Annotated in this window: 52 protein-coding genes and 1 tRNA gene (2 of these 53 cut by a window edge); 29 read left to right on the forward strand and 24 right to left on the reverse strand. The window is 60.1% G+C overall.

Annotated features, from left to right (window positions below):
• Positions 1-595, forward strand: partial view of a serine hydrolase domain-containing protein gene (locus tag ACJ8J5_RS01625; RefSeq protein WP_164062909.1) — the final stretch only. Its footprint begins 713 nt before the window's first position; 595 of the gene's 1,308 nt are visible here — the last part of the coding sequence; its start codon lies beyond the left edge, outside the window; its stop codon occupies positions 593-595.
• A gap of 67 nt (positions 596-662) precedes the next feature.
• On the opposite strand, the gene ACJ8J5_RS01630 is transcribed toward ACJ8J5_RS01625, so the two are convergent.
• The 8 genes from ACJ8J5_RS01630 to ACJ8J5_RS01665 all read right to left on the reverse strand — a co-directional run bounded on the left by ACJ8J5_RS01630 (position 663) and on the right by ACJ8J5_RS01665 (position 8,104).
• A complete protein-coding gene (locus ACJ8J5_RS01630; protein WP_043143064.1) occupies positions 663-1,412 on the reverse strand; it encodes a glycosyltransferase family 2 protein in 750 nt (249 codons plus the stop codon).
• 103 nt (positions 1,413-1,515) lie between these two features.
• On the reverse strand, positions 1,516-2,595 hold the full coding sequence (gene lptG, locus ACJ8J5_RS01635; RefSeq protein WP_414104356.1) for an LPS export ABC transporter permease LptG: 1,080 nt from the start codon (positions 2,593-2,595) through the stop codon (positions 1,516-1,518).
• Positions 2,592-3,662, reverse strand: coding sequence for an LPS export ABC transporter permease LptF (gene lptF / locus ACJ8J5_RS01640; protein ID WP_069100312.1), 1,071 nt, complete (start codon positions 3,660-3,662; stop codon positions 2,592-2,594). Before lptF ends, lptG begins: the two co-directional genes overlap by 4 nt.
• Positions 3,663-3,690: 28 nt before the next feature.
• Entirely contained in the window at positions 3,691-4,257 is a 567-nt protein-coding gene (locus ACJ8J5_RS01645; protein WP_033651912.1) for a YtfJ family protein, read from the reverse strand.
• Positions 4,258-4,277: 20 nt separating this feature from the next.
• A complete protein-coding gene (locus ACJ8J5_RS01650) occupies positions 4,278-5,147 on the reverse strand; it encodes a hypothetical protein (RefSeq protein ID WP_025303505.1) in 870 nt (289 codons plus the stop codon).
• The gene (locus ACJ8J5_RS01655; protein ID WP_414104358.1) at positions 5,144-6,481 is read right to left on the reverse strand and encodes a lipopolysaccharide biosynthesis protein; all 1,338 of its coding nucleotides are present in this window, start codon (positions 6,479-6,481) and stop codon (positions 5,144-5,146) included. The genes ACJ8J5_RS01650 and ACJ8J5_RS01655 overlap by 4 nt, the downstream gene beginning before the upstream one ends.
• A gap of 72 nt (positions 6,482-6,553) precedes the next feature.
• Positions 6,554-7,348, reverse strand: coding sequence for a hypothetical protein (locus tag ACJ8J5_RS01660; protein WP_173890417.1), 795 nt, complete (start codon positions 7,346-7,348; stop codon positions 6,554-6,556).
• A 30-nt stretch (positions 7,349-7,378) separates the two neighbouring features.
• Entirely contained in the window at positions 7,379-8,104 is a 726-nt protein-coding gene (locus ACJ8J5_RS01665) for a hypothetical protein (protein WP_060447911.1), read from the reverse strand.
• 371 nt (positions 8,105-8,475) lie between these two features.
• On the opposite strand from ACJ8J5_RS01665, the gene ACJ8J5_RS01670 reads away from it, so the two are divergent.
• Positions 8,476-9,207 carry an ATP-binding protein gene (locus tag ACJ8J5_RS01670; RefSeq protein WP_025303502.1) on the forward strand — a complete coding sequence of 244 codons (732 nt, stop codon included), beginning with the start codon at positions 8,476-8,478 and terminating at the stop codon, positions 9,205-9,207.
• 68 nt (positions 9,208-9,275) lie between these two features.
• Here ACJ8J5_RS01670 and spt read toward each other — a convergent pair whose 3' ends face one another.
• From spt to ACJ8J5_RS01690, 4 genes are read right to left on the reverse strand one after another with little or no spacing between them, the layout of a single operon-like run.
• Entirely contained in the window at positions 9,276-10,448 is a 1,173-nt protein-coding gene (gene spt, locus ACJ8J5_RS01675) for a serine palmitoyltransferase (protein ID WP_060433594.1), read from the reverse strand.
• Positions 10,435-10,695 carry an acyl carrier protein gene (locus ACJ8J5_RS01680; protein WP_015378483.1) on the reverse strand — a complete coding sequence of 87 codons (261 nt, stop codon included), beginning with the start codon at positions 10,693-10,695 and terminating at the stop codon, positions 10,435-10,437. Before ACJ8J5_RS01680 ends, spt begins: the two co-directional genes overlap by 14 nt.
• A gap of 31 nt (positions 10,696-10,726) precedes the next feature.
• The gene (locus ACJ8J5_RS01685; protein WP_060447909.1) at positions 10,727-11,641 is read right to left on the reverse strand and encodes an NAD-dependent epimerase/dehydratase family protein; all 915 of its coding nucleotides are present in this window, start codon (positions 11,639-11,641) and stop codon (positions 10,727-10,729) included.
• On the reverse strand, positions 11,638-13,377 hold the full coding sequence (locus ACJ8J5_RS01690; RefSeq protein WP_414104361.1) for a fatty acyl-AMP ligase: 1,740 nt from the start codon (positions 13,375-13,377) through the stop codon (positions 11,638-11,640). Before ACJ8J5_RS01690 ends, ACJ8J5_RS01685 begins: the two co-directional genes overlap by 4 nt.
• A 737-nt stretch (positions 13,378-14,114) precedes the next feature.
• Here ACJ8J5_RS01690 and ACJ8J5_RS01695 point away from each other — a divergent pair.
• The 3 genes from ACJ8J5_RS01695 (at position 14,115) to ACJ8J5_RS01705 (ending at position 16,827) form a co-directional block, all read left to right on the forward strand.
• Positions 14,115-15,239 carry a hypothetical protein gene (locus ACJ8J5_RS01695; RefSeq protein WP_025303498.1) on the forward strand — a complete coding sequence of 375 codons (1,125 nt, stop codon included), beginning with the start codon at positions 14,115-14,117 and terminating at the stop codon, positions 15,237-15,239.
• 219 nt (positions 15,240-15,458) lie between these two features.
• On the forward strand, positions 15,459-15,824 hold the full coding sequence (locus tag ACJ8J5_RS01700) for a diacylglycerol kinase (RefSeq protein ID WP_004935528.1): 366 nt from the start codon (positions 15,459-15,461) through the stop codon (positions 15,822-15,824).
• Positions 15,825-15,927: 103 nt separating this feature from the next.
• Positions 15,928-16,827, forward strand: a complete 900-nt coding sequence (locus ACJ8J5_RS01705) for a LysR family transcriptional regulator (RefSeq protein ID WP_043143085.1) — start codon at positions 15,928-15,930, stop codon at positions 16,825-16,827.
• Here the strand turns inward: ACJ8J5_RS01705 and ACJ8J5_RS01710 are convergent.
• The gene (locus ACJ8J5_RS01710; RefSeq protein WP_325977198.1) at positions 16,802-17,608 is read right to left on the reverse strand and encodes a substrate-binding domain-containing protein; all 807 of its coding nucleotides are present in this window, start codon (positions 17,606-17,608) and stop codon (positions 16,802-16,804) included. The genes ACJ8J5_RS01705 and ACJ8J5_RS01710 overlap by 26 nt on opposite strands.
• A gap of 26 nt (positions 17,609-17,634) precedes the next feature.
• Positions 17,635-18,930 carry an MFS transporter gene (locus tag ACJ8J5_RS01715; protein WP_414104362.1) on the reverse strand — a complete coding sequence of 432 codons (1,296 nt, stop codon included), beginning with the start codon at positions 18,928-18,930 and terminating at the stop codon, positions 17,635-17,637.
• A gap of 438 nt (positions 18,931-19,368) precedes the next feature.
• Between ACJ8J5_RS01715 and ACJ8J5_RS01720 the strand changes: the two genes are divergently transcribed.
• From ACJ8J5_RS01720 to ACJ8J5_RS01730, 3 genes are all read left to right on the forward strand, one after another.
• The gene (locus ACJ8J5_RS01720; protein WP_089181114.1) at positions 19,369-19,722 is read left to right on the forward strand and encodes a type II toxin-antitoxin system RelE/ParE family toxin; all 354 of its coding nucleotides are present in this window, start codon (positions 19,369-19,371) and stop codon (positions 19,720-19,722) included.
• Between the two features lie 4 nt (positions 19,723-19,726).
• Positions 19,727-20,029 (forward strand): XRE family transcriptional regulator, encoded by a 303-nt coding sequence (locus tag ACJ8J5_RS01725; protein WP_016927038.1) that lies wholly within the window; start codon positions 19,727-19,729, stop codon positions 20,027-20,029.
• Between the two features lie 425 nt (positions 20,030-20,454).
• Positions 20,455-21,663 carry an aldose 1-epimerase family protein gene (locus ACJ8J5_RS01730; RefSeq protein ID WP_060433584.1) on the forward strand — a complete coding sequence of 403 codons (1,209 nt, stop codon included), beginning with the start codon at positions 20,455-20,457 and terminating at the stop codon, positions 21,661-21,663.
• A 73-nt stretch (positions 21,664-21,736) separates the two neighbouring features.
• Here the strand turns inward: ACJ8J5_RS01730 and ACJ8J5_RS01735 are convergent.
• Positions 21,737-21,812, reverse strand: a tRNA-Asn gene (locus tag ACJ8J5_RS01735).
• A 455-nt stretch (positions 21,813-22,267) separates the two neighbouring features.
• Between ACJ8J5_RS01735 and ACJ8J5_RS01740 the strand changes: the two genes are divergently transcribed.
• The 5 genes from ACJ8J5_RS01740 to ACJ8J5_RS01760 all read left to right on the forward strand — a co-directional run bounded on the left by ACJ8J5_RS01740 (position 22,268) and on the right by ACJ8J5_RS01760 (position 27,308).
• Complete coding sequence (locus tag ACJ8J5_RS01740) at positions 22,268-23,386, forward strand: branched-chain amino acid ABC transporter substrate-binding protein (RefSeq protein ID WP_016927040.1); 1,119 nt, start codon at positions 22,268-22,270, stop codon at positions 23,384-23,386.
• 125 nt (positions 23,387-23,511) lie between these two features.
• Positions 23,512-24,426, forward strand: coding sequence for an ABC transporter permease subunit (locus ACJ8J5_RS01745; RefSeq protein ID WP_004928592.1), 915 nt, complete (start codon positions 23,512-23,514; stop codon positions 24,424-24,426).
• Positions 24,427-24,436: 10 nt separating this feature from the next.
• Positions 24,437-25,723 (forward strand): high-affinity branched-chain amino acid ABC transporter permease LivM, encoded by a 1,287-nt coding sequence (gene livM / locus ACJ8J5_RS01750; protein WP_151429226.1) that lies wholly within the window; start codon positions 24,437-24,439, stop codon positions 25,721-25,723.
• A complete protein-coding gene (locus tag ACJ8J5_RS01755; RefSeq protein ID WP_414104363.1) occupies positions 25,720-26,595 on the forward strand; it encodes an ABC transporter ATP-binding protein in 876 nt (291 codons plus the stop codon). Before livM ends, ACJ8J5_RS01755 begins: the two co-directional genes overlap by 4 nt.
• Entirely contained in the window at positions 26,592-27,308 is a 717-nt protein-coding gene (locus ACJ8J5_RS01760) for an ABC transporter ATP-binding protein (protein WP_025303489.1), read from the forward strand. The genes ACJ8J5_RS01755 and ACJ8J5_RS01760 overlap by 4 nt, the downstream gene beginning before the upstream one ends.
• A 30-nt stretch (positions 27,309-27,338) precedes the next feature.
• Here the strand turns inward: ACJ8J5_RS01760 and ACJ8J5_RS01765 are convergent, their stop codons facing one another.
• On the reverse strand, positions 27,339-27,761 hold the full coding sequence (locus ACJ8J5_RS01765; RefSeq protein ID WP_060433579.1) for a winged helix-turn-helix transcriptional regulator: 423 nt from the start codon (positions 27,759-27,761) through the stop codon (positions 27,339-27,341).
• An 86-nt stretch (positions 27,762-27,847) separates the two neighbouring features.
• Here ACJ8J5_RS01765 and ACJ8J5_RS01770 point away from each other — a divergent pair, with 86 nt between their 5' ends.
• Positions 27,848-28,795, forward strand: coding sequence for an aromatic alcohol reductase (locus tag ACJ8J5_RS01770; RefSeq protein WP_173890364.1), 948 nt, complete (start codon positions 27,848-27,850; stop codon positions 28,793-28,795).
• A 17-nt stretch (positions 28,796-28,812) separates the two neighbouring features.
• On the opposite strand, the gene ACJ8J5_RS01775 is transcribed toward ACJ8J5_RS01770, so the two are convergent.
• Positions 28,813-29,499, reverse strand: a complete 687-nt coding sequence (locus tag ACJ8J5_RS01775; protein WP_025303486.1) for an aspartyl/asparaginyl beta-hydroxylase domain-containing protein — start codon at positions 29,497-29,499, stop codon at positions 28,813-28,815.
• Positions 29,500-29,767: 268 nt separating this feature from the next.
• Here ACJ8J5_RS01775 and ACJ8J5_RS01780 point away from each other — a divergent pair, with 268 nt between their 5' ends.
• The 6 genes from ACJ8J5_RS01780 (at position 29,768) to ACJ8J5_RS01805 (ending at position 36,687) form a co-directional block, all read left to right on the forward strand.
• Positions 29,768-30,958 carry a sugar transporter gene (locus ACJ8J5_RS01780; RefSeq protein WP_197780955.1) on the forward strand — a complete coding sequence of 397 codons (1,191 nt, stop codon included), beginning with the start codon at positions 29,768-29,770 and terminating at the stop codon, positions 30,956-30,958.
• A gap of 174 nt (positions 30,959-31,132) precedes the next feature.
• Positions 31,133-32,527: an MFS transporter gene (locus tag ACJ8J5_RS01785; protein ID WP_308370078.1), complete on the forward strand. Its 1,395-nt coding sequence runs from the start codon at positions 31,133-31,135 to the stop codon at positions 32,525-32,527.
• 142 nt (positions 32,528-32,669) lie between these two features.
• Complete coding sequence (locus ACJ8J5_RS01790) at positions 32,670-33,500, forward strand: alpha/beta fold hydrolase (protein ID WP_141998500.1); 831 nt, start codon at positions 32,670-32,672, stop codon at positions 33,498-33,500.
• 9 nt (positions 33,501-33,509) lie between these two features.
• Positions 33,510-33,935 carry a DoxX family protein gene (locus tag ACJ8J5_RS01795; protein ID WP_025303482.1) on the forward strand — a complete coding sequence of 142 codons (426 nt, stop codon included), beginning with the start codon at positions 33,510-33,512 and terminating at the stop codon, positions 33,933-33,935.
• Positions 33,928-35,538: an MFS transporter gene (locus ACJ8J5_RS01800; RefSeq protein ID WP_049203315.1), complete on the forward strand. Its 1,611-nt coding sequence runs from the start codon at positions 33,928-33,930 to the stop codon at positions 35,536-35,538. Before ACJ8J5_RS01795 ends, ACJ8J5_RS01800 begins: the two co-directional genes overlap by 8 nt.
• Before the next feature lie 96 nt (positions 35,539-35,634).
• A complete protein-coding gene (locus tag ACJ8J5_RS01805) occupies positions 35,635-36,687 on the forward strand; it encodes an NAD(P)H-dependent flavin oxidoreductase (protein WP_142590222.1) in 1,053 nt (350 codons plus the stop codon).
• 106 nt (positions 36,688-36,793) lie between these two features.
• Here ACJ8J5_RS01805 and ACJ8J5_RS01810 read toward each other — a convergent pair whose 3' ends face one another.
• The 5 genes from ACJ8J5_RS01810 to ACJ8J5_RS01830 form a co-directional block, all read right to left on the reverse strand.
• Entirely contained in the window at positions 36,794-38,176 is a 1,383-nt protein-coding gene (locus ACJ8J5_RS01810; RefSeq protein ID WP_089181109.1) for a serralysin family metalloprotease, read from the reverse strand.
• A gap of 502 nt (positions 38,177-38,678) precedes the next feature.
• Positions 38,679-39,968, reverse strand: coding sequence for an alginate export family protein (locus ACJ8J5_RS01815; RefSeq protein WP_404758665.1), 1,290 nt, complete (start codon positions 39,966-39,968; stop codon positions 38,679-38,681).
• Between the two features lie 41 nt (positions 39,969-40,009).
• On the reverse strand, positions 40,010-40,807 hold the full coding sequence (locus ACJ8J5_RS01820) for a glyoxalase (RefSeq protein WP_414104364.1): 798 nt from the start codon (positions 40,805-40,807) through the stop codon (positions 40,010-40,012).
• 631 nt (positions 40,808-41,438) lie between these two features.
• Positions 41,439-43,634, reverse strand: a complete 2,196-nt coding sequence (gene katG / locus ACJ8J5_RS01825; protein ID WP_442520463.1) for a catalase/peroxidase HPI — start codon at positions 43,632-43,634, stop codon at positions 41,439-41,441.
• 259 nt (positions 43,635-43,893) lie between these two features.
• Positions 43,894-45,318, reverse strand: coding sequence for a coniferyl aldehyde dehydrogenase (locus tag ACJ8J5_RS01830; protein ID WP_414104366.1), 1,425 nt, complete (start codon positions 45,316-45,318; stop codon positions 43,894-43,896).
• Between the two features lie 204 nt (positions 45,319-45,522).
• Here ACJ8J5_RS01830 and ACJ8J5_RS01835 point away from each other — a divergent pair, with 204 nt between their 5' ends.
• Together ACJ8J5_RS01835 and ACJ8J5_RS01840 are read left to right on the forward strand one after the other, a co-directional pair.
• Positions 45,523-46,353, forward strand: coding sequence for an alpha/beta fold hydrolase (locus tag ACJ8J5_RS01835; RefSeq protein ID WP_025303474.1), 831 nt, complete (start codon positions 45,523-45,525; stop codon positions 46,351-46,353).
• A gap of 67 nt (positions 46,354-46,420) precedes the next feature.
• Positions 46,421-47,365 (forward strand): NAD-dependent epimerase/dehydratase family protein, encoded by a 945-nt coding sequence (locus tag ACJ8J5_RS01840; protein WP_060433554.1) that lies wholly within the window; start codon positions 46,421-46,423, stop codon positions 47,363-47,365.
• A gap of 120 nt (positions 47,366-47,485) precedes the next feature.
• Here ACJ8J5_RS01840 and ACJ8J5_RS01845 read toward each other — a convergent pair whose 3' ends face one another.
• On the reverse strand, positions 47,486-48,538 hold the full coding sequence (locus tag ACJ8J5_RS01845; RefSeq protein ID WP_334273790.1) for a porin: 1,053 nt from the start codon (positions 48,536-48,538) through the stop codon (positions 47,486-47,488).
• Between the two features lie 54 nt (positions 48,539-48,592).
• Positions 48,593-49,435, reverse strand: coding sequence for an N-acetylmuramoyl-L-alanine amidase AmiA (gene amiA / locus ACJ8J5_RS01850; protein WP_099817411.1), 843 nt, complete (start codon positions 49,433-49,435; stop codon positions 48,593-48,595).
• Between the two features lie 334 nt (positions 49,436-49,769).
• Between amiA and ACJ8J5_RS01855 the strand changes: the two genes are divergently transcribed.
• From ACJ8J5_RS01855 to ACJ8J5_RS01885, 7 genes are all read left to right on the forward strand, one after another.
• A complete protein-coding gene (locus tag ACJ8J5_RS01855; RefSeq protein ID WP_049203302.1) occupies positions 49,770-51,140 on the forward strand; it encodes an MFS transporter in 1,371 nt (456 codons plus the stop codon).
• A gap of 16 nt (positions 51,141-51,156) precedes the next feature.
• Positions 51,157-51,555, forward strand: a complete 399-nt coding sequence (locus tag ACJ8J5_RS01860) for a hypothetical protein (RefSeq protein WP_261126254.1) — start codon at positions 51,157-51,159, stop codon at positions 51,553-51,555.
• 46 nt (positions 51,556-51,601) lie between these two features.
• A complete protein-coding gene (locus ACJ8J5_RS01865; protein WP_025303468.1) occupies positions 51,602-52,678 on the forward strand; it encodes an ABC transporter substrate-binding protein in 1,077 nt (358 codons plus the stop codon).
• A gap of 42 nt (positions 52,679-52,720) precedes the next feature.
• Positions 52,721-53,731, forward strand: coding sequence for a FecCD family ABC transporter permease (locus ACJ8J5_RS01870; RefSeq protein ID WP_197769064.1), 1,011 nt, complete (start codon positions 52,721-52,723; stop codon positions 53,729-53,731).
• Complete coding sequence (locus tag ACJ8J5_RS01875) at positions 53,718-54,485, forward strand: ABC transporter ATP-binding protein (protein ID WP_025303466.1); 768 nt, start codon at positions 53,718-53,720, stop codon at positions 54,483-54,485. Before ACJ8J5_RS01870 ends, ACJ8J5_RS01875 begins: the two co-directional genes overlap by 14 nt.
• Before the next feature lie 102 nt (positions 54,486-54,587).
• A complete protein-coding gene (gene hchA / locus ACJ8J5_RS01880; RefSeq protein WP_016927070.1) occupies positions 54,588-55,463 on the forward strand; it encodes a glyoxalase III HchA in 876 nt (291 codons plus the stop codon).
• Positions 55,460-56,155 carry the 5' portion of a PA1136 family autoinducer-binding transcriptional regulator gene (locus ACJ8J5_RS01885; protein WP_089181100.1) on the forward strand. The gene runs 33 nt beyond the window's last position, so the window shows 696 of its 729 coding nt (coding positions 1-696); its start codon is at positions 55,460-55,462; its stop codon lies off the right edge, out of view. Before hchA ends, ACJ8J5_RS01885 begins: the two co-directional genes overlap by 4 nt.

The raw sequence follows: 56,155 nt of genomic DNA on the forward strand, positions 1-56,155 counted from the left end.
CCCGGCCGGGCAGAACTGGTCTTATTCCTCCGGCGGCGCTTGGCTGCTGGGCGACGTGCTGGAGCGCGCCACCGGCATGCCGCTGGCGGCTTATCTGCAGCAAAGCATCTGGCAGCCCTACGGCATGGCGAGCGATGGGGTGTGGCATGCCTACGCGAAAGGCCAGCATGACGTAGGGGCGCACGGCTTCAACGCCACGCTGGAAGACTGGGGGCGCTTCGGCGAGTTCATTCTGCATAATGGGACGTTGCCGAACGGCAAACAGATCTTGCCGGAAGATTGGGTAGCCCAGTCGTCCAATTGGACTCAGGCGGTGGGCTCGGTGTCGGCGGCGCATCCCAACGGCATTTACGGATTCCAATGGTGGAACAACGAAGTGCCGGTGAATGCGACCAACGTTGAGCCTGTTCCGCAGGCCTCCCTCAAGCATTCCCTGTGGGCGCTGGGGATCTTCGGCCAGATGATCATGGTCAATCAGGCGGAGAATCTGGTGATCGTCCAGTGGTCTACCTGGCCGCAGGCGGAGCCTTCTTTCAGCGCGCAACCGCTGGAGGCGTCGCTGATGTTTAGCGCGATAGCGAAGGAATTGCGTTAACGTCGGCTGGGCAAGCAGGGGCTGGATGGCGGTTGTCATTCAGCCCCTATTTCTGCCCTTAACGCTATCAATCTTTGCCATACCAGGATTTAAAATACTTTAGGAAACTGTAGGCCACGGCATAAAACCCAGTAACGGCGCCGACTTTGCCTTCCTTCCATGCGCCGCTCAGTACGTACCATTTGAAAAACGCGCCGATCGCGCTTACGACGCCACGAAATATCGAGGGCCTAATGTCTCGGTATTTTACTACCCTTGTCGTATAGCTATTGAGCTTATTGAGTATTTCATGGAGAGAATAAAAAGTATCGTGCTTAACATTGCCCGGAATGACCGACGTGTGAATATAGCCTTCAGCGGCATCATCTACCGGAGCATCATTGAACCTGACCTGTGTTCTATTGAACAGTCGAACGGGGTAGTCCGGTGAGGAGATGGGATAAATCGTTCTGACTGGCTGCCCGAGTACAAACCAATTCCTTTTTATTCTATAGGCTTGCTGTGGTGGCGGGTTTGCCTGCGATTTGAATGTTAAAATGGACGCTATGGTTTCGGCATCAAGGATTTCGTCGCTGTCCAGGCACAGTACCCAATCATGGTGAGATTGAGAAATCGCAAAGTTCATTTGTCGTCCATGCGTTTCGAAACGATGGTAAATAGGACTTATTCCAAAGCTTTGGCAAATAGACAGCGTTTTATCCGTACTTCCGGAATCCACCACAATCCACTCATCCGCAATGCCCATGAGTGGAGAAAGCACCTCGTGTAATAAACGAGAGGAGTTAAAAGTCAGTATACAAACAGCTATCTTTGCCATTAACTAACATCCTTAAAAATCGCTGAGCAGGTGAGCGCGTAATGTTTTCTCTGGAATGGAAATTGCGATTCTCTTCTTATCCCTTATCAACCTCAGAAAATGCCTAACCCCGCCGATCAAACCGATAAACCAGCGCCAGCGACAATGCCAGGAGTAAAAGCGGCGGGGCGAGGGCGGTGAAGGGCGCGTTGAGGGCGAACAGCAACCCCAGATTGAGGACGATCTGGTAAGCGATGTAGGTCAGCAGCCCGATGATGACGCCGAGCGCTAATCGGCTGCCCATGCCGGGCGCGCGCGGGGCGGTGAAGGTAAACGGGATGGCCAGCAAAATCATCGCCAGCACCAGCAGGGGCTGGCCGAGTTTTTTCCACAGCGCCAGGCGGTATTCGGTGCTGGGCTGCCCCGAGCCCAGCAGGTAATCGATATAGCGATCCAGCTGTTGGAGCGAGAAGCTGCCGGCCGGCAGGGTCAGCTCTTTCAGGCTCGGCACGGCGAACAGCGAGCGCCAGAGCAGGCTGTCTTGCCGCTGAATCGTCTCCTTTCTGCCTTGCCAGCTTTTTTGCATCACGTTGTGCAGCAGCCAGCTGCCGTCGGCGGCGGTGCTGGCGCTGTCGGCGTAAAGGTAAGATTCCAGCGCGTGGTTGGCCTGATAGCGGAAGATCTCAATGCCGTGGGGCTGGTCGTTCTCATCGACGGTTTTGACCGTCACAAACTCGTTGCCGCGCCGTGCCCACAGCGGGTTAACGGTGACGTCGTTATCGTTCGACTGCGCCAGCGCGTTGTTCTTTATCTGCAGCGCGCGTTGCTGCAGCGGCGAAGCGGCCCATTCATCGAGGGCGCCGAGCGAGAGGTTCATCAGCAGCCCGGCGGCGAGCATCACCAGCGCGATGCGGAATATCGACATCCCGGCGGAGCGGATCGCCGTCAGCTCCAGGGTTTTAGACAGCTGCCCCAGCCCGACGATGCCGCCGAGCAGCGCGATAAACGGCCCCAGATCGACCAGGCTGCGCGGCAGGGTCATCACGGTCACCAGCAGCGCCTGCTGCCAGCGGTAGCCGCCCGGAGTGACGTCCTCCAGCTCGTTGATCAGCGTAAAGGTGGTGAACAGCGGGATGAGCAACCCGGCCGCGGCGGCGAAGCCGATGAACACGTTGCGCATTAGGTAGCGGCTAAAAATGGTCATCGGGAGGGTTTCCGCAGCAGTGATAAGTCGCGCGCCAGCAGCAGGGCGATGCCGACAGCCATCGCTATCGGCACCAGCCAAACGCCGGGGATCGTTGGCAGAGAGCCGTTGGCCACCAGCGTGCGGCAAATGTTGCCGCCATAGAAAATCACGGTAAACAGCACCGTCAGGGGCAGCAGCGCGGCGTAGCGCCCCTGCCGCGGCTTGATGCGGCTCAAGGGGATCGCCAGCAGCACCATCAGCACGGTGGTCAGCCCGCGGCTCTCGCGCCATTGCAGTTCGGCGGCGTCGCCCGGATCGGCGGAGCGCGCCAGCTCCGCCGGCGAGGCCGACTTGTGCCGGCTCTCGGCGCTGGGCACGAACGGTTTAAGCGCGATGTCGAAATTGTCGTAGTTCTGCCCGTTGTCGTCGGCGCCCTGGCGATCCAGCACATAGGCAGTGCCGGTTTTCAGCCGCACGGCGGGGCTGGCGGGAGAAGCGTCGAGTACCTCCACCGACTGCGCGCGGTACAGGTTGGTGTGATGGCCGCCGCGCACATAAATCAGGGCGTCTGTCAGGTGGTTGGCCGTTTTGTCGACGTGATTGGCGAGGATCATGCGGCCGTTGCCGCTGACGTTGAATTTGTCGGCCTGCAGGTGGCTCACGTCCAGCACCGATTGCGACTGTTGTTGCAGTTGATAAATATTGGCGTACGCCCAGGGCCTGCCATACAGCGACAGCAGCGTGACCGCTATCGCCAGCGGCACGGCGAGCAGCAGCACCGCCTTGTACAGCCGCAGCGGGCTGGCGCCGGCGGCCAGCATGGCGGTGATCTCCGCATCGCTGTACATCTGGCTCAGCGCCACCGCCACCGAGACATACAGCGCGACGGGCAATATCATCTCCAGCGCGATCAGCGATTTATAGAAAACCACGTCGGCCACCACCCGCAGCGCCAGCGTGCCGTTGGCGGCGTCGGTCAGGTAGCGCTGGGCGGAGTAGCTGGCGAACATGAAGATCAGAAACCCGGCGATCATCATCACCAGGCGGCGGATCTCAACCGTGATATAGCGTTCAATCAAAGGCATGCGTCATCGGCTCCCGGCGGCGTGCGCTTCATGGAGTCTCCTGCGCGATCAGCGCGCGCAGCAGGGCGATCACCTGGTCAACTTCCTGCGGGGTGAGTGCGCCGTCCTTCGCCCACTGCACGCGCCCGGCCTTATCCAGCACTACGATGGTGGAGCTCTCCTCCGGCAGCCGCCAGGCCATGCGCCCCAGCCCGTCGCTGTCGACGATGAACTGCGCCCAGGGATAATGGCGCTTGTTTTTCTCGATCTTGCCGCGCACGAAGAAGCCGGAGCCCGGTATCGCGTCGTCGGTGTTGACGATGGTGGTCGGCTGGAAGCGATCGCCCGGCAGGTTCGCGTCCTTGACGGCGTTGATCAGCAGCGAGTTCTTCTTTTTGGCGGAGGTGCGCCCGGCGATGTACTGGATCACCCGCACCTTGCCCGCCAGTTTTGCGCTGTTCCACGGCCGGTAACTGAAATCGCCGTTGCGCAGCAGCAGCTCGCCGCGATCGGCGATGGCGATCGGCGCCACCGGCCGGCCCTGCACGAAGTTATGCGCCGGCGCCGCCAGCGGCGACAGCAGCAGCGCAAGGGCCAGCAAGCGAGGTAACGTCATCATGGCTACGGGCAACGCGCTTATCTGCCGGCCGCGACGGCCGACGGGGAAAACGACAGCGGAAAACGCGCCAGCAGCAGCTCCAGGCGCTGGCGGATGTCGATATCCAGGATCGCCGGCCGATCATAGATATCGCCGCCGGCCAGCTTGTCCGCCACCATCACGTCATGCCGGTCACCCATCAGGCCGTTAATCGCCGCCAGGAAGCGCGAGATCTGCCGGGCTTCGCGGTTGTCGGGATCGATCGATCTCAGCGTGTCGTAAAACGAGACCTGGCGGCTGACGATTTTGCGCACGTCATGGAACTGATGCCCGGTCAGCGCCGGGCCAGCGATCAGCGTTTGCAACTGGCGCATCTGCTCCTGGCGGTAGGTGATAAAGCCCTGTGCGCTTTCCAGGCGGGTGTGGCGCAGCGCATAACGCACGTATGACCACACCGGCTTGCTGAGCAGCAGCCGCAGCAGGTTGCCGTACAGCGTGAGGTTCTTCTGGTTGCCGTTGCGAAACGCGTCCTGAAAATGGCCGAGTACCACGGTGGTGGTGTGGAACAGGCGGTTGGCGCGGTGGGGGGCGCCGTACAGCTGCTGGGCGAAGCGCAGGTGCTTGTAGCGGGCGCGGATATATTTGTAGCGCATGCGGGTAGCCGCCGCCAACTGCGGGTCTTGCAGGAAACCGTTCACCAATTGCAGCAGCTCGCGGCGGGAAAAACCGTCTTCCCAAAACTGCAGGCACAGCGCGTAGTTGTCCCGAATGCTCTCGGGGGAGCATTCCAGATCGATCTGCTGCGGCAGGCTGATATTCGCCTCGACCAGGTCATCCTCTTCCACCGCGACAAACAGCGCCTGGGTGGTTTCGGCGGAGAACTTCTTCCAATTCGTGATAGCGGTCATTGATTACTCTCTTTGGGCACATTCAGCCCCAACATAAAGCGATTGCGGTAGGCGCCGATCGTCGGTATCAGGGATAACAGCACGTCTAAACATTGCCCCAGTAAATAAGCGAAGGCGGCGCCCTGCACGCCGAAGGCATACGCCATCGACACCAGCAGCGCAATGTAGGCCGCCGAGGCCGTCGCCTGCGCGATCAGGAAAGCGCGCTGCTTGCCTGCCATAAACAGTAAGGATTCCTGCGGGAAGCCCATCATGGAGACGATGATCGCGCCCAGCATGATTTGAATCAGGTCATAGGCTTCCAGGTATTGCTGCCCGAAGACCGCGGAAATGAGCGGTTTGCCCACCAGCAACATCAACACCGCGACGGCCAGGCCGATGCCGCCGGCCAGCAGCGAGGAGCGCAGGCCCAGCAGCCACGGGGTCTTGGTGCGCGGATCCAGGCGCATGATCTCGGGATAGAAGCTTTTTTCCAGCAGCTTGGCCGGGGTGCCCGTCGCATCGAAGAAGGTCATGGCGATCTTGAACAGCCCGGCGGCGGCCGGCCCGAGCACCACGCCCACCAGCACGGTGGTGCAGGAGTTGCGCGCGGCCCAGATGGTATGGGCGATGTTGGTGGTCCAGACGAAGTTCCAGGCACCCTCGATGCGGCGCGCGACGTTGAACAGGCGTGGCCTCAGCGCGCCGTGGATATCGCGGCGGCGCAGTTCGCGCGCGGTGAACCACCAAAACAGCGTGCCGCCGATCAGGTTAGAGGCGTACCAGGTGACGATAAAGCCGGGGAACCCCAGATCGAAATAATAGGAGATGACGCTGCCCGCCGCCTGCAGGAACGGCTTGATCGCCTGCTGGATGGCGATGAGATCGAAGCGGTTGAAGGCGCGCAGCACGCCGGTCGGCGTGGACGAGGTCATCGACGGGATCAGGGTGCAGTACAGCATGGCGAGCCAGAAGCTTTCGCTGTCCAGCCCCAGGGCGTGAGACAAGAACGGCAGCATGATCATGCCGCCCAGCACGGCGATGACGCCGCTGGCGATATCCAGGCCAAAGGAGAAGGCGACGACGTCGCGGAAGCGCCCGGTATTTTGATGCTCCAGCGCCGGGGTGCCGAATTGCACCACAAACTGCCAGGTCTGGAATTTGATGAAATCGCTGACCGCTTTGGTGTAGGCCTGGATCACCACCAGCACGCCGAACATTTCAGGCGACATGCCTTTCCCGGCGCAGGAGAGCGCCAGCAGGCCGAGCAGCGCGCTGGCGACGCTGCCGGAGCCTAAATAGGCGGCATTACGTAAAATGGAGCGAAACGCGCCATCGGAAAACCACCGTTTCATAACCAAAACCAGCCGTTATCGTTGTTTTGCTGCATTTTTTGTCCCGCCGTCATGCGCTTGCCCTGTATGCGTTTAATAAACCTGAGTTTCTTCGCCGGCGTTTTCGCCGGGTTGCCCGATATCGCTCTGTGGGCGCTTCGCGGGACTCACTACGGCGGAAATGGCGTTGAGCGCGTTGCTCAGCACCTCGTCGTAAGGGGCTCTGGCGTCCAGCTCGATGATGCGCGCACCGTTGTACTGCAGGCGCACCATGGCGGCTATCTTGTCTTTCAGCTCTTCATAGCTGTGATCGGGCTTGCGGGAAAATGCCGTATCGACGTCGATATCAAGGCGAATGATCAGCGCCGGCCGATAGACGGCCATGCGTTGATATAAACGGCGTTCGCGCGCCGCCAGGCGGCTCAATAGCCAGCCTTTTGCGCGTTCCACGCCGATGCCGGGCCCATCGTAGTAAAAACCTGAAATTTCCGCCTGCGGGTAGCGATCGCTGACCACCAGCACGCCGCTCTGCGCCAGCCGTCGCACCTTGCGCAGGTTGGCGGCGCGCCACAGCGAAAAGCCGTACATGATCAGCGCCGCCCACAGCGCCGGCGGCCTGTTGCTCATGCGCTGGGTTTTATCGGATTTGGCCGCGAGGCGCCGTTCCAACCACACGCCGATGAACGGCAACTTCTTGATTTTGTCGCCGTCTTCGCCGGAGATCAGCCCCAAATAGCGGCGCTCCGTGGGGCGATGTTGCTGCAGGTTTTTCACCAGATCGGCGGTCAGCGTGGACTTGCCCGTGCCGTCGCTGCCCACCACGGCAATCAGCCCGGTAATGCAGGTGGGAGAGGTATCCTGTTCGGCGGTGAGTTTATTTTTTTTCATCTGTTTCGGTACGAAAAGGTTATTTGGCGGCTAGGCATTGGCGGCCCTCAGCGATATTTTAACGGCGCGCAGTGAGGCATCGAAAATACGGTTAGCCGGCTCGCGGCCGTCTAAATCCAATATGTTAGCGCCATTAAACGTCAGGTGCGGGATGACGGCGATCTTTTCACGCAACGCCGCCAGCGAGTGATCGGGTTTACGTGAATAGGCCGTTTGTTCGTCAATATCCAGCCGAATTAATAATAAGGGCTGATAAGACGCCATCCATTGGTACAGCTTTTGTTCGCGCTTTCTCAGCCCGCGGATCCAGCGATTGCCGCCGGCGGTTTTCGCCAGCTGCGGGCCATCGAAACGAAACCCTGCCACTTCGGCCTGCGGATAACGATCGGTGATCAGCAATGCGCCGCTGCGGCTTTTCTTCAGCATGCGACGGAATTTATAAACGCGCCAATAGGAGAGTAAAAAAATTACCAGCGCCGTGGCATTATCCGGCGGTGTGGAAGGGCGCTCATGCACGCGTTCCGATTTCTTCAGCAAATAACGCCCGAAGGGCGAGCCAATAATCGGCAGCGAACTGATCCATTCGCCGATGCGCCCGGAAGACTGGCCGAGATACAGCAGTTCGGCAGGTTCTTGTGCCGATAACGCGTTGACCAGGCTGGCAGCTAACGTGGATTTTCCCGAGCCGTCACAGCCGGTTATCGCTATTACGCGCACGGGCGAGCGATCAGATGAAGGTCTTATCTGCTGACTCACAATAATTGATCCAATGCGAAAAAAACTATTGTATTCCAATACGCCTTGGGTTCAAGATATTTATTGTGCTTTGCTGCGATAAAATAATGAGATTGGTATTCTTGTTCGCTATTTGAATTGATATTTATGGCGTTCGTTCTTGTTATTTTGTGCTAATTGTTCGTGCGCGCGCCGGTTTCGCTTTTTATGTTAATTCCCGGTAGGGCTCACGGTGAAAAAAGAGCAGAGGTTTTCCATTTTCGCTTAATATTTTGTGCTTTTTGGCGCCGCGCTACGGTAAATTTTTTCACGTAGCCGCCACGGCAATGATAAGCGACAGGCCGCTTCAAATATGGCACGCCGTTTCTGGTGTATTGAAAGAGAGTCTTATTATGAGTGCAAAATTTCCGCCGCTGATTGCGGTTATCGGCAGCGACGGATCGGGTAAGTCCACCGTTTGTGAACATCTGATCGCGTATATGAAACATTATGGCCCGGCGGTGCAAGTGCATCTGGGCAAACAGGCGGGCAACGTCGGCCGCGCGGCGGCGAAATTGCCACTGCTCGGGCGCTCGGTGGGCAAGGCTATCGAGAGTAATACCAAAAAAGTCAAAACGAAAAAATCCCGCATCGGCCTGTTGCCGTCGGCGGTGATCATCGCTTTCGTGGGGCGGCGGCTGCTGCGTTTCCGCCGCATGCTGGCGTACCGTCGGCAAGGTTTCATCGTGTTGACCGACCGTTTTCCGCAGGCGCAAATCCCCGGCGCTTACGACGGTACGGTTTTTCCCGTCGACGTGGAAGGGAGCCGTTTTGTCCGTTGGCTGGCGGCGCGCGAGCGGGCGGCGTTCCAATGGATGGCGGGGCAAAAACCGGATCTGGTACTCAAGCTGAATGTCAGTCTGGACGTGGCCTGCGCGCGTAAACCCGATCACCGCAAAGCGGCGTTGGAGAAGAAGATCGCCGTCACGCCGTTATTGACGTTCGAAGGCGCCGACATCGTGGATCTCGATGCCGATCGGCCGATCGAGGAGGTGCTTTCGGCGGCGGAAAAAGCCATCGGGGAATTTATGGCGGCGCAGGGTTATCGCTATTCGGCTGATGGGGTATCAACGGCTGCGCACTGAGGTGCGCAGCGATTCGGCAGGGCGGCGATACCATTTTGGCACCGCCGCCGCGGCCGAGAGGGAAGGCTTTATTTTTTCAGCGCCGCAAAGGCGCGCACGATGGCGTCTATCTCTTCATCACTGTGCGCGGCATTGACGCTGCAGCGCAACAGGGTGACGCCCGCCGGCGCGGCCGGTGGCAGCACCAGGTTTACATACACCCCGTGGGCGATCAGCTCGCGCCAGAAACGCAATCCTTCTTCTTTTGAACCGATCATCACCGGCACCACCGGGCTGATGCGCGGCCCCAGGGTATACCCCAGTTCGGCGAGGCCGTGGTACAGACGGTGCGCGTTGCTCCACAGCTTTTCCCGCAGCTCGGGATGGCGCGCGATTTTTTGCAGCGCCGTGCGCACCGATGCGATGCTGGACGGCGACGGCGAAGCGGTAAAGATATACGGCCGGCTGCTGTAGCGCAGCACGTCCATCCCTTTGCCGCCGACGGCGAAACCGCCGATTGAAGCCAGGCTTTTGCTGAAGGTGCCCAGGATAATATCCACGTCTTGCTCGACGCCGAGCGCTTCGGCCAGGCCGCGGCCGTGCTCGCCCATCACGCCGAAGGAGTGCGCTTCGTCGACCAGCAGATAGCCGCCGAGCCGCCGCTTGATATCGACGATTTCCACCAGCGGGGCGACGTCGCCCAGCATGCTGTAGATGCCTTCCACGATAATGATCGCCTCGCGGGCGCGTTCGCCCAGGCGCACCATGCGGCGCTCCAGATCGGCGGCGTCATTGTGGCGGAAGCGAATAATCTCCGCGCCGCCGAGGGCGCAGGCGTCGTAAATGCTCGCGTGGCTGTCCGCGTCGATCAACACCACGGAGCCTGGTCCCGCCAGCGTGCTGATGACGCCCAGGTTGGCGGTATAGCCGGTGGAGAACACGATGGCGCTGGGGCGATCGAAGAATTCCGCCAGCTCCCGTTCCAGCGTCAGGTGCGATCCGTAACTGCCGTTCGCCATGCGCGAGCCGGTGGTGCCGGTGCCGAGCGCGGCCAGGGCCGCCTGGCCGGCGGCGATCGCCTGCGCATCGAACGTCAGGCCAAGGTAATTATTGGTGCCGGCGAGGACAATCTTTTGATCGCCGATGCGCCCCTGGGTGGCGGAATAGACTTCGTCGATGCAGGTGCCGAACGGATTCAGACCGGACGTTTGAAATTGCTCACGGTCATTGGCGAGCCGCGCAAACTTATCATACAGTCCCATGGTTTTTCTCCAGATAAGGGCGCAGCGCGTCAAGCAGTTGCTCAGGCGTTCTGACATCAAGCAATATATTGATAGGAATGGAGATATCTAATTCATCTTCCAGCATCATCAGCAGATCCAAGACTCTGATGGATTCCAGGCCAAGATCATTGACGAGATCGCTATCAGGTTTTATTTCCACTCCGCCTTCGACGATACCTTGCAAACACGTCAGGATATAATCCATTACAGCATCGCGATTTAGCATAAGAACGTTGACACACCTCTAATTGGAATAATTAAAACAGCCCTTCGCGCAGTGCGCGCTCCAAACTTACCTGTGGAAACCAATTAATCTGTTGCGACAGCGCGTGATTACTGGCGGACCAGTCGCGATGCGTTAATTCGCGTATTTTGCTGCGCGTCAGCATCGGCTCTTGTTTGACCAGGCGGTTCCACACCACGCTGATATCCGCCAGGGCTTTCAGCAGCGGCAGCGGAATGCCCACCAGACGCACCGGCCCGTGACGCACGGCGGCGCCGATGTCGCGTAGGCGCAGCCAGTTATAGCCTTCGGCTACGCCGTCGCACAGTTCGTAAATATTCGGCTGCGCGGGTTCGGCCTGCACCCATTGGCTGACCGCCTTTGCCAAATCGCTCACGTGCAGAAAAGTGAGCTTGGCCTCAGGCGCGCCCAGCCGGGGCAGTACGCCGCGCAGCAGGCCGTTGAACAGCGGTTTCAGCTCTTTATCGCCCGGCCCGTAAACCGCCGTTGGGCGGAAAATCCCCAGCGCGATATCGCCGGAGGCGGCGATGAGTTGCTGCTCGGCGGCCTGTTTTGAATGGGCGTACCAGGACAGCGCCGGATGGCGGGCCGCCAGCGACGACATGAACAAGAAACGATTGCAGCGACCGTTTTGCCTGGCCGCCTGCATCAGGTTCAGGCTGCCGGTGACGTTGCAGCGGGTGAACACCGCTTCCGCATGCCCGCGCACCTGGCCCGCACAATGCACGACGTATTCTGCGCCGCGCACCAGCTCGGTGAGCGAGGGCCGATCTTCCAGCGCGCCGGGGATCCACTGCAGGTTGTCCGCAGCGGCTTTTCCGGCTTGCCGCGTCAGGGCGCGCACGTTAAACCCTTGCGCCAGCAGTTCCTGGACGATATGCCGACCGATAAAGCCGGTCGCGCCCGTCACTGCGACGGTGCCGCTCATTGCGCGAAACCGGCCAGCTGCGGCATTTGCGGATAGAGCGAAGCGCTCAGCCAGCGTTTTTTGGCCTCCGCACGGGCGGGTTTGCCCGATGACGTGCGGGGAATGCTGTGCGGCGGCAGCAGCTCGATGTCCACCGCAATGCCGAACTCGCTTTGAATGCGCGCGCTCAGCGAATGCACGATTTGTTCCCGGCGTTCTTCCGAACTGACTCGGCACTGGATTTGCAAAATGATCCTGGCCGCTTCGTCGTGTTCTTCAGTCACGAAGGCAATCGCATCGCCGGAACGGATTTCCGGTTCGGATTCCGCGACGTACTCGATATCCTGTGGCCAGATATTGCGGCCGCGAATGATGATCAAGTCCTTCTTGCGGCCGGTGACGTACAGATAGCCGTCCAGCAGGTAGCCCAGATCACCGGTATCCATCCACCCGGTCACCTGAATTTGCTTCTGAGATTCATCGTCGCAGAAATAGCCGTTCATCAGGCTGGGGCCGGAAATCGTGATATGGCCGACCTGGCGCTCCGGCAGCGGTTGCCCGGTTTCGCTGCGGATCTCGATGCGGTGGCCGGGCAGCGCACGGCCGCAGTTGACGAAGGTCGAGACGGCGCGGGTTTTTTTGCCCGGCGCGACCGCTTTACCCTCGTACTCCAAAATATCGCGGTCGACCGCGTTGGTTTGCGGGCCGGAGCAAGGATCGGAAAAGCTCACCGCCAGGGTGTTCTCGGCCAGGCCGTAACACGGCATGAAGGCTTTGCTGTCGAAGTTGATGCTGCTGAAGTGTTCGCCAAACTGGCCGAGCAGCTCGGCCGGGATCGGCTCGGCGCCTACGCCGGCAACCCGCCAGCTGGAAAGATCCAGATCGGCCAGCTCTTTGGCGTTGCTGCGGCGTAGACACAGATCGTAGCCGAACGGCGGGGCGACGGACACCGTGCCGTGATTCTTGGCGATCAGTTTCAGCCACTGCATCGGGCGCATGGCGAAATCTTGCGTGCGCAGATAATCGACGGACAGCTGGGTCGCTACCGGCGTCAGCAGGAAACCGACCAGGCCCATGTCGTGATAGAAGGGCAGCCATGAAACGCAGCGATCGCCCGCACGCAGCTTGATCCCGTCGCGGCTGATCGCGTTCAGGTTCGCCATGGCCGCCCGCTGGGTAATGATCACGCCGCGCGGAAAGCGGGTGCTGCCCGAGGTGTATTGGAGGTAGGCGATATCGTCGGGCGAAGGCGCGGGCAACGCGATCTCCGGCTCCGGCAAGGCGTTAAAATCCTCGTCGCTGAGGATGTGCATCGCCGACGTGTTTTCCGTGGCCGACGCGATGAGCGGTGTCCACTCTTCGCTGCTGATGATCGCCGCCGGGTTGCAACTGGCGATCAGCCCTTTCAGTTTGGCGGTGTAGGAGTCGCGCTGGCCCACGCCCATCGGGATCGCCAACGGCACCGCGACCAGGCCGGCATATTGGCACGCGAAAAAGGCTTCGACGAATCCCGCGCTGGTTTCGGCGATAAGCGCCACGCGATCGCCTTTCTTGAGTTTCAGGGACAATAAACGCCGCGCGCCCGAGATCGCTTTTTGCTGCAGCGTGCGATATTCGAGAACGGTCACGAGTTGATTGCGCCGGTCGTAAAAATTCATTCCCGTATTGCCCAGCGCCGCGTAATCCAACGCGTCCACTAAAGTGGGGAAGTCCGCATAGCGCATGGGAAGAGAATGAACGGAACTTGTTTCAGACATAGACAAACTTAGCCATAGATTAAAAATCACCAAAAGAGAAAATCACTCTTGGCGAGGTAATTGATGTTTTACTATGAATAGGTTTTTGAATAAGTTTGTTATTCAACCATCTTCATTCCGCGAACAGCGTATATTGCCGTGCTTGAGCGGCACGCCGGTTATTAACCGGTCAGAGCGCGAGTAGCCCGTGCTATCAGCCTGAACGGCACCCCGGCGATATACGAGAGGCTATTGTAATATCCGGGTTTCGCCGTTCTTTAGTCTGCATCTGTCGGGCAGGAAATAACTGTCGGCTCATAGGTTATGACCTCATGCATGGCTATCTTGGAACTTAAACACTTCCTAAACAGTATGCCGCAAGAAATCCAAAAGTGAACGATTCATTTAAGGCTAATCTTAAAAAGAGCATTAAGTGGTAAAGATGGCGGCACACCTCCTGATTAAAGTCGGTACACTAAAGACGGCGAGTTTATTTTGCCATAACAGCACGAAATAATAAAAGAGCACCATTAGCGTAGCCTGGCTGCGCCGCTTTCTGTTTCCTTTTTTTATCAATTATGGACATCACAGGGTGAATGTAGAGCCAATAATGCGCTGATTCACAGGGGGTAATATTCGGTTTTTCTTATCATTTAACCGGAGGCAATACACAATCCAATAAAAGAGAACAGCATAAAAAATGCTAAAGGCGTTGTCGCGCGCTCATTTAATTATTTTATTAAAACGTAAGGCTATTTATGATCCGTATTGAGAAAGTTCTGGATAAACGCGAACTTAAAGAATTTATTGCTTTCCCTTCGCAACTGTTTCGCGATGATCCGAACTGGATTGAGCCGCTGCATGTCGAGCGCGAAGAGCACCTGTCAAAGAAGAATCCCGGCACCGACCATATTGAATGGCAGGCATGGGTGGCCAAAAAACAAGGCAAAGTCGTTGGGCGCATCACGGCGCAAATCGATTCTCTGCACCGGGAGCTGCATGGCGAGGATACCGGCCACTTTGGCATGATTGACGCCGTTGACGATCCCGCCGTTTTCAGCACCTTATTCACGGTCGCGGAAGAGTGGCTGAGATCGAAAGGCGCGCGTAAAATCACCGGGCCATTCAGCCTCAATATCAATCAGGAAAGCGGCCTGTTGGTCGAAGGGTTCGATACCCCGCCTTCCGCCCTGATGACGCACGCGAAACCCTACTACGCGGCCCAGATAGCGCAACAGGGCTACAGCGAAGGGATTGATTTGCTTGCCTATTGGATGAAAAGAACCGATCTGCATTTTTCGCCGTCGCTGACCCGGATGATGGATCAGGTGCGCAAAAAGGTGACCGTGCGCCGCCTCAATCGCAAGCGCTTTCGCGAGGAGATGCAGGTGCTGCGCGAGGTGTTCAACTCCGGGTGGCAGCATAACTGGGGGTTTGTCCCGTTCACCGAGCATGAGTTCGCCACCATGGGGGATCAGCTGAAGTTTCTGGTGCCCGACGATATGATCCATATCGCCGAGGTGGATGGTGCCCCCTGCGCCTTTATTGTCGGCTTGCCAAACATCAACGAAGCGATTGCCGATCTGCAGGGGCGGTTATTGCCGTTCGGTTGGGCGAAGCTCTTGTGGCGGCTGAAAGTCAGCGGCGTGCGCACCGCGCGCGTGCCGTTGATGGGCGTGCGTCAGGAATATCAATTCAGCCGCATCGGGCCGATTATTGCGCTGTTGCTTATTGAGGCGCTGCGCGAGCCTTTCGCGAAGCGCAATATCGACGCGCTGGAAATGTCGTGGATCCTGGAAACCAATACCGGCATGCGGACGATTTTAGAACGCATCGGCGCAGTTCCCTATAAGCGCTACCGCTTGTTCGAGAAAACGCTTTAACCGGCTGATAACGCATCGCCTTTTCACGTTCTCAGAATAATAACCGCGGCAGGGTATTTTCGGGCGGTGCCGTTTCAGGGGCAGGGTGACGGCGCGTGAGGGAATGCATCGCCTCCTGGAAGAGAACAGTTAAGGTCCTTAATTAATAAACTCGTGATAAATTCACGCCGCGTTATTTATTCGCGAGTGATTGTCGCAGTCTTGACGAGAGCAGATTGTATGCCTGTGGAAAAGAAAAAAGGAATAAGCCGATTAACCTACAGCATAAGGAATTCCTGGGCCGGGTTTATTGACGCCGTGCTTACCGAAGATGCGTTCCGCCAATTATTGGTTATTAACGCCATTTTACTGGTTGTTACATTTGGTTTAGATATTACAAATATAGAGCGGCTGTTATTAATCACCTGCAGTTTTCTGCTATTGGTGGTTGAACTGCTTAATACGGCGATTGAAACCGTGGTCGATCGCATTTCGCTGGAATTACATCCGTTATCCAAACGCGCCAAAGATTTGGGCGGCGCAGCGCAGCTGGTGGCCGTGGTGATGACTATCATTATTTGGGGAATGGTGCTGCTGGGGCGATAGGGGCTTTGGTGGCTCAACCAGCAAGCCGGTTGCCGTGGCGATATAAGCGGTTATCATCGTTGTTTTGCGTCCTCTGCCATTTCAGCAAGGAGAGTTGGCCGTTATGCCCGTGAATTTTGATCTCAACGATCTTTATGCGTTTCGCGCGCTGGTGGAGTACGGCAATTTTCGGCTGGCCGCAGAGTCCATCTGCCTGTCGCAGTCGGCATTGAGCCGCAGGATTGAGAAGCTGGAAAACGCGCTGGGCATCAAATTGTTCGACCGCACCACCCGGCGCGTGACCTTGACGCTGTACGGGCAGGCCTTCGCCGAACGTTCGGAGCAGTTACTGATGAACGTCGAAGCGGTGATGGCCGATATCGATAAGGTCAGCCAGGAGCGGGTGGGGCTGGTCACCGTCGCCACGGTACCATCGGCGGCCTACTATTTCATGCCCGACGTGATACGCCGTTTCCGGCTTCGCTATCCGCGCGTGCGCGTTAAGCTGATCGACGGCAGCGCAGGCAATGTCATCGAGGCGGTCACCGGCGGCCAGGCCGATTTCGGCATCTGCTTCGCCGGGCGGCTGCAGCCTAATCTTGAGTTTGTGCCGTTGGTGGGGGACGTCTACGTGGCCGCCTGCCGGCGTGACCATTCGCTCGCCGGTAAAAAGAGCCTCACCTGGCGGGAGTTTTATCAGCAGGATTACGTGTCGCTGGATAAAACCTCCGGCAATCGCAATCTGCTCGATCAGCGCCTGGAACACCTCGTGCCGGAACGCCCCAGCGTGTGTGAAACTCGCCATGTGACGACCATGCTGGGCATGGTTGAGGCGGGCATCGGCATTGCCGCCGTGCCCGCTATGTCGATGCCCGCTTCAGAGCATTCGGTGTTGACGTCGGTGCCGCTGGTCGATCCGGTGGTGAAACGCACCGTAGGCCTCATCAGACGCGGTGGCCGCATGCAGTCTTTCGTCGCCGCTGAGCTGGAAAAGCTGATTACTGAACAGTATCACTCTGCCTGACCGGCTGCGGCGCCGGCACGGTTCGCATGCCGGTCGCGCGAATGGTCGGCTGCGCCTGAGAGGAGGCGAGGAAGTCCAGCAGCGCTTTGCCTTCGCGGCGGTGCTCCGCCTTGGCGGTCACCGCCCCCGCGAAGCGGGTGATGTACTGCACGTTTTCCGGCAGCTCGCCGATAAAGGTCACGCCCGCCACGGGTAGCAATTCGCTGACCTGCTGGAAACCCAGCGCGTATTTCCCCTGCGCCACTTCAGAGGCCACCGGGATGCGCTCAACCTTATGCGCCTTTCCTTTCACCTGTTCCTCGATGCCGAGCTTTTTGAACAGTTGGCCGCTGACATAGCGGCCGCTGGCGCTGTCGGAATAGGCGAAAGAGTCCGCCTGCAGCAGGACCTTGCGCAGGTCGGCATCCGTTTTTATCACCGGCTTGGGCGCGCCCTGTTTGACCACCATGCCGATCGGCGAATCGGCCAGTTCCACGCGCGAACCCGGCTGGGTCCAGCGCTCTTTTTCCAGTTGGGTGAGCGCGTCGCCCACCATGATCAGCACATCGGCTTGCTCTCCGCGCGCTAACCGCGCGGGGATCGCCTGCGGCGTTTTGCCCATCGAGGGGCCGGACACCAGAATGATTTTATCGCCGCTTTGGGCTTCATATTCCGGGGCCAGCTTCTCCAGTGCGGCTTTGAAGCCGCCGGAGATCATCACGGTCACGTCTTTGGCCAGCGCCGCCGTACTGCAGGAGACGCACACCAGCGCGGCGAGGATCGAACGAGTGAGTTTTTGCATGACATCATTCCTTTTGAGATGGCGGCTTAGCGCGCGGTTTGCAGCGGCATGGCGATGCGGCGATACATATACAGCGTCGCCAGCAGGGCGCACAGCGCGGCGAAGCTCATCCAGTAGCCCGGTGAAGCCTTGTCGCCGGTGTATTCGATCAACGCAGTGGAGACTACCGGCGTAAAGCCGCCGAACACCGCCGTCGCCAGGCTGTAGGCCAGCGAGAAGCCGGCGACCCGCACCTCCGTTGGCATGATCTCCGTCAAGGCCGGGATCATCGCGCCGTTGTAGAGGCCGTAAATGAAGGACAGCCACAGCAGCACGGCCAGCATCATGCTGAAGCTGGGGGCGGCGGCGAGCAGGCTGAGCGCCGGGTAGGCGGCGGCCAGGGTCAGCAGCGCCATGGCGACCAACACCGGTTTGCGGCCGAAGCGATCCGACAGCGCGCCGCCGATGGGCAGCCAGATGAAGTTGGAAATCGCGACCAGTAAGGTGACCAGCAAGCTGTCGGAGGCGCTGAGCAGCAGCACCTTTTTGCCGAAGGTCGGCGCATAGACGGTGATCAGGTAAAACGCGGTGGTGGTCATGGCGACCATCAGCATGCCGGCGATGACCACCGGCCAGTTTTTCAGCAGGGTTTTAAACACGTCGCGCATCGCCAGGTGGTGACGTCGGGCGGTAAATTCCTGCGTCTCTTCCAGCTTGCGGCGCAGGAGGAAGATAAAGGGAACGATCAGGCAGCCGAACAGGAAAGGCAGGCGCCAGCCCCATTCGCGAATGGCGCTTTCTTCCAGCGCCGCATTGAGCGCGAAGCCCATGGCCGCCGCCACCATGATAGCCACCTGCTGGCTGCCGGACTGCCAGCTGGTGTAGAAGCCCTTACGGCCCGGCGTGGCGATCTCGGCCAGATAGACGGACACGCCGCCCAGCTCCGCGCCCGCCGAGAAGCCTTGCAACAGGCGTCCGCACAGCACCAGCAGCGGCGCCCAAAGCCCGATGCTCTGGTAAGAGGGGATCAATACGATCAGGAAGGTGCCCGTAGCCATGATCGACAGGGTCACGATCAGCCCTTTGCGGCGGCCGACTTTATCGATGTAAGCGCCCAGCACGATGGCGCCAATGGGGCGCATCAGAAAACCGGCGCCGAATACCGCGAAGGTCATCATCAGCGAGGCAAATTCGCTGCTGGCCGGGAAAAAGGTGTGTGCGATATAGGTGGCGTAAAAGCCGAACAGAAAGAAGTCGAACTGTTCCAGAAAGTTGCCGGAGGTGACGCGCAGGATCGCGCTGGCTCTGGCCCGGATGGTCATGGGTGAGGAAGAGGAATGCATCTTTATCTCCAGTTTGCGATTGGCGCCTGACGCCGCGCCTGTTGCTGAAGACTCGCTCAGGAAAATAAAGTAAATAAGCGCAATAAACGCATGGCGCGATGCGTTTGACGCATCAATCGGCGTTAACAATGTTGCCTAACCCGATGTAACGTGGCGTTAACAAGTTTGTCGCTCATTGCCCGCTGCGCAGAACGCCGAAAACGTTATGCGCTTTTTGTGACAGGGTTCATAAAGGGGCGGCGGGGAAGCGCCCCGTGCCTCTGAACGATTGTTCGATACCGTACGTAAAAAGATGAATACCTCGCACTGCGTTTGCAAAATACGTGGATGTACGTTCAGCCTTGCAGTATCCACGTATGCCTTTGCATGTTATCCCTGCGCCTCTCTGCCATAGCTTTACATCTATATAGTTACTGATCTATATTTTAGGGAGGTCCCGTGTGGGAAATTAAAACAACGGATGCATTTGATCATTGGTACAGATCGCTCAGCGATGCCGATCGGGCCGGCGTACTTGCCGCATTGATGGCCCTGCGGGAAAAGGGGCCGGGTCTGCCCAGACCCTATGCCGATACGGTTAAAGGCTCACGTTACAGCAATATGAAAGAGTTGCGCATTCAGAGCCGTGGCGAACCGTTGCGGGCATTCTTCGCTTTCGATCCGTACCGTATTGGCATTGTGCTTTGCGCGGGCAATAAAGCCGGCAATGAAAAACGCTTTTACGATCGAATGCTTCAGATTGCCGATCGGGAATTCACGAACTGGCTGAACACATTAAACGAGAAGGAGTGACGCGATGGGCAGAACGTTGGAACAGCTTATTGCGGATGAAAAGCCCGAGGTCGTGGCCAAAGCGCAGGCGCTGGCGGCGGACATCATGCTGAACATTCACCTTGCCGAGCTGCGTGAAAAAGTACAGAAAACGCAGGTTGAAATGGCGCAGGCGCTGGGGATCAGGCAGCCGACCGTTGCCGTGATGGAAAAACCGGGCCGCGATCTGAAACTGTCTTCGCTTAAACGCTATGTTGAGGCGGCCGGCGGCAAACTGCGCCTGGACATCGAACTGCCGGACGGCTCTCACTACGAGTTTGTGCTGTAAGCGCTAACGGCAGAAAGGCACAAAGCCCGCTCAGGTTCCCCGGAGCGGGCTTTGTGCACCAGGGCTCCTTTGACACAAGCAGGCGGCCGTGAAAGCAAAGAGGCGCAAGACGGGCAGGCTGTCTGAGCACTTTCGTTTGGGCCGGATAGCGTTAAACAAGCCACGCGCACTCCCTTCGCGATGTCTTGCTTGCCCGTAACTGTCTCTTTGCTCCTTAGCTGAAACGATACAAATTATGTTGATAAATAGCTCGTTTTGTGTGCAAAAACTCAACGTCTTTCATTAAAACTGCGATGAAATTCGTATTTTTATCGCGCTATTTCGTCAAATACTCACCCGGTGAAGCTCATCACATTTCTTTAACCTGCTTAACAGTAGATTTTCCTTGCTTAGAAAAAAATCGATTCAGCTAAAGGGGAAGGGAAATGAAAAAGGCATGGGTGATGGCGGTGTTTTCGGCCCTGATTTCAGGACAGGCTGCGGCGCAGAGTTGGGTGCTGACCAGCGCTGAAGATGGCGTGGAGAAAGGAAACTGGAAGATTTCGAGCGAGGCGCTGAAGGTGAAGGATAAAACGTTCAGCATTGAGCAGAAAGTGTTGCACGGCGGCAAGCAAGAAGGCAGCAAAGTCGTCATTATCCGCAGCGAGGATGGCCTGACCATCACGCTGAGCCCCACCCGCGGCATGAACCTCCTGCGGGCAGAAGGCTTTGGCGCGAAAATGGGATGGGATTCCCCGGTCAAAGAGGTGGTCAATCCCGCCTTTATCAACCTGGAAAGCCGCAATGGGCTCGGTTGGCTGGAAGGTTTCAACGAGATGATGGTGCGTTGTGGCTATGAGTGGACCGGTCATCCGGTGACCGAAGGAGGGCAAATGTACACGTTGCACGGCAAAGCGGGCAATACGCCGGCCTCGCGGGTTGAGGTTGAGGTCGCGGATACGGCGCCGTATGAAATTCGTGTTCGCGGCCTGATCAAAGAGAGCACATTCAAAAAAGCCGATCTGCAAACCCTGACCGAATTGCGCTATGTGCCCGGCAGCAACAGTTTCCGCCTGCATGATGTGTTAACCAACCGGGCGGATTATCCCCATGACTACCAGATTATTTATCACAGCAATTTCGGCGCACCGATTCTGGAAAATGGCGCCCGCTTCCTGGCGCCGATGGCCAGCATCAGCCCGTTTAACGACTATGCCAAAGCCGGGCTGAAGACCTGGGCAACCTATGCCGGTCCAACCAAAGGGTTCGATGAAATGGTCTTTAACATTAAGCCATTATCGGATCCGAATCATCAGACACTGGCGGCGCTGGTCAATAACGCGGGCGACAAAGGGGTGGCGATTCAGTTCGATACCCGCCAGTTGCCCGTCCTGACGCTGTGGAAGAATACCGATACGTTAAAACAGGGGTATGTCACGGGGATTGAGCCGGGCACCAGCTATGCCTACCCGGTCACTATCGAGCGCGAACAAAAACGCGTTAAGCAGCTGCAGCCAGGCGCCAGTGCGCAGTTTGATCTGACCTATACCTTGCTGCACAGCAAAGCACAGGTGGCGGATCTGGAGCAGAAGATTGCGGATATTCAGGGCAAGGTAAAAATTGATGAGAATGACGCGCCGATAGCCAAAGAGTAACGCTGCCTGTCGATGCATTTAGCGTTAAAGCAAAAAGCCCGCTTAAGTTTCCTTAAGCGGGCTTCTCTAAATATGGCTCCTCTGACTGGACTCGAACCAGTGACATACGGATTAACAGTCCGCCGTTCTACCGACTGAACTACAGAGGAATCGTGTGAACGGGGCGAATAATAGCGGGGCGCCTGGGGTTTGTCAAAGCGCTAAACTGCAAAAAAAGTGCGTTTGCTGAGGGAATGAGCACCTTGCGCTGTTTTTCGGCATTTTCCATCGCTATGCGTTGATTTTTGCATCCCAAATCGTTTGACGCCGCTTGCACACGCCTTTGCACGGCGATGGTGCAGGGCCGTTCTCCCTCCCATACTTCCTCTCGCGTTAGCCGTATTGCCCAGTCCCCGGCTAACGCCGCCACACGCCGCGCCGCAACTGATATGTAGGATGAATAAGCAAACAATATGTATTCGTCGTCACAATGGCTGGATTTTTGCTTACCCATTTTTGGGGAATGCGACTGCGCTCTCAAGAAAATTATTTTCCCCGTCTACACATAAAGTGACTGATCCGCGCCCCAGGGCGTTTCGCTACAACAGTGCTGAGGAAGATAACAATGTCATCGAAATTGATAAAAAGTCCGCTCGCTGCTTTGCTCATCGGTTGTTTAGGTACGGCGTTTTCCGCGCAGGCCGATATTGTCATCGGCGTCGCCGGGCCGTTCTCCGGGCCGAACGCCACTTACGGCGATCAGTATTGGCGCGGGGCTTCGCAGGCGGCGGCGGATATCAACGCCGCCGGCGGCATCAAAGGGGAAAAAATCAAGCTGGTGCAGGGGGATGACGCCTGCGAACCGAAACAGGCGGTCGCGGTCGCCAACCGGCTGGTGGATCAGGACAAGGTCTCGGCGGTGGTCGGCCACTTCTGCTCCTCTTCCACCATGCCCGCCTCCGAGGTGTATGACGAGGCCGGCATCATCGCCATTACCCCCGGCTCCACCAACCCGCAGATCACCGAGCGCGGCATGAAGACGATGTTCCGCATGTGCGGGCGCGACGATCAGCAGGGGGTGATCGCCACCAACTACATGCTGGATACCCTGAAGGCCAAACGCATCGCGGTGATCCACGATAAAGACACCTACGGCCAGGGGCTGGCGGACGCAGCGAAGGCGGCAATGAACAAGCGCGGGGTCAAGGAAGTGCTGTATGAGGGGCTGTCGCGCGGTGAGAAAGACTTCAACGCGCTGGTGACCAAGATCGCCTCGGTCAAGCCGGACGTGGTCTACTTCGGCGGCTGCCATCCGGAAGCCGGGCCGCTGGTGCGCCAGATGCGCGAGCAGGGCGTGACCGCCAAGTTCTTCTCCGGCGACTGCGTGGTGACCGAAGAGCTGGTGACCGCCGCCGGCGGGCCGCAGTACACCAACGGCGTGCTGATGACCTTCGGCAACGATCCGCGTCAGATCGCGGAAGGCAAGGCGGTGATCGCCAAGTTCCGCGCCAGCGGTTTTGAACCGGAAGGGTACACCCTCTACTCCTATGCCTCGATCCAGGCGATCGCCGCCGCCTTCAACGCCACCGGCGGCAAAGATAGCGCCAAGGCCGCCGAATGGCTGAAGTCGCACGATGTCGACACCGTGATGGGCAAAAAAGCCTGGGATCAGAAGGGCGACCTGAAGGTCTCGGACTACGTGGTCTATCAGTGGGATGACAAGGGCAAATATCACCAGCTTTGAACAACCCAATACTGACGTTGTGACTCTATGACAGACGGGCTCGCCGTCCTGGCGAGCCCGTTCCGCGATGACCTTTGGGCCGCGTCGGACGGCGTTGGCGGCCTTACCAGGCGAGACTGCTCATTATGGATGTATTCTTTCTGCAACAGCTGATCAACGGCCTGACCCTCGGTGCGGTGTATGGCCTGATCGCCATCGGCTACACCATGGTTTACGGCATCATCGGTATGATCAACTTCGCTCACGGCGAGGTGTACATGATCTCCGCCTACCTGTGCGCCATCGGTTTGGCGCTGCTGTCGTTCTTCGGGCTGCACTCGTTCCCGTTGCTGATCCTCGGCACGCTGGTGTTCACCATCGTTATCACCGGGGTGTACGGCTGGGTGATCGAGCGTATTGCCTACAAGCCGCTGCGCAACTCCACCCGCCTGGCGCCGCTGATCTCCGCCATCGGCATGTCGTTAATCCTGCAAAACTACGCGCAGATAAGCCAGGGGCCGCGCCAGCAGGGTATCCCTACGCTGCTGAGCGGCGTGTTCCGCCTGGAGTTCGACGGCGGCGTGGTGCAGATCACCTACACCAAGGTGTTCATTCTGGTGGCGTCACTGCTCGGCATGGCGATCCTCACCTACATCATTCAGCGTACCCGGCTGGGGCGCATCTGCCGCGCCACCCAGCAGGATCGCAAAATGGCCTCGATTCTCGGCATCAATACCGATCGGGTGATCTCGCTGGTGTTTGTGATCGGTGCTGCCATGGCCGGGCTGGCCGGGGTGCTGATCACCATGAACTACGGCACCTTCGATTTTTACGTCGGCTTTATCATCGGTATCAAGGCCTTCACCGCCGCGGTGCTGGGCGGCATCGGATCGCTGCCGGGCGCGATGCTGGGCGGGCTGCTGCTCGGGGTGGCGGAGGCGCAGTTCGCCGGCATGGTGAACTCGGATTACAAGGACGTGTTCTCCTTCGGGTTGCTGGTGGCGATCCTGATCTTCCGTCCGCAGGGGCTGCTCGGCCGGCCGCTGATCGCCAAGGTTTAAGGAGAACGCCATGTCGCAATCCGTGATCAACGGCGGGCTGGACGTTAAACGCAGCCTGCTGGACGCCGTCTTGGCCGGGCTGATCGCCCTGATCGTGTTCGGGCCGATCGTCGGCATCGTGCTGAACGGCTACAGCTTCAACTTCGAACCGCACCGGCTGGTGTGGATTATCGTCGCGGTGATGGCCGGGCGGCTGCTGCTGAGCCTGTTCCTGCAAACCGCGCCGGGGCGCAGAGTGCTGGCGCGCTTCGACGGCGGCAACGACGGCGTCTACGTACGGCCGCTGGGCGATAAATCCAACCTGCGCTGGTTCCTGCCGCTGATGGCGGCGATCGCGCTGCTGTTCCCGTTCGTCGCCACCAAATACCTGCTGACGGTGGCGATCCTCGGCCTGATCTACGTGCTGCTCGGGCTGGGGCTGAACATCGTGGTCGGGTTGGCGGGGCTGCTCGATCTGGGGTACGTGGCGTTTTACGCCATCGGCGCCTACGGGTTGGCGTTGGGCTACCAGTATCTCGGGCTGGGGTTTTGGGCGATGCTGCCGCTGGGGGCGCTGATGGCGGCGTTGGCGGGCGCGCTGCTGGGTTTCCCGGTGCTGCGCATGCACGGCGACTACCTGGCGATCGTCACGCTCGGGTTCGGCGAGATCATCCGGCTGGTGCTGAACAACTGGATGTCGCTCACCGGCGGGCCGAACGGCATTTCGGTGCCGGCGCCGACGGTGTTCGGCCTGGAATTCGGCCGGCGCGCCAAAGACGGCGGCGTGCCGATCCACGAGTTTCTCGGCATCGATTACAACCCGAATCTCAAGTTCATTTTCATCTACGCGGTGCTGTTTTTGGTGGTGCTGCTGGTGCTGTACATCAAGCACCGGCTGACGCGCATGCCGATCGGCCGCGCCTGGGAGGCGCTGCGCGAAGATGAGATCGCCTGCCGCTCTCTCGGGCTGAACCACGTGCTGGTGAAGCTGTCGGCGTTTATGCTGGGCGCCTCCACCGCCGGGCTGGCGGGGGTGTTTTTCGCCACCTATCAGGGCTTTGTCAATCCGACCTCGTTCACCTTCTTCGAGTCGGCGCTGATCCTGGCGATCGTGGTATTGGGCGGCATGGGGTCTACCCTTGGCGTGGTGCTGGCGGCCTTCGTGCTGACGGTGGCGCCGGAGCTGCTGCGCAGCTTTGCCGAATACCGGGTGCTGTTGTTCGGCGTGCTGATGGTGGCGATGATGATCTGGCGGCCGCGCGGGCTGGTGCGCATCAGCCGCGCCAGCTTTGCGGAACGCAAGGGGGTGGCGCCATGAGCGACGCCATTTTGCGGGTGGAACACCTGATGATGCGCTTTGGCGGCATCAAGGCGCTGAACGACGTCAATCTGGAGGTGGAGCGCGGCTCCATCACCGCCCTGATCGGCCCCAACGGCGCCGGCAAGACCACGGTGTTCAACTGCCTGACCGGTTTTTACCGCGCCACCGGCGGCGCGATCCTGCTCAATACCCACAAGCGGCCAACCGATGTGATCCAGGTGCTGGGGCAGAAGTTTCGCGCCGGTGATTGGATACGCCCGAAGCGGCTCGGTTCGCGCCTCTATTACAAGATGTTCGGCGGCACCCACCTGGTCAACCGCGCCGGGCTGGCGCGCACCTTCCAGAATATCCGTCTGTTCCGCGAAATGTCGGTGGTGGAGAACCTGCTGGTGGCGCAGCACATGCAGAGCAACCGCAACCTGATCGCCGGGGTGCTGAATACGCCGGGCTACCGCCGGGCGGAAAGCGCCGCGCTCGATCACGCCTTCTACTGGCTGGAGGTGGTGGATCTGGTGGACTGCGCCAACCGGCTGGCGGGGGAGATGTCCTACGGCCAGCAGCGGCGGCTGGAGATCGCGCGCGCCATGTGCACCGCGCCGGAAATGATCTGCCTTGATGAGCCGGCCGCCGGGCTGAACCCGGTGGAGACGGCCACGCTGAGCCGCATCATCCGTTTTCTGCGCCAGCATCACGGCATCACGGTGCTGCTGATCGAGCATGACATGGGCATGGTGATGGAGATCTCCGATCGGGTGATCGTGCTCGATCACGGCGACGTGATCGCCCGCGGCACGCCGCAGGAGATCCAGCACAACGAGACGGTGATCGCCGCCTACCTGGGCGCGGACGAAGAGGAGCTGGCGGGATGAGCGAGGCGATGCTGGAATTTCGCGAAGTGGACGTGTTTTACGGGCCGATCCAGGCGCTGCGCAAGGTGTCGTTGCAGGTTAACGCCGGGGAGACGGTGGCGCTGATCGGCGCCAACGGCGCGGGCAAATCCACGCTGTTGATGTCGATCTTCGGCCAGCCGCGCATCGCCGGCGGGCAGATCCTGTTTGGCGGCGAGGACATCAGCCGCCGCTCCACGCACTTTGTTGCCAGCAGCGGCATCGCGCAGGCGCCGGAAGGGCGGCGCATCTTTCCGGACATGAGCGTAGAGGAGAACCTGCTGATGGGCACCATCACCGTCGGCAATCGCTACCTGGAGGAGGATTTGCCGCGCATGTTCGAGCTGTTTCCGCGCCTGAAAGAGCGGCGCAACCAGCGGGCGATGACCATGTCCGGCGGTGAGCAGCAGATGTTGGCGATCGCCCGCGCGCTGATGAGCCGGCCGAAGCTACTGCTGTTGGACGAGCCGAGCCTGGGGCTGGCGCCGATCGTGGTGCGGCAGATCTTCGGCGTGCTGCGCGAGCTGACCCGCAGCGGCATGACGCTGTTTCTGGTGGAGCAGAACGCCAACCACGCGCTGAAGCTGTCCGATCGCGGTTATGTGATGGTCAACGGCCAGATCCGCCTCACCGGCAGCGGCCAGGAGCTGTTGAACGATCCGGAGGTGAGAAAGGCCTATCTGGGCGGCGGCTGAGCGCCGCCCCACGGGCAGGGATGCCCACGTTCATCCCTCGATGGCGCTTCGTTCTTGATCGTCGTAGCGCGAGCGGGCCGCTCTGAAGGAGCCGGCGGAGGAGATAATCCACGACCAGAGCGGCAGCATGTTGAGCAGCATCTCTTCCCCCGCGTCGGTGATGGTGTAAACCACGCGGGGCAGTTTTTCCTGATAATCGCAGCGCGATATCAACCCGTCCCGCTCGAGATGGCGCAGCGTCCGCGTCAGCATTCTCTGCGTCACGCCCGCTAATTGGCGGCCTATCTCGCCGTGGCGCAGCGGCCCGTGGGTACCCAGGATATGCAATACCCCCAGCGACCAACGGTTGCCCGCATGCGCGAGGATCTCACGCTTTAGCCCTTCATCGTCGTTGCTCAATGCTTCACAGAACGCCTGTGAAAATTGCAGCAGCGCTTCCCGATCGTTCGTCATATTCCTCTCCGGTATCACGCGTGTACCTAATTGAACCCGTTTTTGTCAGCTGTCAGGATGGCGCAGTGTCAAGACAGGAGGCAAGAATGAAATCCACAAATCCATCTATCAATACCGTGCTCATCCTCGGCGCCGGTGAACTGGGGCTGCCGGTATTGCGTGCGATGAGCCGGCAGGCTCGGTTACACCATGCTTTAAAAATCAGCGTGCTGCTCCGGCCGGAGGCCGCCCGCGCCGTGAGCGGCCCGCATCGTGCGCGGCGGGATGCGCTGGCGCGGCTCGGTATCGCCGTGGTGGAAGGCGATCTGCAGCAAAACGGCGTGGAGGCGCTGAGTGCGTTATTCCGTTCCTTCGACGCAGTGATCAACTGCAGCGGCTTTGTCGGCGGGGTGGGCACGCAGATAAAGATCACTCAGGCCGTCTTGCAAGCGGGCGTGGCGCGCTACTTCCCGTGGCAGTTCGGCGTGGACTACGATGTTGTCGGCAAAGGCAGCGGGCAACAGGTGTGGGATGAACAGCTCGAGGTGCGTCACCTGTTGCGTGCGCAGAAGACGACGGAGTGGGTGATTGTTTCCACGGGCATTTTCACCAGCTACCTGTTTGACTCGGGCTTTGGCGTGGTGGACGCGGCAACCAAAACGGTGCGCGCGCTGGGCGACTGGCGCTACGCGGTGACGCTGACCACTCCCGCGGACATTGGCCGGCTGACGGCCGCGATTTTTTTCCATCGGCCCGCGTTTCGCAACCAGGTAGTCTATATCGCCGGGGACACGCTGACCTACCGCGAGCTTGCCGATGTCATGCAGGCGCACTGGGGCGTTGAGGTCAACAGAGTCTTGTTGGACAAAGAGCGGCTGCAGGCGGAGGTGCGGAACCATCCGCGCGACGTCGGCGCCAAATACCGGCTGGCTTTCGCCCGCCCCGACGGCGTGGCCTGGGATAAGGCGAAAACCTTCAATGCGCGCCAGGGCATAGCCACCACCACCGCCGAGCAGTGGCTGGCGCAGCAATGGCCGATCTCTCAGGACGGTTAGTCGCCTGAGCGCCGGAATCAGAACTGGCGCTGCATCCAGCGCACGTTCAGCCGCACCAGGGCGATGATGGCGCTGGAGAGCAGCCGCAGCCCGCCGGGCATGTCGCGGCGGCGGATGTCCAGCAGCAGCACGGTGCGCACCTGCGGGCTGTCGTTCCACACCTCGTGTTCGAAGGTATCGTCCCACAGCATGAACTCCCCTTCGTGCAGCCGGTATTCGCGGCCGTCCACTTTCAGCACCGCCGCGGGTACGCCGTCGGCGCGTTTGGGCATGTCCAGCACCAGATAGCCGCGCAGAATGCCGCGAAACGGCCCGCGGTGGGGCGGCACCTGCTTGCCGGGCGCGAGGAAGGAGAGCGAGGCGGACAGTACGTCCGGCGACGAAGCGATCAGCGCCGCCAGCGTCGGGCAACGCGCCAGGTTGCGGTCAATCGGCTGGCCGTAGGCCTTCATGATGAACATGCGCCAGTCGCGTGCGTCGTTGGCGGAGATCGATTCCTGCTGGATCATGATCTCGTGAAAACGGGGAATATTGTGCAGATCGTGGGCGACGGTCAGCGCCTCTTCGCGGATCTGCCGCCATTGAGCGGTGAAACGTTCGGCGTCGGGGAACAGCGCGGCGCTGTCGAGCACTGGTTTGCCCTGAATGCGGCGATCGTAAACATTGCGCAATGCGAGCACGGACCAATCATAAATCGCAGACATAATGACCTCGCCTCAGAAAACGCCAAAGGGACACTGCGCGCGGTTCTTCGGCGCGGCGCGTCCTGTGTGGCGGCCGGAGGGGAAGAGCGGCAGGAAAAATTGGTACGCTTCAAGAGATTAGCACAGCATTTGTGCAACCGTGTGTCTGCGAATGTGTCGAAATGCGGCGAAAAAAACCACACAATTAAAGTGTGACGCGTATCGCATTTAGCGGGCCGGTTGGTTAAAATATCGCTACTTGCCCGCACCTGTCCGGATTTTGTTTACCATGGAACACGCTCCCGTTTCGCGCTCAACCGCCTGGTTGCGCGTGGTTATCCTCGCCGTCTCGGCCTTTATCTTCAACACCACCGAATTTATCCCGGTCGGTCTGCTGAGCGATATCGCCGCCAGCTTCTCGATGCAAACCGAACAGGTCGGCCTGATCATTACCATTTATGCCTGGATCGTCGCCGCCGCCTCGTTGGCGTGCATGCTGCTGACCAGCAAAATTGAGCGCCGCAAGCTGCTGATCGGCGTGTTCATGCTGTTTATCGCCAGCCACGTGCTGACCGCCGTGGCCTGGGACTTCACCACGCTGGTTATCTCGCGCGCCGGCGTGGCGCTGGCGCACTCGGTGTTCTGGTCGATCACCGCCTCGCTGGCGATCCGCGTGGCGCCGCCGGGCAAGAAAGCCCAGGCGCTGAGCCTGCTGGCGGGGGGCACCGCGCTGGCGATGGTGCTCGGCCTGCCGCTCGGGCGGGTGGTGGGGCAGTTGCTCGGTTGGCGCATGACCTTTATCGGCATCGCGGTGTGCGCCACCCTGGCGCTGGTGCTGCTGTGGCGCCTGCTGCCGGTGCTGAAAAGCGAGCATTCCGGCTCGCTGGCCAGCGTGCCGCTGCTGTTCAAACGCCCGGCGCTGGTGGCGCTGTACATGCTGACTATCATCGTGGTGACGGCGCACTTCACCGCCTACAGCTACATCGAGCCGTTTATCCAGACCGTGGCCGGGCTGTCGGAGAACTTCACCACGCTGATGCTGCTGCTGTTCGGCGCCGCCGGCATCGTCGGCAGCCTGCTGTTCAGCCGCTACAGCGAGCGTTTTCCTTCCGGCTTCTTTATCGGCGCCATCGCGCTGCTGACGTTGAGCCTGCTGCTGCTGTTGCCGGCCGCCGGCAGCGAAAGCCACCTGACGGTGCTGTGCATCTTCTGGGGCATGGCGATCATGGCCATCGGCCTGTCGATGCAGGCCAAAGTGCTGAGCCTGGCGCCGGACGCCACCGACGTGGCGATGGCGATCTTCTCCGGCCTCTACAACTTCGGCATCGGCAGCGGCGCGCTGCTGGGCAACCAGGTGAGCCTGCATCTGGGCATGGGCAACATCGGCTTCGTCGCCGCGCCGCTGGCGCTGATCGCTCTCGGCTGGTGCCTGCTGAGCGTCTATCGCAGCGAACGGCTGCAGCAGCACCACAGTCGTTAATCCACCGATTCGGGATGCCGCTGCGGCATCCCGCGCTGCATTTTCCTGCTATAAAACAGGCTGCTGCAGCGTTTTATGCTTAACTTTTTTTCATAGTCTGCTAATTAAAAATTTAACTCCGACGCCGCTTCGCTAGCATAGAAAGTCATCAAAAATGTTAATGCGAGGTTAACGGTGAGTGACTCTGTAGCGGCGTCGCCGATCCATGCGCGGGATTTGGCGGCCAGAATCGACGCCTTGCCCGCGTCGGCCGGCCTGTGGCGCTTTATTATTCTGCTGTCGCTGGGCGGCTTTTTCGAACTCTACGATCTGTTCCAGACCGGCTATATCAGCACCGGCCTTATCGCCGACGGCATTTTCCACACCGGCGCGCTGGGTGTCTTCGGCGTGTCGGATCAGGCGGCCTTCGCCTCCGCCACCTTTCTCGGCCTGTTCGTCGGCGCCAGCCTGCTGAGCCCGTACGCCGATCGCTTCGGCCGGCGCGCCACCTTTATGTTCGCCCTGATCTGGTATGGCGCGTTCTCGCTGCTGCTGGCGTTTCAACAGCAGGCGGAATGGGTGATCTTTCTGCGTTTTCTGGTGGGCGTTGGGCTCGGTATCGAGCTGGTGACCATCGACACTTACCTGACGGAGTGGGTGCCCGCGCATCTGCGTACCCGGGCTTTTGCCTTCGCGTTCTTCGTGCAGTTCCTGTCGGTACCGGCGGTGGCGCTGATGTCCTGGTGGCTGGTGCCGAAGACGATTTGGGGCCTGAGCGGCTGGCGCTACGTGGTGATCGCCGGCGCGCTGGCTTCGCTGGTGATCTGGCTGGTGCGCAAGGGGCTGCCGGAGTCGCCGCGCTGGCTGGTGCAGCAGCGGCGCTATGCGCAGGCCCGGCAGGTGATGCGGGATATGGAACGGCGCTGCGGCGTGGCGGCCACGGACTTCCCGTCGCGCCCGGTAGACGATGCCGAGGGGGCGCCGCCGCGCGGCCGCTTTCGCGACATCTGGGCGCCGCAGTACCGCGATCGCACGCTGATGCTGGTGGTGATGAACTTCTTTCAGGCCATCGGCTTCTTCGGCTTCGGCAACTGGCTGCCGGCGCTGCTGTCGGGCAAGGGCGCCTCGGTTACCCACAGCCTGCTGTACGCTTTCTTCATCACGCTGGCCTACCCGCTCGGCTCGCTGCTGTGCAGCTTCTACGCCGACAAGATGGAGAACAAGTGGCAGATCGTGTTGTCTTGCCTGGTAACGGTGATCTTCGGCTCGCTGTTCGCGCTGCAGAACAACCCGTTGTGGCTGATCCTGTGCGGCTTCTTCATCACCTGGTCCAACGCCTGGCTGACCTACAGCTACCACTCCTATCAATCCGAGATCTTCCCGACCCATATCCGCGCCCGCGCCGTCGGTTTTTGCTACTCCTTCAGCCGGCTGTCGACGGTATTCAGCAGCATCATCATCGGCATTATCTTGCAGTACGGCGGCTCGCTGGGGGTGATCGCGTTTATCGTCGCCAGCATGCTGATCGTGATGCTGGTGATCGGGCTGTTCGGCCCAAAAACGCGCGGCATCGATCTGGAAAACATCTGACGTTTTGCGCCGGCGGCGACGCCGGCCTCTTCAGCAAAAAAACTCGCGATCATGCGAAAATTATTCCGTTATCACTGCCTTTGCGCCTGCCGTACTGTTACCCGGTACAAAATCCAATTCAATACCGAGCGGGGAACACGTCATGAGCATCCTCACCGCGCCCGATGGCGCGCGCATTTTCTATAAGGATTGGGGCCGCGGCCAGCCGATCCTGTTCTCCCACGGTTGGCCGCTGTCCGCCGACGCCTGGGACAACCAGCTGCTGTTTTTCGGCCAGAGCGGGTTCCGCGTGATTGCCCACGATCGTCGCGGCCACGGCCGTTCGGATCAGACCTGGCACGGCAACGACATCAACCAATACGCCGACGATCTGGCCTTGCTGATCGAAACGCTGGATCTGCGCGATCTGATCCTGGTCGGCCATTCCACCGGCGGCGGCGAAGTGGCGCGCTATATCGGCCGTCACGGCAGCGAGCGGGTGGCGAAGGTGGTGCTGGTGGGGGCCGTACCGCCGCTGATGCTGCAAACGCCGGTCAACCCTGAGGGCACGCCGATGGCGGCCTTCGACGGCATTCGCAGCGGCGTGGCGGGCAACCGTTCGCAGTTCTTCAAAGATTTGGCGGTGCCATTCTACGGCTTCCACTGCGACGAGGTGGAGAGCAATGCGGGGCTGATCGACCACTTCTGGCTGATGGGCATGCAGGGCGGCGTGAAAGGGCAGTATGACTGCGTGCGCGCGTTCTCCGAAGTGGATTACACCGCCGATTTGCTGGCGATCGACAAGCCGACGCTGTTGGTGCACGGCGACGCCGATCAGATCGTGCCGATCGGCGCCTCGGCGCTGAAAGCCGCTAAGCTTATGCAACAGGCGGAGCTGAACGTATACGCCGGCGGTGCTCACGGCTTGGCGCAGGTCGATCCCGATCGCTTCAACGCCGATTTGCTGGCCTTTATCCAGAATTCGCCGTTCTAAGGGGGCGCGATGAACCTGACTGCTATCGCCGCCCGCTGCGCGCAGCGGCTGCATGCGCCCATGCTGCGCTGGCTGCTGCTGCTCGCCATTTGCGCCGCCTACATCCAGGGCGGGTTGGTCAAGGCGCTGAACGTCGAAGGCGCGGTTGCTGAGATGACCCACTTCGGCCTGCAGCCGGCGGCGCTGTTCGCCGTGCTGGTGACACTGCTGGAACTGGCGGCGTCGGCGCTGATCCTGAGCGGCTTTTATCGCTGGCTCGGCGCGTTGGCGCTGGCCGGTTTTACCCTGATGGCGACGCTGATGGCCAATCCGTTCTGGCAGTTCGACGGGGCGGAGCGCGGCCAGATGATGAACGGATTTTTTGAACACCTCGGGCTGGCCGGCGCGCTGTTGCTGGTGGCATTTAACGATTTGAAGGAGCGAACGGATGGCTGAACAGACGGAAAACAAGGCGGCGGCGGGCGGCTTCGCGCCGCTGAAAATCCCATTATTTGCGGTGCTGTGGGGTGCCACGGTGCTCGGCAACGTCGGCAGCTTTATGCGTGACGTCGCCAGCTCGTGGCTGATCACCGACCTGTCGAGCAACCCTTCGGCGGTGGCGCTGATGCAGACCGCCGCCACGCTGCCGGTGTTCCTGCTGGCGATCCCGGCCGGGGTATTGTCGGACATCCTCGATCGGCGACGCTTTCTGATCTTCGTGCAAATTCTGCTGGCCTGCGTCAGCGGCAGCCTGTTGCTGCTGTCGCAGACCGGTGCGCTGACGGTGGAATACCTGCTGGCGCTGACCTTCGTCGGCGGCATCGGCGCGGCGCTGATGGGGCCGACCTGGCAGGCGATCGTGCCGGAGCTGGTACCGCGCACCGAGCTGAAAAACGCCGTGGCGCTGAACTCGCTGGGCATCAACATCGCCCGTTCCATCGGCCCGGCGGCCGGCGGTCTGCTGTTGGCCAGCTTCGGTGCCGGCGCGGCCTACGGCGCGGACGTGATGAGCTATGTGCTGGTGATCGCGGCGCTGCTGTGGTGGAAGCGGCCGAAGGCCGAGGACAGCGGGCTGTCGGAGCATTTCTTCGGTGCCTTCCGCGCCGGCCTGCGTTATGCCCGCTCCAGCCGCGAGCTGCACGTGGTGCTGCTGCGGGCGGCGGTGTTCTTCGCCTTCTCCAGCTCGGTTTGGGCGCTGTTGCCGCTGGTGGCGCGCCGCATGCTGGGCGGCAGCGCCGGTTTCTACGGCGTTCTGCTGGGGGCGGTAGGCGCCGGGGCGATCCTTGGGGCTATTGTGCTGCCGCGTCTGCGCCAGCGGCTGAATGCCGACGGGCTGGTGTTGCTGGCGGCGGTGCTCACCGCCGTGGTGATGGCGGCCCTGTCGCTGGCGCCGCCGCAGTGGCTGGCGGTGGTGCTGCTGCTGGTGCTGGGCGCCGGCTGGATTATCGCGCTGACCACGCTTAACGGCGCGGCGCAGGGCGTGCTGCCCAACTGGGTGCGTGGCCGTGGTCTGGCCATTTACCTGATGGTGTTCAACGGCGCGATGGCGGCGGGCAGCCTGCTGTGGGGACTGGTGGCGCAGGAGCTGGGCGTGGCCGCCACGCTGCTGGTCGGCGGCGTCGGCCTGTTGGCGGCGGGGCTGCTGTTCCACCGCCTGCGTCTGCCGACCGGTGAGGCCGATCTGCAGCCGTCGAACCATTGGCCGGAGCCGTTGGTTAACACGCCGGTTGAAAACGATCGCGGCCCGGTCATGATCCAGGTGGAGTACCGCATCCGCGAACAGGACCGGCCGCAGTTCTTGCGCACGCTGCTGATGCTGGAACGGGCGCGCCGCCGCGATGGCGCTTACGCCTGGGGCATCACCGAGCACACCGGCGATCCGGAATGCATCATGGAGTGGTTCCTGGTGGAGTCCTGGGCGGAGCACCTGCGGCAGCACCAGCGGGTGTCGCACGCCGACGCCGACCTGCAGCAGGAGGCGCTGCGCTTCCACATTGGCCCTGAGAAACCGGTGGTGCATCACTTCCTGTCGCTCGACCGGCGTCAGGTGAAGCATTAACTGCACGGCCAGGCGGCGAGAAGGTGCTATGCTTTTGGTCGGTTCGGCGGCGCGGCCGCCGTAAGACGAATGTAGTCAGCACAGGGAGACACATTGATGACGGCACCTTCTGCTTTTGCCCGCGAGCTTGGGCTGCGCTATCCGATCGTTCAGGGGCCGATGAACGGCGCGTCGCCGCCGGCGTTGGCGGTGGCGGTGAGCAACGCCGGGGCGCTGGGATCGTGCGCGGCGGCGCTGTTTTCACCGGCGGTGATCCTCGAACGGGTGCAGCAGATCCGCGCGCAGACCGCCGCGCCGTTCAACATCAACCTGTTTCTGCTCGATGAGCAGCACCCGGATCTCGCCGAGCTCAAGCGCGCCCAGCACCTGCTGCGGCCGTTCCGCGAAGCGCTGGGGCTGAGTGAGCCGCCCATGCCGACCCAATTCGCCGAAAACAACCGCGACCAGATCGCGGCCCTGTTGGAGGCGGCGCCGCCGGTGGTCAGCTTCACCTTCGGCGTGCTGCCGCGCGCCACGGTCACGCAGTTCAAGAAGGCCGGCTCGCGGGTGATCGGCACCGCCACCACGGTGGCGGAAGCCCGCGCCTGGGAAGAGGCGGGCGCCGACTTCGTGTGCGTCTCGGGCGCGGAGGCGGGCGGCCACCGCCCGACCTTCCTCGGCGACATTGAGCAATCCTGCGTCGGCCTGATGGCCCTGCTGCCGCAGGTGGTGGCGGCGGTGAAGATCCCGGCGATCGCCGCAGGCGGCATCATGAACGGGCGCGGCATCGCAGCGGCGCAATTGCTGGGCGCGCAGGCGGCGCAGCTGGGCACCGCGTTCCTGTGCAGCCCGGAGTCGGGCATCGCCGAAGCCTGGCGGGCGGCGCTGCGCAACGCCGGCGATGACAGCACGCGCCTGACGCGCGCCTTCAGCGGCCGCCCGGCGCGCGGCATCGTCAATGATTTCATGCGGCAGATGCGCGCGGAAGAGGCGCAGATCCTGCCTTATCCGGTGCAGAACGCGCTCACCGGCGATATCCGCCAGGCGGCGGCCAAGGCCGGGCGCGGGGAGTTTATGTCGCTGTGGGCCGGGCAGGGCGTGGGCCTGGCGCGGCCGATGCCGGCGGCGGAGCTGGTCGCCACCCTGGCGGCGGAGCTGGAAGCGGTGTGAGCTCGTCTGCGCGATTTATTGCTGTGGCAATGTAAAAAGACGCCGGGGTGAGGCCTGAGAGAGATAAACAGTCCGGCGTAAAGGCCGGACTGCGGGTTTGCCTTGGCTAGACGAGAATATCGGCGGAAGCGTCGACATGCCCAACGATTTTGACAAGGAAATCAGGTAATTGATTGCCGGAGAGATTGATGGCCAGATCGGTGACATTCTGCTGCGCGTCATAATTCAGCGCCGCTTCATACAACGAGCCGCTTAAACTATCCACGAAGTGCAGCTCGCTCCCGTCGGCCTTAGCCGTCTGGTTGAGCCACGACAGATCGATTTTATCCACCGCCGTCTGGAAATCGCGGATCCAATCCGGCGCGGCGGCTTGGCTGTCGCCGGCTTCGCGGAAGACGAAGGTGTCCGCGCCTGCATTGCCCCAGAGCTGATCGGCGCCGCCGGCACCGTAAATGATGTCGTTGCCTGCACCGCCTTTTAGCGTATTGTTCAGCGCGTTGCCCACTAAAATGTCTGCGCCGCTGCCGCCGATGATATTTTCAATCTGCGCGCCGTAGGCGATGGCGATATTTGCCTTCAAGCCGCCCACATCAGAGAATGCGCCTTCGTTAATGTTGATGCGCTGATCCTGGCTGTAGCCTGAAAAATCCAGCGTGTCATTGCCGCCGGCATCCCAGATAGCCGCCACGATTTTGTCCGTGGACGCCTTAACGCTCAGAAAGTCTCTGTCCGTATTCGAGTTGAAACCATAGGTGGTATCGCCGGTGCGCGTGGTGGTATTCGCGCCGTAAAGCTTCTGTATGGCGGTAATATCATCCAGCTGCGGCCCTGATGGCCAAACGCCTTTATAGTCAGCGCTGGTGTATTGTTCGTTAAAATAGCTCATCAAAGAATATTGATGGTCGTCTTCATAATACTTCGCCGAGTTGGCGTAGGTGGGGTAGGTGGCATTTGACGCATCATAATTGCCGGGATGAGAAAGCCCCAACGCATGCCCTATTTCATGAGTCAGCGTATCCCTGGCGTAGTTATTGGTTTGCGGATTGGAGGCGTCGTAGCCGTTATTGCCGCTGATCCAAATGGTGCTTTTGAGATTGCTCTGCGTACTTTCATACGAGGTGTAATTACCCCCGCTGGCCGCCTTATAAAAACCAAACTTTATATCTGCATTTTTCGCGTCGTTGCCTTTAACCTCGGTGAACGTGATGTTGGCCACATCCGACCAGGATTGCAATGAAAGCTTGGTTTGGGCTTGCTGCGCGGCGGTAAGCTGCGCGGCGCCCGTCTTGTCGCTGTCGGTATAGACGGGGAAAGAGTAGGTCAAGGTAGCCGCATGGTCGGTCACGCCTTTGCCATTGGCGGAATAATGGCTCCTTAGCAGCAGATCTGAAACCTCTTGCGTGGTATATGACGGTTTACTGCTCCCCGCGTGATCGCCTCTTTCATAACGGGTTAAATAATCGGAAATCTTATCGGTCGCTAATGACATATCAAACTCCTTTGGACGTTGACAATATTGCACCTAACGCTCTATATGCTCGTACACAGGTTTGAAAATCAGGGGTAATTAATGTGATATCATTGGCTTGCCTCCTTGGTCCGGCTTGAATATTGCGTTCAAGCGGAATATATCCTTATCATTAATCACGGTGAGGAATTAATTGTGCGCTGTGATTGAGTTAAAGCAGTATAAACACAATTATTTCATTGATGAGTTATTCTTATATGAATCTTTTACATAAGATATGCGTAAAAGGCGTGATTAAATAACCAGGTGGAATTAAATTTTTATTTAATATTACACTGTAATTGGCTCGCGGAGTTTACGTGATTGATTTATCTTTTTGCTTTTATTTAGCTTTTATCTGTGAATGGCGGCGAGTAGCCGCCATTGCCGCAATGCATATGGACGGCTACTCGCCGGCGCTCGTCATTAATTGAGTACGGGATTATTAAGGGCGTCCGCGTACACCGATTAACTTACCTGATACTTAAAAACTGTAGGTGCCCTGCGCCAGCACGAAGTTCATGTTTTTCAGCCCGGCATGTTGCTGCAGGCTGTTGCTGACGTCGAAGTAGACGTAGGCCACCTTGAACTGAAGATCGCTGCGCGGTGTCCAGGTCGTTTCAACCTGATACTGGTTGCCGATAAAGCGCGAGCCCTGCGCGCTGCTCTTCACCGGGCGCATTGGCCCGAGGTAGAAGGCATCCTCGCGGCGTTGCCGCCACAACGCGTCCCAGCTGAAGTCGATGGCCAGGGTTTGCCACGGCATAATCGTGACCGAAGGATGGATGGCGATCAGGTTAGCCGGCGCCACCAGCCCGTTCTCGGTCAGGTAGGGCAGCTTGGGGTACATGGCGTTAAAGGTGTTGAGCTGCCCATCGTGACCGTTTTTATCGCCGCTGGCGATGCCAATCTTGCCGCCGAATCGCGGTTGCCAGCGCCAGTCGTTGACCGTATAGCCGGCGTGCGCCGACGCCGACCAGGCGCGGATGTCACGCTGTTCTACGCTGCCGAACTGCCAGGCGGCTTCATTATCCCAGTCGAACCCCTGTGCCGCGCCGAAAATGCGTGCGCCGACGGTATAGCGCCGCTCTTGCCCGCTGAGCTGCGCGTAGTGGACGTCGTGATCCTCAAAGCCGAAGGTGTAGAGATCGAGCGAGGAGGCCAGCGCTGCCAGCGGCGTGGTGCCGTACAGCCCCCAGACCTTTTGGCTGTTGTCAGTATCGTCGTCGAAACTGCCGGTTTTGAGGGTGACGGGATGGCCGATAAAGGCGTCGAGGCGGTTTTTATCCTTGGCCCAGCTGGCGCGGATAGCATCGAAGGAACGGCGCACGTTGGGGCCGTCGCGGGTGCCCAGCAGGTGCAGCGAGCCCAGCGCAATCTCCTGGCGGCCGATCCGCAGGGTGCCGAGGCCGTAGGCGGTGGGCAGTTTTAAGTCCACATAGCCCTGGCCGAGGTAGGCATGATCTTCGTCAGTCGGCTTGCGCCCGCGGTCGCGCGGGGTGGCCAGCGACGATCCCACCTGCACATAGGCGCCGAAATAGTCGCCGTAGTCGAGGCGCGCGCCAACCAGCAAGCGCTGCATGAAAGTGTCGTCGCGTCCGCCGTTCAGATCCCGCTGATCCGTCCATTCATAGCGCTCGCGCAGTGAACCGTCGAAAGACAACGTGGCCGCATCGCCCAACGGGATGTTTTTCCAGGGGGAAGCGGCGGGCTCCGCCGCCAGCGCGGGTAGCGTGGAGAACAGCAACAGTGCGGGTAGCGTGCGTTTCATCATGGATATCCGAAGAAAAAAGCGCGCCGCAGCGCGCCTTGGGTTTATTTAGCCGTCTGGTGAATTTCGGCGATATAGCCGCCGGGGAAACTCACCAGCGCCGAGGCGCGGCGTTCCGCCGCCGTCGAATGCCACAGCACCTGCGCGCCGCTGGCCGTCGCTTTGGCCAGCGTGGCCTGCAGATCGTCGACGCCATAACCGGTGCGCTCATGGCCGAACGGATAAGGCAGATGCCCGTCGGTGACGAAAATGCGCGTTTTGCCGAAGTGGGAGTCCAGCTCGATCTGACGGACCTTGCCGTTGTCGCTGCGGCCGATCGCCGTGTCGCTGACCTGTTCGTCGCTCACGACCTTGCCGTGCGAGAACGCCTGGTAGCTTTTCAGGAAATCGTCGACGCGGTAGGCGGAGAGATACAGGCGGTTTTCCGGCACGCTCAGCAGCGGCTTGTAGTCAGGCGCCTTGGTGTGCCAATAGAGCTGCATGTTGACGCCGCCGGGCCATTGGATCACCGCGTCGCGGCCGATCGGATCGTCGAAAGGCGCAACCTGCACATCGGCGCCGGCGGCCCTGGCCTGCCGGATGGCGGCGTCCATATCCCTGACCAGAAAACCGTTGCGCTCGGCGCCGAACGGGTACGGGATCGGCGTTTTGAAATCGAACACCGAGAAGCTGCCGGCCGGCGTCAGTATCAGCTGGGAGTAGGTTTCGCTCGGGGTGGGCGTGACGTTGACCAGCACGCGTTCGGTGCTGGTGCCGCCGAAGGTTTTCAGGATGCTGTCGACAAAGGCGTCCATCTTGCCGCGTTCGACGTAGACATGGGTGGTGTCATATTGCGGCCCCACGGCAAGAGGCGCCGTATCGGCCGCCCATGATACGGCAGGGAGCAGTAGCGCAAGGGCCGATATCCTCAGCCGACGAGAAGAAATGCCGATAATATGTTGCATGATGACCTCCAGGTAGCGGTTATTTTCCTGAGTGAAGCGTAATTTCCTATGAGCTTTCCCGTCGGCTGAAAAATAAAAACGAAAAACGCAATGTGCGTCGTGAAACATTAAATAAGGGCGATGTTCTGGCGCCTAAGCGAATATCGCGCAGGTGCAAAATATCTCTTTTTATGGGCGTGGAACGGTGGGGCGCCTTTGCCGGCTCAGCCCGCTATCGCTAAGGAATGACGGTGGTCATGAGGCCCGCTTCGCCGCGTGTTGAGGTGAATCGAAGATAATCCATAACGGTGTTCTCCTAGATGGGATATATCGCATGAGCCAGCTGAGTTTACGGTCTTCATTGCCGTCTAAATATAAATACAGCATTAAAAGAATTGCCGCCCATCAAATTTTTATATGACTTGTTGAGTAAATACGAATAAGCGGGGAAAGAGAATATCGCGGCGCCAGCCATGGCTGACGTGGAGCGGAAGCGGTGTTGATCTCGGGAGAAAAAACGGCCCGCCGAAGCAGGCCGTTGGGGGGGACGTTACGCCAGATCGAAACGATCGAGGTTCATCACTTTGTTCCAGGCGGCGACGAAGTCGTGGGCGAACTTCTCCTGCGCGTCGGCGCTGCCGTAGACTTCGGCCAGCGCGCGCAGCTGCGCGTGCGAACCGAACACCAGATCGACGCGGGTGCCGGTCCACTTGACCGCGCCGCTGCGGCGATCGCGGCCTTCGAACAGGCCGTCTTCACCGATCGGGTGCCAGGTGGTGCCCATGTCGAGCAGGTTGACGAAGAAGTCGTTGGTCAGCGCCTGCGGCCGCTGGGTGAACACGCCGTGCTGCGTGCCGCCAACGTTGGCGCCGAGCACGCGCAGCCCGCCGACCAGCACCGTCATTTCCGGCGCGGTCAGGGTCAGCAGCTGCGCCTTGTCGACCAGCAGCGTTTCGGCCGGCACGCGGTATTTACCCTTCAGGAAGTTGCGGAATCCGTCGGCGAGCGGCTCCATCGCCTCGAAGGAGTCCACGTCGGTCTGTTCCTGCGAGGCGTCCATGCGGCCCGGGGCGAACGGCACCGTCAGGGCGAAACCGGCGTTCTTCGCCGCCTGTTCCACGCCCGCCGCGCCGGCCAGCACGATCAGATCCGCCAGCGAGACGCGCTTGCCGCCGGTCTGGGCATCGTTGAAGGCGCGTTGGATGCTCTCCAGCTTGGCCAGCGTCGCGGCGAGCTGCGCAGGTTGGTTGACCGCCCAGTCCTTTTGCGGCGCCAGGCGAATGCGCGCGCCGTTGGCGCCGCCGCGTTTGTCGGAACCGCGGAAGCTGGAAGCGGAAGCCCAGGCGGTGGAGACCAGCACCGACACCGGCAGGCCGGAAGCCAGCACGGCGTTTTTCAGCGCGGCGATGTCCTGCTCGTCGATCAGCGGATGATCGACCGCCGGGATCGGATCCTGCCAAATCAGCTCTTCCTGCGGCACTTCCGGGCCGAGGTAGCGCGCGCGCGGCCCCATATCGCGGTGGGTCAGCTTGAACCAGGCGCGGGCGAAGGCGTCGGCCAACTCTTCCGGATGCTCATAGAAACGGCGCGAAATCTTCTCGTAGGCCGGATCGAAGCGCAGCGACAGGTCGGTGGTCAGCATGGTCGGGCGGCGCTTCTTGTTCGGATCGAAGGCGTCGGGAATGGTTTCACCGATGTCTTTCGCCACCCACTGATGCGCACCGGCCGGGCTTTGGCTCAGCTCCCATTCGTATTCGAACAGGTGGCGGAAGAAGTCGTGGTTCCACTGGGTCGGGGTGGTGGTCCAGGTGACTTCCAGGCCGCTGGTGATGGCGTCTTTGCCGACGCCGGTGCCGAAGGTGCTGTGCCAGCCGAGGCCCTGCGACTCCAGCCCGGCCGCTTCCGGATCGGCACCGACGTTAGACGCCGGGCCGGCGCCGTGGGTCTTGCCGAAGGTGTGGCCGCCGGCGATCAGCGCCACGGTTTCTTCGTCGTTCATCGCCATGCGGGCGAAGGTTTCACGGATGTCGCGCGCGGCGGCCACCGGATCGGGGTTGCCGTCCGGGCCTTCCGGGTTGACGTAGATCAGGCCCATCTGCACCGCCGCCAGCGGGTCTTCCAGGTCGCGGTCGCCCGAGTAGCGGCTGTTTGGCCCGCCGCTCAGCTCCAGCCAGATCTTCTCCGAACCCCAGTAGACGTCGTCCGGCTCCCAGGTGTCGGCGCGGCCGCCGGCGTAGCCGAAGGTTTTAAAGCCCATCGATTCCAGCGCCACGTTGCCGGTCAGGATAATCAGGTCGGCCCAGGAGAGGTTACGGCCGTATTTCTGTTTGATTGGCCACAGCAGGCGGCGCGCCTTGTCGAGGCTGACGTTGTCCGGCCAGCTGTTGAGCGGGGCGAAGCGCTGCTGGCCTTCGCCCGCGCCGCCGCGGCCGTCGCCGATGCGATAGGTGCCGGCGCTGTGCCAGGCCATGCGGATGAACAGGCCGCCGTAGTGGCCGAAGTCTGCCGGCCACCATTCCTGCGAGTCGGTCATCAGGGCGTGCAGGTCCTGTTTGACCGCCGCCAGATCGAGACTGTTGAAGGCATCGGCGTAGTTGAAGTCTTTATCCATCGGATCGGACAGGGGGGAATGTTGGTGCAGTGGTTTCAGGCTGAGCTGATTAGGCCACCAATCCTGATTGGTGGGGCCGTTCTGCGGTGCGGGCTGCTTGCCGCCCGAAAACGGGCATTTGCTTTCAGTTGTCATAATGCGCTCTCTGCTTCCATAAAGGTGCTCCAGCCGCCGGGCGTGGAGCGGTTAACAAGGCATGCGGGTAAGGCTTGCGTCGGGTGTTGCGCTAAATAACTGAACTCAATGGATTCGCATCGCCCCGGCCGCTAACGGGCAAAAGGCGACTCATGGCTAAGCTTAGTCAGCGGTGGCGGAGAGATAAAATAGGAATGAGTGAATATTGTGATAGCTTGCGGCGATTTATGGGTGTGCTATTGATAGTCAACACGCCGTGTTATCGGCGCCGCAGCATAACCTTGAGCACCGCGTCCGCCAGCTTGCCGAACGGCGCGCGCAGGAGGTCGGTAAAACGCCAGCGGCTCTGGATAAAGACGCCTTTGGCGTGGCTCAGCGCCCGAAATCCTTCGATGCCGTGACAGGCCCCCATGCCGCTGGGGCCGATACCGCCGAACGGCAGATCGTCCTGGGCGAAATGCAGTAGGGTGGCGTTAACGCTGACGTTGCCGGAGGTGGTGCGCGCCAGCAGCCGGTCCCGATCCTCGCCCGGCGGACCGAAGTAGTAGAGCGCAAGCGGGCGCGGCCCGGCGTTGATAACGTCGATCGTTTCATCAAAGGCGGCGTAGGTGCGCAGCGGCAGCAGCGGCCCGAAGATCTCCTCTTGCATGATCCGGCTGTCGTCGGGGGCGCCGACGATCAGCGTGGGGGCGAGGGTTTTCGGCCGTTCAGACGCCGAGTCCGGGCGGTGGCCGACCGGATGGATTTGCGCGCCCCGCGCCTGGGCATCGGCGAGCAGATCGTGCAAGCGGTGGTAGTGCCTGTCGTTGATGATGGCGCCGTAGTCGTCGCCGGTTGGCCCGTCGGGATAAAAGCTTTTAACCGCCGCGTCATAGAGCGCCATGAAGCTTGCCAGATCGTCCTGATGAACCAGCAGGTAATCGGGCGCGATACAGGTTTGGCCCGCGTTTGACAGCTTGCCGAACGCCACGCTCTTGACGTTTCTGGCGTTAACCGCGCCGCGCGCCATGACGGCGGGGCTTTTGCCGCCCAGTTCAAGCGTTAACGGCACCAGATGTTTGCCGGCCGCCTGCATGACCTGACGGCCGATCGCCGTGCTGCCGGTGAACACCAGATGGTCGAACGCCAGCTCGCTGAATTTGGCCCCGACGTCCGGCCCGCCGGTCACGACGGCGACCTCATCGGCGGGAAACAGCGCCGCCAGCATCGTTTCGATGAGGCGGCTGGTATGTGGCGTGAGCTCCGAAGGTTTCAGCATCACGCGGTTGCCGGCGGCCAGGGCGGTGGCCAGCGGGATGAAGGTCAACGAGAAGGGATAGTTCCACGGCGCCATGATGCCAATCACCCCCTTGGGCTGATATTGCACATAGGCGCGTGCGGCCTGATACGGCAGGGCGACGTGGCGGCGCTCCGGCTGCATGAAGCGTTTCAGGTTGCGCAGCAGGTAATCGATCGCCTGCACGGTGACCAGGATCTCCAGAATGTCGGTTTCGTAAGGCGTACGGTGGCCGAAGTCCGCGCTGACGGCCGCCGCCAGCGCGGCGCGCTGGGCCAGAATGGCGCTTCGCAAGCGGCGCAGAGCGGCCTTGCGCTGATCCCTCGTCGGCGCGCCGTCGCGCAGGAAGGCGTGGCGCTGGGCGGCAAGCCGTTGCTCCATCGTCGTGGCGGTGTCATCTCCTTGCACTTGAATACTCCTGATGCCGATCGCGTTACTGAGGGAAATACCGCTTGCCGGGCCACTATTGACCTTAAAGTGAACTTTAAACCTATACTCGTTAAACGATCAACGCAAGATCGTCGGCCAACCGGGATGAGGGAGCCAGAGATCCCGGCGCCGTGCGCAGTATAAACCTTCTTTTTTAACCAGAGTGTAAACGGGAGAAACGACATGGGTTATGTAACGACCAGCGATGGCGTCGAGATTTTCTACAAGGATTGGGGCCCAAAAAACGGCAAGGTTATCTACTTCCACCACGGTTGGCCGCTGTCCAGCGATGACTGGGATGCCCAGATGCTGTTCTTCGTGAACAAAGGGTTCCGCGTGGTTGCGCACGATCGCCGCGGCCACGGCCGCTCCAGCCAGGTGTGGGAAGGGCACGACATGGATCATTACGCCGATGACGTCGCCGCGGTGGTAAAACACCTGGGCGTGCAGGGCGCCATGCACGTAGGCCACTCGACCGGCGGCGGCGAAGTGGTGCGCTACATCGTGCGCCACGGCGAGGACAAGGTGTCCAAAGCGGTGCTGATCAGCGCGGTGCCGCCGCTGATGGTGAAAACCGACGCCAATCCGCAGGGCACCCCAAAATCGGTATTCGATGATTTCCAGGCGCAGCTGGCCGCCAACCGGGCGCAGTTCTATTACGACGTGCCCGCAGGCCCGTTCTATGGCTATAACCGCCCGGGTGCCAAACCGTCGGAGGCGATTATCTGGAACTGGTGGCGGCAGGGCATGATGGGGGGCGCCAAGGCGCACTATGACGGCATCGTCGCCTTCTCGCAGACCGATTTCACCGAAGATCTCAAGAAGATTGCCATTCCGGTGCTGGTGATCCACGGCGATGACGACCAGGTGGTGCCTTATCAGGATTCCGGCGTGCTCTCGGCCAAGCTGGTGCAAAACGGCACGCTCCATACCTATAAGGGCGCGCCGCACGGCATCCCGACCACCCATGCCGATCAGGTCAACGCCGATCTGCTGGCGTTCGTGAACAGTTAAGCGCGAACAAGCACTTTTGCTCCGCCCTGAGTGGGCGGAGCTTTTTTCATTACAATGAGGAACGGAAATGCAAACGATCCTGGGCGCCAGTGGCCAGATCGCCCAAGAGCTGGCGCGTGAACTGAAGCGCGCGTACACCGATGATTTAAGATTGGTCAGCCGCAACCCGAAGAAGGTCAACGACAGCGATACGCTGGTCGCGGCCGACCTGCTCGATGCACAGCAGACCCTGGCGGCGGTGAAGGGCAGCGACGTGGTGTATTTCGCCGCCGGCCTGCCGCCGGATTCGGCGCTGTGGGAGCGGCAATTTCCGACCATGCTGCAGAATGCGTTGGACGCCAGCCGTACCGCGGGCGTGCCCTTTGTTTATTTCGACAATACTTACATGTATCCGCAGAACGGCGAGCCGCAGACGGAATCGACGCCGTTCGCGCCTCGGGGGCGCAAGGGACGGGTGCGCGCCCTGATGACCGAGAAGGTGCTCGACGAGATGGAGCGCAAGCAGATCCCCGTGCTGATCGGCCGTGCTCCTGAGTTTTATGGGCCGGGGAAAACACAGAGCTTCACCAACGCGTTGATCGTCGACAGGCTGAAAGCGGGGGAAAAACCGCGCGTGCCGGTTCGCGACGACAGGCTGCGCACGCTGATCTGGACGCCCGACGCCAGCCGCGGGTTAGCCCGGCTCGGCAATACGCCCGACGCGTTCGGCCAGACGTGGCATTTGCCGTGCTGCGACGAACGGCTCACCTATGCGCAGTTCGCCGCCTTGGCCTGCGAGGTGTTTGGGAAGGACATTTCATATTCCGTCATCGGCAAATGGGCGTTGATCGCCGCAGGGCTGGTTTCATCCGGGGCGCGTGAGATGCGCGAGCTGCTGCCGCGCTACGAGCACGACAACCTGTTCGACTCGACCAAGTTCAAGCAGCGCTTTCCCGACTTCGCCGTCACGACGTATCGCGCCGGGCTGGAAACGATTTGGCGGGAGTGGAAGAACGCGCAAGCGCCACGTTAAGATGCCCGCCGCGCCAGGGCTAGCCATAGCGCGCTACGCTGGGCTGCCGGCCCACTCGAGCCATTAAGCGAGCCTCGCCCCTCACCGGGCGGGGCTTTTTATTGGCTGCGCGAAAGCGGATCACCAGTGATAGCTGATGCCCATATCGAGCTTGTCCGACGCATCGACGCCGGCCGCGTGCTGCGAAAGGTTATTGAATTCATAGTTAATAAACACCTGCATGTTGCTGTTGAGCAACCAGGTCACCCCCAGCTCCTCGTAGTTCAATAAGTCGGTGTTGCGGCCTGCCCGGGCCTGTATTAAACGGGTATAGCCGATGTTGGGCTGAATATGGTCCGTCAGCCGGTATTTGACGAGCGCTTCATAACTTGACGCCGAGCCGCGGTTAGCGGTTTGTTGTGGGCTGATGGCGTTGTCGCTTTGGGTGAACACGGCCGCAAGATAGATTTTTTTCGACGCATAGAGAACCCCTTCGGCCAGCGTATCGATGCGTCGGCGATAGCCGGCGGCGTGTTGCTGCCGCTGCGTGGTTTGAGACGCCGAGGCGGCGGCGATGAGGCTGAGCGTCGGCGTCAGCGCATAACGGAACGAGGCGCCGAAGCCGTTGCCGTTTTGTTTGCCCGGCGTTTGCCGATCGTCGCCGTCTTTGAACTGATATTGCAACGCGAGGGCGGCGCGCCGCTGAAACAGGCTGAAAGTTTGGCGGTAAGTGAGCAGGTTATGCGCCCGGCCGCGCATAAAGTTATCGATGTAGTTGTACGCTATTTCCCTAAACAGCGGGGAGCGATCGGTCAGGGCGGTCACATCATAAAGCACGCCCCAGTTGCGGCCGATATCGAGGCTGCCCAGGGTGGCGTTTTGCACGCCGATATAGGCGAGCCGGGTGCTGTTGCGAGTCGCGTCGGCGAAGCTGACGGTATATTCCCAGTGGGCGTAGGCCTGCCAGCGCGGCGCGATCTTTTTTTTGCCTATCAGGCCGAAATAGAGGTAGCTGCGGTCGCCGTCGTCGCGTTCGTTTTGGCCGCTGTAGCGTCTGGCGATAATCGTGCCGTAGAAATTCAGGCTGTTTTGCTGCGATCCCGTCAACGACACGGCGAAGGCGCCGCGCGGCAACAGGGCCAGCAGGGGGAACAGCATGCCCGCCGAAAAATAACGAGGATTGCGTTTTATCATGATGGCACCGTCCCTGTGCGCGGCAAGCCCGTGAGCTTGCCGCCCCGGCGAAGCTTAAGCGTGCGTTTCGCGTTTAAAGTAACTGACGATCCCCTGCGTGATGGCGGTGGCGATTTTATTTCGGAATGCAGGGGTGCCCAGCAGCCTTTCTTCCTCGGGGTTGGTGATGAACGAGGTTTCCACCAAGACGGAAGGAATATACGGGGACTTTAAGACCACGAAGGCCGCCTGTTCGGTATTTTTGGCATGCAAATGATGGATGGGCGCAATATGTTGGATCAGGTGCGAGCCCAGCGTCAGGCTTTCTTTGATCGTTTCCGTTTGTTCCAAATCAAACAGTATCTTCTGCAAATAGCGATCTTTCTTGATGACGTGGGGGCCGGCGAGATCGTCCGCCGCGTTTTCACTGTTCGATAAGTATTTCGCCATCGCGCTGCTGGCGCCTTTATTGGAAAGCGCAAAGACCGACGCGCCGCAGGCGCTGGGGCAGGTAAAGCCGTCGGCGTGGATGGACATGAAAAGATCCGCGCCATGCCGGTGCGCGATCTCCACCCGATCGTAAAGCGGGATAAAAACGTCGCTGTCGCGCGTCAGGCGGGCATCGATGCCGTGTCGATCAAGCTGTGCACGCACATTTCTGGCGATCGCCAGAACGACATGTTTTTCCAGCGAACCGGTGTGGCCAATGGCGCCGGAGTCGATGCCGCCATGACCGGGATCCAACATGACCAGGAATCTTTTTCGCGCCCCCTGAGGGCCGTTCTGCTTTTTGGGACGTGGCAGGCCGTGGGCGTGAGCCAGCGGGGAAACGGCGCCGTTCAGCGCCAGGGCCGCCAACCCTGCCAACATCATTCTGCGGCGAGATAACCGGGTGTTCAAAAGGTCCGTCTTAGCCATAAGGTTAACCAGCATAAAAGGAAAGGGTGTTTTTGTTATAACATAACAATTTCACGCGCCGGCGGGGTTGTCTGTTAGCGGCTGTTACTTTTAATGTCATTCCTTAAATTCACTGGTTTTTTATACTGCATTTATTTTGTTTATTGAATGTTTGTATTGATATTAATTTGTTTTGCATTTGTTAATTCTTATTTTGACACACTATTTAATCTAATATTTCAAATGAGATTTATTCTCCTCTTTAATTGATATGTTATAACGTAAACATTAAAACGGATAAAAAGCGGGGTCTTTGCCGCCGGCATGAAGCTACTCACGTTTTTGGAGCGTTAACATGACTTTTAAACACCAGGAAAAAGAGACACTAAATATATTCGCCGTTCTCGCGGTCTCGTTAAGCACGGTCATCGCCATGCTCGACAGTACCATCGCCAACGTGGCATTGCCGGTGATCGCCAAAGATTTCGGCGTTTCCGAATCGGCCTCCATCATGATTATTAATGCCTACCAGTTTGCCGTTGTCGCCTCTTTGATGCCCTTCGCGGCGCTGGGCCGCGCGGTGGGCAATAAAAAGATCTTTATAGCCGGGGTGGTGCTGTTCGCTTTTTCATCCTTGGGCTGCGCGCTGTCCACGACGCTGTCGATGCTGACGGCATTCAGGGTGATACAGGGCTTCGGTGCGGCGGCGGTGCTCAGCGTCAATGCGGCGCTGATCAAGGAGATATACCCGGAAAGGCTGCTGGGGCGCGGCTTGGGGATCAATGTGATGGTGGTGTCGGTTTCCGCCGCCGCCGGGCCGTCCATCGCCTCGGCGATACTTTCTCAGACGAGCTGGAACTGGCTGTTTACCATCAATGTTCCCATCGCCTGCCTGTCGCTGCTGCTGAGCCTGATCTTCCTGGCCCCCCGCGAGCGGCGCAGCGTTGGATTCGACAGCGGGGGGGCTCTGTTGGTGTTTGTGCTGTTTATCGCTTTCTCGCTCAGCACGATGAGCATGACCACCCACCATCTGCCGGCGGCGGCGCTCAGCTTTGCGGTATTCGCCGGGCTGGCCGGGTGGCTGTACATCAATCAGAAAAGAAAGGCCAACGCCGCGCTGATCCCGATCGCGATGCTGCATAACCCGACGCTGTCATTGTCTTTGCTGATGTCGATGCTGTCTTACAGCACCCAGCTTTTGGCTTTTGTATCGCTGCCTTTCTATTTCCACAATGTCCTGCAAAGAAACGTGGTGGACATCGGTCTGCTGCTGACCGCCTGGCCGCTGGCCACCATGGCGTCTTCGCTAATTTCCGGCGATTTGGCCAAGAAATACGATCCCAATCTTGTTGCCCTCTCGGGCCTCGCCTGTCTGCTGGCAGGCATGCTGCTGATGGCCAATTTGCCGAGCGATCCGTCGAATGGGGCGATCGTATGGCGTGTGGCGCTGTGCGGCATCGGTTTCGGCCTGTTTCAATCACCGAACAACCTGCTGATCATGACCTCGGTCTCGCACGAAAACAGCAGCATCGCCAGCGGCCTGTTGGGCAGCTCCCGATTGATCGGGCAAATCGTCGGTTCGGCGTTAGTGGCGATTTTCTTCAATATGCGCGGCGCGCAAGCGACGAATATCAGTTTAATGGCGGGGGCGGCATTCTCGTTCCTTTCTCTGGTCGTGAGCTATATGCGCTTCAAGTCCGCCGTTACGTTAAAAACCAGCAAATAGAAGCACGAGGTTTCCCATGCGATTTATCCCATTAGTGCCGTTGGTTATCGGGATGGCGGCGTTTTCCCTTGCCGGTTGCACGACCTACCACGACGTGGCGTTGCAACAAAAAGAGGCGGGGCTCAATAGCCCGTATTACCTGCTGCAGCCGCCGGTCTATGTCGGCGACCAGTTGAAATATGGCCTGAAGGACGGCAGCGGCGGCGAGCTGAAGGTGGCGAAGGTGGAACCTAAAGACATCGTCGCCGACAGCGGAAAAATCATTCCCCTGGCAGAGCTTTCTTTCCTGCAACGAAAAGACCTTTCCACGGGAAAAACCACCGCGTTGGTTGGTGGCGGCGCGGTAGCCACCACGGCAATCGTCTTTGTGGCCGGGATAACCATTATGGCAGCAGGCATCGCCGCGTCGGCCTAATACAGCCCATCGACGCGCGCCGCCGAGCGTGCGCGCAGGAGGCACCATGTGCGTAACAGTGAAATTTATCGCCACCGCGCTGCTGGCCCTATTTGCCTTGCCGACGGTGCCTTGCGCCGGCGCCAGCCTGCCGGCGGCGGCCGAGCCGTTGCAAAGCGCGGCGACGCAAACGCTGCCCGGCAGCTACCCGCGGATCGTCATCACCGGCAACTGCCCCTTCGGCGTGATCCTGGCGAACGAGGCGGCCTATCGGCACGTCGTCGGCGTGGGGCCCTGGGCGTTCATGCATGCCGATAGGCATGTGTTGAAGGACATGAAGCCGGATATCGGCAGGATCACGTCCGATTTCATCAATAAAGACTATCGGGTCAACATGGAGTCGTTAATGAATCTGCGGCCCGACATCATTTATTACTACGGCAAAAGCCAGGACGATCGGCTGGAAAGGGCGGGCGTGATGACCGTCGATCTGGACGCCGGCGGGAAGACCAAATACCAGCCGATGGTCACCCAGGTGTATTGGGAAAATACCTTCGCCGACACCCTCGGCCTGCCGCGCACGCATAAATTCAAAGACGCCTGGGAAAAGACCCTGAAGCAGATCCGCCCCTATGCCGCCGCCATCCGCGCGCAGCACGTCAGGGCGTTATATCTGGAAGAAAGCGACGGCAGGCAGCTGAAGGTGAGCGGCCCACACACCTACGGCGACACCTATCTGAAAATGGCCGGCATGGACAACGTCGCCGGGGATTTGCCGGTGAAGGGGGATGCCGGCAGGTACATCAACGTTTCGATGGAGCAAATCATGGCCTGGGACCCGGATGTGATTTTCGTGGTGTTCGGCAGCGCCAAAGCGCTGCTGCACGGGGGGATCCCCGGCCAGGCGTGGGAGACGCTCAGGGCGGTGAAAAACGGCAAGGTTTTCTCGACGCCGGTGGGCATTCACAACTGGGGGGGCCTGTCGGCGGAAACGTCACTGCTGCCGCTGTTTATGATCAACCGGTATGCCCCTGAAGACATTAGCGACAAAACGCTGCGGGAGGAGACGCGTCGCTATTATCAGACGATGTTCTCTTATGCGATCCCGGACCGGTTGCTGGATGAGGTGCTGGCGCAACGCTAGTGCCACGGTTGAATAGCGTGAGTTCGTTGGAGGAGCTTGGGGATGCCGGGCAGAGGAAAATATGTGGCGATCATGGCGGGATTGTTTATTTCGCTCTGTGTGGTCGCCTTCGCATCGCTGTTTGCCGGCCGCTACGCCTTGTCGGCCCATGATGTGGTGCAGATTTTATGGCAGGGGAACATGCCGGGGGAAAACCAGGCCCGCTACTCGGTGATTTTTAACCTGCGCGCGCCGCGGGTGGTGGCGGTGATGCTGGTGGGCGGTGGGTTGGCGGTCGCCGGTGCGACCTTTCAGGCGGTGCTGAAAAACGCGCTGGCCAGCCCGGACGTGCTGGGCACCTCTTCCGCCTCCGCCTTTGGCGCTGCGCTGGGCATTTTGTTGAGTTTGCCTTTTGCCCTGAGTTCCCTGCTGTCGTTTCTTTTCGGCGTGGTGAGCTTGCTGCTGGTGCTGGGCATCTGCCGCCTCAAACGCCGGCAGGATGCACTCACCACGATTTTGTCCGGCATGATTATCGCGTCGCTGTTTATCGCGTTTGTCTCGGTCATAAAATATGTCGCCGATCCGCAGGATACCTTGCCAGCGATCGTCTTCTGGCTGATGGGCAGTTTCGCTTCGGTAGCGAAAGCGCAGGTTTATTGGCTGATCCCGCTGTTTGCGGCGTGTTGCCTGACTATCTACCGGCTCAGGTGGAACATGAACATTCTCTCGCTGGGAGACGACGAGGCGCGCATCGCCGGCCTGAATCCGCCTCGGCTGAAGATCCTGTTGCTGATCGCCGCCTCTTTGCTGGTTTCCGCCTCGGTGAGCTTGGCCGGCGTGGTGGGGTGGGTCGGCTTGGTGATCCCGCATTTGGTGAGAAGCGTGTTGGGGTATAACCACGGCCGCCTGATCCCCGCTTCGGCGCTGAGCGGGGCGCTGTTTTTGCTGGTGATCGACAATATCGCCAGAGGGGCCACCTATGCTGAAATCCCGATCGGCATCCTGACTGCGCTGATCGGCGCGCCGCTTTTCGCTCTCCTTTTTATTACGAGCAGCAAACATGATCACAGTTAACCAGCTGACCCTGGGTTTCAAGGGGCGAGAACCCCTTCTCGACAACGTCAGTTTTCATCTGGCGCGGGGCGAGATCCTCAGCGTGCTCGGGCCGAACGGCGCCGGTAAAACCACGTTGCTGAGACACATCGCGGGCCTGTGCCGGCCCCTGTCTGGCGTGTGCCAGATCGGCCGCATCGACAATCGGCCCGCCCGGTTGGCCTATGTGCCGCAGGCGAAAACGCCGCATTTCGCTTATGGGGTACTCGATTTTGTCACTTTCGGCTGTGCCCGCCAGGCGGGGTGGTTCGCCAGGCCGCGGCGGCAAGATGTCGCCAAGGCGCAGGCGGTGTTACACGCGCTGGAGATCGCGCCGCTGGCGCAGAAAAATATCAACCAGATCAGCGGTGGAGAACTGCAGATGTGTTATTTCGCCAAGGCGCTGGCGGCGGATCCCGACGTCATGATCCTCGACGAACCGGAATCGAATCTGGATTTTTACAATCAGGCTAAAATGATCGAGATGCTCTGGCGCCTCGCCAAAGAGCGGCAGATGACGATCGTGCTGAATACGCATTTTCTGCATTATGCCGATCGCATCTCCGACAAGTGCCTGCTGATGAATAAGCGACAGTGCATGTTTGGCGATAAAAACGCCTTGCTGCAAGAGGATATCCTGGAGCGTTACTTCCAGGTACCGGTGAGAAAGTGCCGGTACGAATATGCCGGCGTCAGCGAAGAAACGTTCATTGTCGCGCTACCGCACCCCGCTTGAGCGCCGCCAGCGCGAGGGTGATTGAGGGATATCCCTCATTGCGGCCCCGCCGGCGGTTATTTAAGCTGAAAGAGAAATGCAACGGTGAATATGGAGATAATCATGACTGATTCAGTATCCAACGATCGTAATCCCACCCCGGATGTGGCGGAAGACAACGCATTCTTCCCATCGCCTTACTCCCTCAGCCAGTACACCTCGTCCAAAACCGACTTCACGGGTGCCAGCTACCCGAACGCCTATCGCGGCGGCAAGTGGAAGGTGCTGATGATCGCCTCGCAGGAGCGTTACCTGCTGATGCAAAACGGCAAGTTCTTCTCCACCGGCAACCATCCGGTCGAGATGCTGTTGCCGATGTATCACCTGGATCTGGCCGGTTTCGAGATCGACATCGCCACGCCGTCCGGCGATCCGGTGAAGCTGGAGATGTGGGCGTTCCCGCATGAAGATGAAGCAGTCAAGGCCACCTACGAGAAGTACCGCAGCCAGCTCAAGCAGCCGAAAAAGTTGACGGAAGTGGTGAAGGATCTGGATGGCGGCAACTACCTCGGCGTTTTCATCCCCGGTGGCCACGGCGTGCTCAATGATATCCCGTTCAGCGAAGAGGTGAAAAAGACCCTGCACTGGGCGCATGACAACGATCGCTATGTGATTTCGCTGTGCCACGGGCCGGCCGGTTTGCTGGCGGCGGGCATTGGCGAGAACAAAGAGGATTTCCTCTATCGCGGCTATGAGATGTGCGTGTTCCCGGACTCGCTCGATACCGGCGCCAACATCGACATCGGCTATATCCCCGGCCCGATGCCTTGGCTGGTGGGCGAACGCCTGCGCGAGCGGGGCGTTAAGATCGTCAACGCCGACATCACCGGCAAGGTGCATAAAGATCGGCGCTTGCTGACCGGCGACAGCCCGCTGGCTTCCAACAACCTCGGCAAACTGGCGGCAGAGACGCTGCTGGCCGACGTCGCCACGCGATGAGCGACGAGATCGCGCAGCGCGCTTTCCAGACGGCGCTGGCGATGGACCACGAGCGAACCCTGTCCGCCATTCAGGGGCGGGTTCGCGCCTTCGCCGCGCCGTTCGGTTTCGATCGCTTTGTGCTGTTTTCCGCTTCCGCCACGGCGGAGGCGGGGATCGAGCATATCTACTGGGTCGAGGGCGACTGGTTCGGCGACGGCGAGGCCGTCGATGCGTTGACCTACGTGCGGCACTGCCCGGTGACCCGGCACATGCTGCGGGCCAGCGAGCCGTTCTTCTGGACTAAAACCCGGGCGCAGCAGGGCGAGCGCTATCGGATTGTGCGCACGCCGCGCGGCGCCGGCCTGCACGGCGTGCAGATCCCGGTGTTTGGCCCGGCCGGTTTGGAGGGGGCCGTCAGCCTGGGGGGCGAGCGCATCGATGCCTCGCCGCCGGTGCGGCTGGCGCTGTCGCTGGTGGGTACGGCGGCCTTTCAGGCGGCACGGCGGCTGTTCGCACCGGCGGCCGGCGAGGGAGAGGGCCGACTGTCGGCGCGTGAGCGCGAAGTGCTGAGCTGGACCGCCATCGGCCGGCGGCAGGCGGATATCGCTGCGATGCTCGGCCTGTCTGAACGCACGGTGGAAAACCACCTGCGGCGTATTCGCCAACGCCTCGGCGCCGCCACCACCGCGCAGGCGATCGGCGTGGCGATC

Origin of the sequence: Serratia sp. CY43202 (assembly GCF_052168755.1) — a bacterium.
GTDB classification, from domain to species: Bacteria; Pseudomonadota; Gammaproteobacteria; order Enterobacterales; family Enterobacteriaceae; genus Serratia; species Serratia bockelmannii.

Coding starts and splice junctions, on each gene's coding strand:
- ACJ8J5_RS01630 (WP_043143064.1), bottom strand. CDS start 1,412: ATGGCAAAGATAGCTGTTTGTATACTGACTTTTAACTCCTCTCGTTTA.
- lptG (WP_414104356.1), bottom strand. CDS start 2,595: ATGACCATTTTTAGCCGCTACCTAATGCGCAACGTGTTCATCGGCTTC.
- lptF (WP_069100312.1), bottom strand. CDS start 3,662: ATGCCTTTGATTGAACGCTATATCACGGTTGAGATCCGCCGCCTGGTG.
- ACJ8J5_RS01645 (WP_033651912.1), bottom strand. CDS start 4,257: ATGACGTTACCTCGCTTGCTGGCCCTTGCGCTGCTGCTGTCGCCGCTG.
- ACJ8J5_RS01650 (WP_025303505.1), bottom strand. CDS start 5,147: ATGACCGCTATCACGAATTGGAAGAAGTTCTCCGCCGAAACCACCCAG.
- ACJ8J5_RS01655 (WP_414104358.1), bottom strand. CDS start 6,481: ATGAAACGGTGGTTTTCCGATGGCGCGTTTCGCTCCATTTTACGTAAT.
- ACJ8J5_RS01660 (WP_173890417.1), bottom strand. CDS start 7,348: ATGAAAAAAAATAAACTCACCGCCGAACAGGATACCTCTCCCACCTGC.
- ACJ8J5_RS01670 (WP_025303502.1), top strand. CDS start 8,476: ATGAGTGCAAAATTTCCGCCGCTGATTGCGGTTATCGGCAGCGACGGA.
- spt (WP_060433594.1), bottom strand. CDS start 10,448: ATGGGACTGTATGATAAGTTTGCGCGGCTCGCCAATGACCGTGAGCAA.
- ACJ8J5_RS01680 (WP_015378483.1), bottom strand. CDS start 10,695: ATGCTAAATCGCGATGCTGTAATGGATTATATCCTGACGTGTTTGCAA.
- ACJ8J5_RS01685 (WP_060447909.1), bottom strand. CDS start 11,641: ATGAGCGGCACCGTCGCAGTGACGGGCGCGACCGGCTTTATCGGTCGG.
- ACJ8J5_RS01690 (WP_414104361.1), bottom strand. CDS start 13,377: ATGTCTGAAACAAGTTCCGTTCATTCTCTTCCCATGCGCTATGCGGAC.
- ACJ8J5_RS01695 (WP_025303498.1), top strand. CDS start 14,115: ATGATCCGTATTGAGAAAGTTCTGGATAAACGCGAACTTAAAGAATTT.
- ACJ8J5_RS01700 (WP_004935528.1), top strand. CDS start 15,459: ATGCCTGTGGAAAAGAAAAAAGGAATAAGCCGATTAACCTACAGCATA.
- ACJ8J5_RS01705 (WP_043143085.1), top strand. CDS start 15,928: ATGCCCGTGAATTTTGATCTCAACGATCTTTATGCGTTTCGCGCGCTG.
- ACJ8J5_RS01710 (WP_325977198.1), bottom strand. CDS start 17,608: ATGCAAAAACTCACTCGTTCGATCCTCGCCGCGCTGGTGTGCGTCTCC.
- ACJ8J5_RS01715 (WP_414104362.1), bottom strand. CDS start 18,930: ATGCATTCCTCTTCCTCACCCATGACCATCCGGGCCAGAGCCAGCGCG.
- ACJ8J5_RS01725 (WP_016927038.1), top strand. CDS start 19,727: ATGGGCAGAACGTTGGAACAGCTTATTGCGGATGAAAAGCCCGAGGTC.
- ACJ8J5_RS01730 (WP_060433584.1), top strand. CDS start 20,455: ATGAAAAAGGCATGGGTGATGGCGGTGTTTTCGGCCCTGATTTCAGGA.
- ACJ8J5_RS01740 (WP_016927040.1), top strand. CDS start 22,268: ATGTCATCGAAATTGATAAAAAGTCCGCTCGCTGCTTTGCTCATCGGT.
- ACJ8J5_RS01745 (WP_004928592.1), top strand. CDS start 23,512: ATGGATGTATTCTTTCTGCAACAGCTGATCAACGGCCTGACCCTCGGT.
- livM (WP_151429226.1), top strand. CDS start 24,437: ATGTCGCAATCCGTGATCAACGGCGGGCTGGACGTTAAACGCAGCCTG.
- ACJ8J5_RS01755 (WP_414104363.1), top strand. CDS start 25,720: ATGAGCGACGCCATTTTGCGGGTGGAACACCTGATGATGCGCTTTGGC.
- ACJ8J5_RS01760 (WP_025303489.1), top strand. CDS start 26,592: ATGAGCGAGGCGATGCTGGAATTTCGCGAAGTGGACGTGTTTTACGGG.
- ACJ8J5_RS01765 (WP_060433579.1), bottom strand. CDS start 27,761: ATGACGAACGATCGGGAAGCGCTGCTGCAATTTTCACAGGCGTTCTGT.
- ACJ8J5_RS01770 (WP_173890364.1), top strand. CDS start 27,848: ATGAAATCCACAAATCCATCTATCAATACCGTGCTCATCCTCGGCGCC.
- ACJ8J5_RS01775 (WP_025303486.1), bottom strand. CDS start 29,499: ATGTCTGCGATTTATGATTGGTCCGTGCTCGCATTGCGCAATGTTTAC.
- ACJ8J5_RS01780 (WP_197780955.1), top strand. CDS start 29,768: ATGGAACACGCTCCCGTTTCGCGCTCAACCGCCTGGTTGCGCGTGGTT.
- ACJ8J5_RS01790 (WP_141998500.1), top strand. CDS start 32,670: ATGAGCATCCTCACCGCGCCCGATGGCGCGCGCATTTTCTATAAGGAT.
- ACJ8J5_RS01795 (WP_025303482.1), top strand. CDS start 33,510: ATGAACCTGACTGCTATCGCCGCCCGCTGCGCGCAGCGGCTGCATGCG.
- ACJ8J5_RS01800 (WP_049203315.1), top strand. CDS start 33,928: ATGGCTGAACAGACGGAAAACAAGGCGGCGGCGGGCGGCTTCGCGCCG.
- ACJ8J5_RS01805 (WP_142590222.1), top strand. CDS start 35,635: ATGACGGCACCTTCTGCTTTTGCCCGCGAGCTTGGGCTGCGCTATCCG.
- ACJ8J5_RS01810 (WP_089181109.1), bottom strand. CDS start 38,176: ATGTCATTAGCGACCGATAAGATTTCCGATTATTTAACCCGTTATGAA.
- ACJ8J5_RS01815 (WP_404758665.1), bottom strand. CDS start 39,968: ATGATGAAACGCACGCTACCCGCACTGTTGCTGTTCTCCACGCTACCC.
- katG (WP_442520463.1), bottom strand. CDS start 43,634: ATGACAACTGAAAGCAAATGCCCGTTTTCGGGCGGCAAGCAGCCCGCA.
- ACJ8J5_RS01835 (WP_025303474.1), top strand. CDS start 45,523: ATGGGTTATGTAACGACCAGCGATGGCGTCGAGATTTTCTACAAGGAT.
- ACJ8J5_RS01840 (WP_060433554.1), top strand. CDS start 46,421: ATGCAAACGATCCTGGGCGCCAGTGGCCAGATCGCCCAAGAGCTGGCG.
- ACJ8J5_RS01845 (WP_334273790.1), bottom strand. CDS start 48,538: ATGATAAAACGCAATCCTCGTTATTTTTCGGCGGGCATGCTGTTCCCC.
- amiA (WP_099817411.1), bottom strand. CDS start 49,435: ATGGCTAAGACGGACCTTTTGAACACCCGGTTATCTCGCCGCAGAATG.
- ACJ8J5_RS01855 (WP_049203302.1), top strand. CDS start 49,770: ATGACTTTTAAACACCAGGAAAAAGAGACACTAAATATATTCGCCGTT.
- ACJ8J5_RS01860 (WP_261126254.1), top strand. CDS start 51,157: ATGCGATTTATCCCATTAGTGCCGTTGGTTATCGGGATGGCGGCGTTT.
- ACJ8J5_RS01865 (WP_025303468.1), top strand. CDS start 51,602: ATGTGCGTAACAGTGAAATTTATCGCCACCGCGCTGCTGGCCCTATTT.
- ACJ8J5_RS01870 (WP_197769064.1), top strand. CDS start 52,721: ATGCCGGGCAGAGGAAAATATGTGGCGATCATGGCGGGATTGTTTATT.
- ACJ8J5_RS01875 (WP_025303466.1), top strand. CDS start 53,718: ATGATCACAGTTAACCAGCTGACCCTGGGTTTCAAGGGGCGAGAACCC.
- hchA (WP_016927070.1), top strand. CDS start 54,588: ATGACTGATTCAGTATCCAACGATCGTAATCCCACCCCGGATGTGGCG.